This is a genomic window from Bradyrhizobium zhengyangense (assembly GCF_022012435.1).
In the GTDB taxonomy this organism is placed as follows: Bacteria; Pseudomonadota; Alphaproteobacteria; order Rhizobiales; family Xanthobacteraceae; genus Bradyrhizobium; species Bradyrhizobium zhengyangense.
In genome coordinates this window covers 57,450-113,522 of record NZ_JAKLUA010000015.1, presented here as the reverse complement: position 1 = coordinate 113,522, position 56,073 = coordinate 57,450, and the positions used below count along the sequence as shown (strand labels likewise).

Genomic DNA, 56,073 nt, shown 5'->3' with positions numbered 1-56,073 from the left:
CTTTCGGGCGTGCAGTTCCGCCTTGAAGGTTTTTGTCCTCGCTCGGTTTTGCGATTCCGCTTTAATAAACGGCCGGCTTATTTTTGCCCCTGCTTGGGAAACGTCGCGTTTCCCGCACGTTGATGACAATAACAACCTACGGAGGACCTTCCATCATGCGGCTATTAGCACTCGCAGCACTCGTGGCGATCTCCAGTGTGACAGGAGCCCTTGCTCAACAGGCGACGCCATCGCGGAGCCTCCAGGACGAGGCGGATAAGGGCATCAAGACACAAAACTCGGGCGCCTCGGGCTACGTCGGTGAACAGGACAAGCCCGGCTCGGCTTCGCATATGCCAGGCGATGCCAATCGATCGGATACAGCTGGCACGGTTTCAACAGCTCCAAGCGCCCAGAATTCTGGAGTCGGGATTAGCGGAGCGCCTGGCGGCAAGAACGGTCCCTCGCAACAGGGTACGGTTGGCTCCGCGTCGCAGAACCTCTCGGTGCAGGAACAAGATCCGGCGAACGTAAAAGGCCTGCCAGGAAACAAAAGCGGCCCGCCCGCAAAACGATAACGCACAGCGCCTAACGCTATTGCCCAACATCGGCAACGATGTGGGGTTTTCACTCTTAGGAACGAAACGGGGGAGTGGGGCTTGGTCGCCGAAGGGAGTAACCCTGTCAATCGGCGTCAGAGCCCTTATTCCCCGCCGAAGCACAGCCGGGCTTTCGGATACCGACGTTCGACGAGCTGCTGCGTTAGAGCCTGCCCACAGTCGAGCAGCCCAGGTACTCTGGGGCTGGTGAGGAGTAGAGGCACCGGGGCCGAGAGCGCACCAACTCGCATACACCAGCGCGCTACTCGAGACCTTCTACTGTGTGCAGCCTTTGCGCGCCCACAAATGTGAAGTTCCGAGATTAACATCGCGACACGTTTCAATTTCACAGGAACTGCGGAGAGTTGCCTGTTTCCCGGTCATGCACATGTCTAGTGTCGTCGTTCAATCCTTCGATATTGCCTGGGGCATTCTCGCGAAGTCCGGAGAGATCTCGCGGCCCGACGCGACTGCCACCTTCCTCCTTGAAAGCGTCCGAACGCAAATTAGGATGGGTGAGTTTCGCCCGCTCATCGAAGCATGGCGCGCTCACGGGTAGAGGCGCCGCTCATACTCCGACGATCTAGAAGCTACTCGAAGCCAGAACAATCCGGTCGATCTCCTGGCCGCCCTCCGTAACAATTGCAATCGAATTTCCATCTCGCACCAAATGGGGCTTTTCGGTCGCGAGAGCGCGCGCCAGTGCCTTGGCGTGGATCCGCGCCTCGCGGTTATCCGCGCAATCCTGGCCGAGGACATCATGAGCAGGCGTATCGCCCACGAGATGGAAATAGAAGCGGGCCATGGCCTTCATTCATAGAGGGTGCACATAGTTGTCAGCGCGTACCGATGCGTTGATGTCGTGGGCAGAAACCGGAAAAATGCTCCGCGTCCAACATCCCCATTGAGTCCGGTTGTCACCCGGCAGTGCATTGAGCAACGCGGCTCTGTACGCAAGGTTGCTAAACGCGCACCAGGCTCAAACTATCTTGCTTTAGAACATTGGTGCCCAGTAGGAGCCTCGGCGCAGTCCGCGAAGGTGGGTCACCAAGAGGCCTCCGCGATGCTACCAAGTCACGAAGAGCCATTAATCCTGCGGCGTGCTCCAGGAAGGGTGATGAGCTGAGGCTGCTGTCGCTTCGGAACGGAGGCGAATCCAACCGTCGCGGCGCAATCGTAGATCTCGCTCGGTCTGTCTCATGTCCAGTTTTGAACATTGGCGTGGTGATGTTCATGCGCGTGCTTTACGGCTCATGAACGTTCAGCAGGGCTGCACTTGTCGGCTCCGCGGCATAAAAAACCCCGGCGCTGGGGGATCAGCGTCCGGGGCAGTACACCCACAGTTCGGGCTCGGTACTGCCGAGCTATCAAAGGAACGATGCATCGCCGATAGAGTTCCGCAAGCGCCGCGACTTAAGCACCTCCCGGTTTGGGACGAGCGGACCGCTGAGACCGCGTTAACATTTATTAGGTTCTGGATTAACTTCGCGGGCGAGGTGGCAAGCTCCTCACTTGATGCGCTTTGTCGTGACCAACCGCAGCACAATGCCGTACTGCCAAGCCCGAACCCTTATCGCGGCCTCACTCCTGTTCAGTTCTGCGGAGATCTGGCTCGGTCGCCATCCCGCCTCTGCCATGGTGACCAGCCGCTCGTGCTGTTCCGTTGTCCACTTCTTCAACAGGGGGTAGGTGGATTTCATGTTAAGAGCGGGCTCATGTAGACGGCTCAAACCGCAAGATAAGGGTGGCGGGGCAGTCAAAGTCTCTTCACCGTAGGATCTCGCGAGCATCAGCGATATCCGATTCAGCTGATGCGTGATATGGGTACGATTGCTGCGTGCGCTCGGTGCAAAAGTGCACACAGCTTAATCCTAGACGACTCCCCTAACCCATTTCGCGAAGCTTTAGAGGCGTGTGTATCGGCAGAACCTAACGGTTAATCGCTCAATAAGACATCGTCGGAACGTCAACGCCGCGGCATCTTGGAGCGAGGAATTTCGGATGGGGCTCAAAAGAGGACTGCTTGGTGCGGTGGCATTTGCATTGGTTCTCACCGCAACAAGCGCAGCGTTGGCGACAGAGGAGGGAATTTGGCGGGTTCAAAAATCATCTGGCGAGGTTTGGATCGCTGCAATCGGGGCGCAGCCCGCGGCACTGAAACAGGAAGACGCACAGCAGCCTTCGACGCCGCAGGCAGCTCCGCCCCCCAACCCAGTCCGCGCACCTGAACCCGAGCTTAGAGAGGCGGAGGCGGGACACCAAACCGGAACATGAGTTCGCCCGTTTCCTGAAGGACATGGGAGCTTCCCATCCCGTCAATACTGCACGTCCATCAGTAGGCGGGCCGAGATCTGACTTCGGTCGCGAGCGTGCAGCTGCCACGCGCTCAATAGCCGGCCAAAGGTCTTAGGAGACCGCGCGCAAACGGGACTCCTTATCGTCCTTGGCGGCAAGAAGGCTTCGGGGGCGGCCGATCAGATAGCCCTGCATCTCGTCGCAACCTTCCTTCAGCAGAAGAGACATCTGGGCGTCGGTCTCGATTCCTTCAGCGAGTACCGGAAGCCCGAGACCATGGGCAAGGCCGATGACGGCCCGGACGATGGCGAGCGAGCGATCACTTTGGCCGAGCGCCATTACGAAGGACCGGTCGATCTTGATCCGGTCGAGGGGAAACGCCTCCAGGTACGACAGCGAGGAGTATCCCGTGCCGAAGTCGTCCAGAGCGATTTGAACCCCGAGCGCCTTGAGCGACTGCATCGTATTCTTGGCGCGCGCGATGTCCTCGATCAGCACTCCTTCGGTGATCTCAAGCTCGACCCGCGAGGGCGCCAGGCCGCTCTCGCGCAGCGCCTTGCGGACATGCGCATCGAGATTCTCCCGACGGAATTGCGCCGCCGAGACGTTGACGGCGATCCTGAGAGGTTCGGTCCAGGACGCCGCCTCCCTGCACGCCTCCATCAGGACCCAGTCGTCGATCTGCGCGATCGAGCCGCTCTGCTCGGCGACCGGAATGAACTCCCCGGGCGGAATGATGCCGCGAAGAGGATGACGCCAGCGGACCAGCGCCTCATAGGCCTTCAGCGTGCCGTCCCGGTGCTGCTGCGGCTGATATTCCAGAAAGAGCTCTCCTCGCTCGACGGCCGCCCGCAGATCGTGGTCCAGCGCCCGCCGCTCTCGCAATTGCTTGTCCATGGCGCTGGTGAACAGGCGGATGGCACCCCGCCCTTCATGCTTTGCGCGGTAGAGGGCGGCATCGGCGTTCGCCAGCAGCGAGACCGCGTCGTTGGCATCCCGTGGATAGAGGGCTATTCCGACGCAGAGATCGATCTTCAGCGCGTGACCGTCGATCTCGATCGGCCGCTCGAACTGGGTGCGCATGCGCGTGGCCAGCAGTTCTGCGGCTCCGGGTAAAGGAGGCCGATCGACGATGCCGATGAACTCGTCGCCGCCGACGCGCGCGACGTAGGCCCCTTCCGCCACCTCCTTCAGGCGTCTTGAGGTCTCCCGCAGCACGGCGTCGCCGACGGCGTGGCCGAAAAGATCGTTGATCTCCTTGAAATGATCGAGATCGATGCAGAGCACGGCGAAGGGGCTGTCGGTGATCCGCGCTCGTTCGATTGCGGATCCAAGGTGTTCATCCAGGGCCGTTCTGTTGGGCAACTCCGTCAGGGCATCGTGTCGCGCCAGATAGCTGATCTTCTCCTGGGCCCGGTTCCTGTCCGTCACGTCGAAGGCGACGGAAACGTGCGCTGCCCGTTCGCCATAGACGAGAGGCCGGGATTCGATGACGACCTGGATGGGCTCGCCGTCGGCCGTTCTGTGCAGTTCGAAGTCACTTTCCGCGCTGTCAGCTTCCCCGCACTGAAGTTGCCCCTCGATCATGGTAAGGAGAGCTTCGCGGGGGTAACCGTAGTGACGGCACATGGCGCCGTTCACCGCGATCAGTTGGCGGGTGTTCGCATCGGCGACCCACATCGGAAGCGGGTTCTCCTCGAAGAGAAGTCGGAAGGATGCTTCCCGCCGCTTCAGGTCGGTGATGTCGATCCGGATGCCGATGCTGCCGCCGTCCGCGGTGCGCCGTTCTTCGATCCGAACCCATCGATCGCCGGGCAAACGCTGCTCATGCGAGTGGCGAGGCAGCGCATGCCGGGCGAGGCGTTCGGTGAGCCACTCGGCCTCCCGGCCGATCGCCTCTGGATACTGCCCGGCCTCCAGACCCGTCCGGATGAGCGCCTCGAACGGCGTGCCGACGGTGAGGGCACTGCCGCTGATGCAATAGAGCTCCGCGTAGCGCCGATTCCAGAGGATCAGCTGATCGTCCTTGTCGAAGATGGCAAGCGCCTCGGGAACGACGTCCAGCGCGTTGGTCAGATGGGCGTGGGCGGCTCGAGCGCTCGCTTCCGCCTGCTCGGCTGCAGCCTTAGCTTGCGCAAGTGCCGTTTCGGTGCGGTGCTGCTCGGTGATGTCCTCATGGGTCGCGACCCAGCCGTTGCCGGGCATTGGGCGATGCCGGATGCGCACGATGCGGCCGTTTGTCAGTTCGACCGTGGTGTCCGAATCCTCGGTGATGACGGGAGAACTGTTACGCCAGACCAGATAGTCTTCCTTGGACATCCTGGGGGCGCTGCCCACGGCATAGCGCAGATCGACGATGTCGTTCAGCTTCATGCCCGGATGGACGGCGTCCGGATCGAGGTCGTAGATCTCCAGGTACTGCCTGTTGCAGACGATCAGGCACTGGTCCTCGTCGAAGAAGCAGAGACCCTGTGACATGTTGTTGAGCGCCCGGTCGAAGCGCTCGGCCACGGCCATCGCAGTCTTCTCCGCAACGCGTGCGCGGTCTCCTTCCTCGGCCAGTCGGCCGTGAGTTCCGACGAGTTGAACGAAGGATCGGAAATTGGTGCTGATCATCCGTCCGAGCAGGAGGAGCAGCAGCAGCAGATTGATTCCCAGCGAGATCATCATGCCATCGCCCGAGAGCAGCAGCACAGTCGCGATCGGGGTGCCGGCGATAATCATCGTCAGGAGCGATGCGGGCGGAAAGCTGCCGAGGCAGTAGGCCGTGCCTACGCAGCCCATGAACACGAGCAGCGCGACCGGCGCGCGGAGCTCCGGTTCGACGACACCGAACAGCGCCAGGATCCAGAGCACGAAGCCCGTGTTGAGGACGATCGCGACGACACGGGTTCTGACGAGCTCGCGATAGGCGTGCTCGGGGGTGAATTCGACGCCGCTCAGGCGAAGCCACTGGATCAGCCGGACCATGCAGATCGCGAGCAGTAGGGCCGGGACCGCAAACCGGAGCCACGGCGAAACGTTCGACGGGAGCACTAGTCCCACGCTGATGCTGTCGATCAGCAGGACCGCGTAGAGAACCGGCACCTGCTTGCGCAGCACGCGGAATTGCTCCACGAGCAGCGAACGACCGAGCGGATCGGTCGTGCTGCCCACGGAGAAGGCGGCGCGCATTCGAGAGAACAAGTCCATCGGGAAATCCCCAGCAGATCAACAGGCTAGGGACCAAGTGTCGAACGACACGTAAAGGTGGCGACCGCCCGCCGGACTAGATGATGTTTTGGTGACGTTGGTCTTAACGCGTCTGGCGCAATTGCGAAGGAACCGCTTCGCGAGGGTTGTTTCGGGCGGGCTCATCGCGCGGCCGATGCGGCTGCTGCGCCCGCTAGTTGCTGATCGGGGTCGAGAATGTTCTGAAGACAGGGTAGGCGGCCGCCGCTATCTACCAGGAGCGAGAGGCTGATGCGCGCGACCACGCCGGTCCAGGCGCGCTCTTCGCTGGCTGGATAGTTGATAGTGACCAGGCGAGCCGAATTGCAGCGGTCGTACCAAACCTTGTCGCCCTTGTAGCTGGAGAGCGCGAAGAAACGCGACGTCACCCGCTTGTACTGGATGCGCGCAGGCGGCCCCTTTTTCTAAAGGAAGGCTGCCGGTGAATCGTTGGAGACGTTCGGAGCAGCCTGTATCGTGATGTTGGCCCGGCCGTTGAAGGTGGAAAAAAGCTGCCCGTATCCGTCCGGCTTGCTCTCGGCTTCGGTGAAGATCCGTCCTTATGCCAATTCGGAAGCCGCGGCCCGCAAACTGGTGGAGTTGGCGACCGGTGTCGCGCCGGTCCAGGACGGTCGCATTCATATCGAAAATCAACGCACATTCCTGTTCGCGCTGAAGGCAACAGGCAGCAAGTTCGGCGCCTGCCTCGAGTTCGCCGGCGAGCGAGGCTGGGCTCGAACTGCACGAGAGCGGCACCTACGTGCGGATACTACCGCCAAGCATTAATCTGTTTCCGCGTCAGTAAAGCAGCAGCACCGGTAGCCACGCTGCCAGCGACGCACAGAGACCGATACCCAGATAAGGCAATGCAAGGCGCATCGGCATCCCTCCGAGACGCCAAAATACATCGCCGCGAGCTTCGCACATTCGGCGGCGACCGGCCACGAATCTCCAGTTTGCGTCGACAACGTGGAACCACCGGCATCGCAGGCCGATTGATAACCCGCCGAGCATCGCCGCCGATGCTGGCGGAGCGGCCCCGGTCTACTTGCCCCCAAGCCCCCCAACCGGGGCCGACTCTCCGACCCTAAAGAGCGGCATGTGAGGACTGCTATGCCAAAGTATTTTTTCCACGTTCATCATGGCCACACCGAGCTAGACGAAGAGGGCGAGGAGTTGCCCGACAAGCATGCGGCATGGCGGGAGGCGACGGTGACCGCGGGACAGATTCTGCAAGGCCTCGACGGCAGATTGCGCCCGCAGGAGGACTGGAGCATGGAGGTCGTCGACGAGTTTCAGAACCCGCTCTACACCCTGCGCATCAGCGCCGAGAAGCCGAAGTGACGAAGCTTGTGATAGTAGCGGCGATCGTTCTCACGGCGCTCATCGCGTTTTCGGTGTGGGTGATCGCGCTATGACCTTCGAGACATCGAGTTCTTCCAATCCGGTCGCCTGCTGGCATTCGCATGGCATGCCCGCCCCGCACTGACATCCCTTCTCATCCCAAGGCTGGAACGGGTGGTTTTCGCAGACCCAGCCCAAACCGAAGCAGATCTGACAATCTGGATCTATCAGGTGACCAACTCCAGCGAGCGGTCGGCACAAAATTTCTTGTAATCTCTGATGGCCGTGTTCGAAAGCATCAATACCCGACGCTCACCGCGACGAACCAGTTTTTCCACCGACTCCAGCAGAACCTTGCTCGCGACCGACGGATCGCCGAGGTCACCGGTGCGCTCAAGATAATCCCAGGCGATCTGAATCGAATTTTCCATGACGACGGGCAAAGGTTCACTCATCGAAAAGAAACAAGTCCGAGGCGGGCATGTTCCTCGGGGCTCCCGATTTGAACCCAAAGCCGGTCGTGCAGCTAGGTTGTACGCAGCTGGAAGTCGAACCTCACAGGCGTGCGAGGATGTCGGACAGCGTCAATGCGAACATCGCGGCCAGGAACACCAATCCTGCCATCGCGGCAAGCCGGATCAGGGGTCTGGCGGAGGCCAGCTCCATGAACAGCAGGACCACGAGCATCGATTTGGCGATCGCGATCACGATGCCGCTCGCTGTCGTTATCCGACCCATGGGAATGTATGCGGAGACGAGGCTGAGTAGCAGCAGCGCCATCAGCGCGGCCCAGATCACCAGATTTCGCGTCCACAGGCGGCGGACGGTAAGGCCCGATTTGTCTGGCTCGCTCACGACGAACGTCCCGGTAGATAGATCAGCGGATACAGGAAGATCCAGACGATGTCGACGAGATGCCAGTACAGCGCGGTGACCTCGATCTCAGGATTCTCCGTCACCGGAAGCTCGCGGCGGAGCAACACCCAGACCAGGCGGCCGACCAGCGCAATGCCGATCGACAGGTGGATGGCGTGGACCGACGTGACCAGCCAATAGAATCCAAAGAACAGCTGCGCTGCTCGCTCCGGTAGCGCAAATCCAGCGCCCGGGACCAGATGCTTGTCCATGTCTTCTTTGTATTCGAAGCCCTTGATGACGATGAAGGCGAGGCCGAGCAGCGCGGTCACCACCAGGCATGCGATCACCAGCCGCCGCAGCCGCGCGTAGCTCTCCGCCCCTTGCGCTGCGACCGCAATGGTGAGGCTGCTGGTCAGCAGCACTGCCGTGTTGATCGTGCCGTACCAGATGTTCGTCTCGCGGCCGGCCGCCGCGAACGCCGCCGGATGCTCGATCCGGCAGACCGAGTAGGTCAGCATCAGGGCGCCGAAGAACAGCGTCTCGCTGGCGAGGAATACCCAGATGCCGAACTTGCCGGCTTCGCGCTGGCGGCTGAAATCGACCCAGGGCTCTCGCAGCATTGCGGTTTCGTCACTCATTGCGTCTCTTTCGCGTTCTGCATTTCCGGCGGATCGGTTCCCGCCGACATGCCCTCGGCGTGATAGTCGTAAGGCGCCCGGTCGATCCGGGGCTGCCAGTCGAAATTCTTCGGCGGCGGCGGCGAACTCGTGGTCCATTCGAGGCCGGTCGCACCGAACGGATTCCGGCCGGCCTTGCCGCCGTAGAACAGCGACCAGGTGAGGTAGAAGAGCGGCAGCAGATAGGCGATGGCGAGCACCGCCGCGCCGGCGGAGGACATGACGTTGTAGATCTGAAATTCCGCCGGATAGGTGTGATAGCGCCTGGGCATGCCGAGATAGCCTGCGAAGAATTGCGGCAGGAATGTCATGTTGAAGCCGGCATACATCAGGATCGCGGCGAATTTCGCCCAGCTCTCCGGATAGCGCCGGCCCGTCACCTTCGGCCACCAGAAATGCATGCCGGCGAAGAAGGCCGAGACCGAGCCGCCGACCATGATGTAGTGGAAATGGGCGACCACGAAATAGGTGTCGGTGACGTGGACGTCAACCGGGATCGACGCGAGGAACAGCCCGGAGAGACCGCCGGTGGTGAACAATCCAACGAAGCCGAGCGCGTACAGCATCGGGGATTCGAAGCTGATCTGCCCGCGATAGAGCGAGGCCGTCCAGTTGAACACCTTGATCGCCGACGGCACGGCGATGATGAAGGAGAGGAACGAGAACACAAGGCTGGCGAGCGGCGACTGGCCGGAGACGAACATGTGGTGTCCCCAGACGAAGAAGCCGATGCCGGCGATCGCGAGCATGGCATAGACCATGAAGTCATAGCCGAAGATCCGCCGCCGCGCGAAACAGGGGATGATCTCGGACACCACGCCCATGGCCGGCAGCACCATAATGTAGACCGCCGGGTGCGAGTAGAACCAGAACAGGTGCTGGAACAGGATCGGATCGCCGCCGCGCGCGGGATCGAAGATCGGCAGGCCGAACACCCGCTCGGCGATCACCAGCAGCAGCGAGATCGCGAGCACGGGCGTCGCGAGCACCATGATCAGCGACGTCGCGTAGATCGCCCAGACGAACAGCGGCAGCCGGAACCAGGTCATGCCCGGGGCGCGCAGCATGTGGGTGGTCGCGATGAAGTTGACGCCGGTGGCGATGCTGGCGAAGCCGACCACGAACACGCCGGCGGCGGCGGCGAACACGTGGGTGTTGGAGAACATCGAGGAATAGGGCGTGTAGAACGTCCAGCCAGTGTCGACGCCGCCGGCGACGAGGGCATAGACGGTGAACGCGCCGGCCGCGATGGTCAGGTACCAGCTGAACAGATTGAGGCGCGGGAAGGCGACGTCCGGCGCCCCGATCATCAGCGGCAGCAGGAAGTTGCCGAGGGTGTTGGGGATCGACGGCACCAGGAAGAACCAGACCATGATGATGCCGTGGAACGAAAACAGCTTATTGTAACTGTCCGAGGTCATCAGCCAGCCGTTCGGCTGGAACAGCTCGAGCCGCACAGCGGTGATCGCCGCGCCACCGAGGAAGAAGAAGATGGTGATAGTCACCGCGTAGAGGATCGCGATGCGCTTGTGATCGGTGGTGGAAAGCCAGGACCACACCGTCGATCCGTGGCGCAGGTAATCCGGGCGCGGCGGCAGCGGCAGCTCTCCGGCGAGCAGGGAATCAGTCATTGGGCGGCTCCTCCCCGAGCGAGCGGATATAGGCGGTCAGGCTCTGAATCTCGCCGTCGTCGAGCAGCCCCTTGAAGCTCGGCATGATCGGCTCGAAGCCGGCGACGACGTCGCGCTTCGGCTGCAGGATGGAGTCGCGGAGATAGGCGTCGTCGGCGGTGACAGTGCGCCCGTCGGCGAGCTGGACCGCGCGGCCATAGAGGCCGGCAAGGCGCGGCGCGTGGACATTGGAGGATGTGGCGTGACAGCCAGAGCAGCCCTGCGAGACGAACAGCTTGGCACCTTCATGAGCGAGGTCGTCGCCTTCGGGTTGGCGGGTCAGCCATTTGGCGTAATCCTCGGGCTGCATGACGACGATCTCGCCACGCATCGCCGAATGGTTGGTGCCGCAATATTCGGCGCAGAGCAGCGGGAAGGTGCCGGTCTTGCTCGCCTCGAACCAGATGTCGGTATCGCGTCCGGGCACCACGTCCTGCTTGACGCGGAACGCCGGCGCGTAGAAGGAGTGGATCACGTCCTGCGAACTCATCAGCAGATGCACCGGCTCGTGCAAGGGAACATGCAGCGCGTTGATCTCGCGGGCCCCGTTCGCGTGCTGCGTCTTCCACATCCACTGCTTCGAGACCACATGGATCTCCAGCGCATGCGGCGGCGCCGCGAGGCTACTGAGGTCGGCGGAGGAGGCCCACCAGAACAGGAAGGCGAAGGTGAGGAGCGTCGCGAGCGTCCAGCCGATCTCGAACTCGCGGCCGAGAAACTCCGGCATCGGACCGCGCTTGGCCTTCGATCCGCGCCGGTAGCGCACGGCGAACAGCAGGATCAGCCCGAATACCAGCACGACGGTCGCCCCGGACAACGCGAGCAGCAGGTAGAAGATGTGATCCACCGTGACGGCGTGCGTGCTGGCCTCGGGCAGGCTGAACAGCGAGTTCATGCCGAAGCTCCGCGTCGTCTGCCGCGCACCAGCAACAGCCCGATCAGACCCGCCATCGCGGCGACCGTGGCGCCGCCGAGAAGCTGCAGGATCACCGCGATCCTGCTGGTGTAGATGCCGTGCACAGCATCGAATCCGTAGCATAGCAGTGCGATTCGGCCGGGGAGGCCGCCGATGCGGCCGTTGCCGGCCTCGAGCAGCGCGAGACGCAGATCGGCGGGCTGCAGCGCAAGGCTGGAGAGCGAGCGGACGACCCGTCCATCCGGTGCGAGCGTGACGAAGGCTGCCGGATGCGCGATGGCGTCACGGCTGCGGTCGAATGCGGTGTGATAACCAATGCTGTCGAGCAGTGTGCGGACGCTGCCGGGCGATCCGGTCAACACCGATGTCCCGGCCTGGCCGATCTGTCCCTCCGTGAAGCGCCGTGCGTCGTCGCGGCTGTCGCGCGGATCGATCCCGACGATGACGAGGCTGTAGTCGCGTCCCGCTGCGAGCCCGCTCTGCTGCAAGGCAGAACTCGCGATCGTCAGCGCCGGCCCGCAGATCTGCCGGCAGGTGAAGTCGGCCGGGATCAGCAGCGTCGGACGCCCGGCGACCGCATCGCCGATCGACACGGGACGGCCGTCGAGACCGGTGAATTGCAAGGCGAGTGGGACATGCGCATCGGCTCGCGGATCGAAGGCGACGCGCCCGATCTCCTGCTCGGTCAATCCGGCCCGCGCAAGCGCTGGCCACAGCACCAGCGAAAGAACGAGGAGAGCCCGCCTCATGGCTTGCCTCCGTCGGCAGGGGGCGGTTGAGCGTCGTGATCCCCGATCGCATCATAGGCATGCGGGCCACGGCCGGCGATGAGCTGCATCGCCTGATCGATCGGGATGCGCGCCTTATTGTGGTCGCGATCCACCCAGGCATAGCCGGAGAACCGGGCCTGCTGCTCGGCCTCGAAGCGCGCGAGGTCGGCCTGCGGCGATGTCTGCAACGCCGGCGCCGGAAACCGCCGCTCCGTGCGCGGGAGGAAGGCGCTTGGCACTTGGGCGTTCAGAAACAGCAAAAGTCCAGCGATAGCAGCCGCCACGAACAGCAGGAAGCCGCCGACGACGGCCAGGACGACGCGGTTGTCAACATCGGCCGGTTGCGGCAGCGCGCGATGTCCCATCTCCTCAACCGGCATGGCGCTTGCCTCCGAATGCGAGGCCTCGACCGAACAGCATGGAAGACGCGGTCAGGATGACGAGCGAACCCAGGCCGGCCAGGGCGACGGCGGGTTGCCGGGCAAACGCGGGCAGGATCAGCCAGGCGAAGTGCAGGCCGGTCCCGAGCAGCAGGAGAACACCGACGGCACGCAGGCCGGCACGGCTGGCGCGTACGCCCGCGAGCAGAAGCATCGTGAACGGCAGAACTGCCCCAATGACGAAAGTTGCGATCAGCACCGCAGCCCATGTGTCGGTGCCGCGCTTGAGGAACCACGCCGCCTTGTGCGGCAGATCGCCATACCAGGCGACCACGAACGTCATGTAGGTGAGATAGACAACGCCCAGCAGCGTGAGCATCAGCAGCTTGCCGATGTCGCTCCTCGCCCGGCCTGCGACATTGGCGATCCCGACGACGGCCAGCACGGCGAGCGCCGCCAGCAACTGCTGGATGGCGATCATCGATGCGAAGGCGGTGGACACGTAGTGCGGCTCGACCGACAGGAACCAGTCGATCGCGACCACGCTGATGGTGAGCCCGAAGAAGGCGAGGCCGAGCCCGGACAATAGCCTTCCGCCGAGGCCGGACGCAAAGATCACTGCCAGAACCGACCATCCCGCCAGGGTGATCACCGCCCGCAGGATGAAGGATGCCTGACTCAGATACCAGGCCGCGACATCCGGCTTGATCTCGCCGGGATCCGCAGCCCAAGGATAGACTGCCGGCAGTGTGGCGAGCACCGGAACGAAGGCGATGGCAACGAGCGGCATCATGGCGGCGAGCGGACGCAGGACCGGTGCAGCAGCGATGCCCCAGACCCCGCCGGTCAGGCGGTGGATCAGCAGCAAATTCATGCTGCCGACCGGGGCGCAGCTCCAGATGGCGAACGCCAGCAGCCAGCCCTGCAGCAGGGGTGGATAAATAGCCAGGCGCCCGAGAACGAGCAACAGCGCGGCCGTGAGCGTCAGCAGCGCAAGCCCGGCCGCCGCATGCCGGTTGCCGAATGCCGACAGAGTCTGCCTATGCGATGCCGCGATCATGGCAGCTTGCTCCTCAGCTGCGGGACCTCGGTCATATCGGTCCGCTGCGACTGCTGAAGCGCGCGGATATAGGCGATGATGGCCCAGCGGTCGCGCGGCTCGACGCGCGCGGCATAGGAATACATCGCGCCGTAACCGTTGGTGATCACGTCGAAGAAGTGCCGGGCGTCGGCGGCGCGCAGCCGGCTCGAATGAAACGACGGCGGGGCGGGAAAGCCGCGCTGCACGATCATGCCGTCGCCATGGCCGGAGAGTCCGTGGCAGGGCGAACAGTAGATGCCGAAACGCTCGCGGCCGCGCGCCAGCAGCGCCATGTCGACGGGCGGCGGCGTCGCGACCTGCCGCGCGCGATCGAGCTCGCCCTGCGCGATGGCGCCCTTCGGCGGGACCTGGGCCTCGGTGCCGTCCCTGAACAGCGCCGCCTTCGTAAACGTGCCGTAGCGGTTCTGCTGCGTCATCGAGTGGTCGCCGCAGCCACCGAGCGCGGCGGGCAGCATCATCAAGCAGAGCAGCCGGCGGATCGTCATGGCGCGCGCAGCTCCGTCACCACGACCGCGCCGGCCTCGGTGAGTACCGTCCGCAAATCTCTGGGATCGGCTTCGGAGGCGGCGACCAGGATGTAGCGATCCTGGGTCGCGCGCTCGAAACCCGGGATTTCGAACAGGGCATCGTGCAGCCGCGGCAGGCGGCACGACCGCAGAAAGGCGATCACGCCGGTGAGGGCGGCGGCAAACACGCCAACCTCGAAGGGGACCAGCAGGAACACCTGCCAGGAATTGAGCGGCCGGCCCCCGCTGTCGATCGGATAGTCGATCACGGCGCTGTACCATTGCAGGCCGAACGCGAAAGCGGCGGTCGCGAGCCCGCCGATCAGCATCGCCACCCTTATCCGCGAGCGATCGAGGCCGAGCTGTTCCGCCAGCCCTTCGATCGGGTAGGGCGTGAAGGCGTCCAGTGCGGCATGGCCCGTGCTCTTCACGCGCCGCAAGGCCGCTTGCAGTGTTTCGGCGTCGAGGAACTGCGCTACCAGCGTCGCGGTCATGCGGCGGCCTCCTCGTGGGCGAGTTCGCGCATGTCGAACATCGACACGCTCGGGATCAGCCGCATGAAGAGCAGGAACAGGAAGGCAAAGAAGCCGAGTGGCGCGATCAGGAAGCTCCAGTCCCAGAAGGTAAAATGGAAACTGCGCCATAGCGAAGGCATGTAGTCGTGCGACAGCGTATTCCAGACGATGAGGATACGCTCGAGCCACATTCCGATGTTGATCGCGATGGCGACAAGAATGAGCACCGGCAACGAACGTCGCGCGAACGGCCACCACAGGAGCTGAGGCACGAGGCAGTTGCAGGTCAGGAGCGCCCAGTACAGCGGCGCGTAGGTGCCGGTGAACTCGAAGCGCACAACGGCGCGGTCGGCATGCTCGCCGCCATACCAGCCCATGAACCACTCGGTCGCATAGGAATAGAACATCACGATGGAGGCCATCAACAGGATGCGGGCCATCGCGTCGAAATGCCGGGGCGTAATGATGGCCTGGAGGCCGAGCCCCCATCGGATCCCCGCTGCGAGCACGACGACCATCGCGAAGCCGGAATACATTGCGCCGACCACGAAATAGGGCGGGAAGATGCTCTCCTGCCAGCCGGGCATGAGGCTGGCGGCGAAATCGAGGCCGACGATCGAATGGACCGAACAGACCAGCGGCACGCCGAGCGCCGCCATCGTGCTGTGCAGCGTCTGGAGCCGCGACCATTCCCGCGCCGAGCCGCGCCAGCCCAGCGCGAATGCGCCGTAGACGAGCTGGGCCCCTCGCCGCGGCGCGCGGTCGCGCAGGGTGGCGAGGTCGGGGATCAGGCTGACGTACCAGAACAGGATCGAGAACAGCAGATAGCTGACGATGGCCCAGAAGTCCCAGACCAGCGCGCTGCGCCATTGCGGCCACAGCGCCATCGTGTTCGGATAGGGCGCGAGCCAGTAGGCATAGATCGGCCGGCCGAGATGAATGATCGGCATCAGCCCGGCGATCGCGACCGCGAATAGCGTCATGGCTTCCGCAAAGCGGTTGATCGAGGCTCGCCATCGCTGCCTGGTCAGCAGCAGCATCGCCGAAATCAACGTGCCGGCGTTGCCGATGCCGATCCACCAGACGTAATTGGCGATGGCAACGCCCCACACGATGGTGGAGTTGATGCCCCAGATGCCGATGCCGCGGTAGAACAGCCAGACGATCGCGACCAGCAGCCAGAGCACGAAGGGCAGGGTGGCGAGCAGCGCGAGCCACCACCGCTTGCCGAACCCGGTGAACAGCGGGTCGGCGATGGCCTGGGTGATCGCGACGTCGTCGGCGCGCTCCGCCGAAATCCAGCGATGCGCGGGCGGCTGTTGCGGCACGAGGACTTGGCTCATGTCTACTCCTCCGCGGGATTGCGCAGGTCGGCCAGATAAGTGGTCCGCGGCCGCGTGCCGAGATGCCCGAGCAGGGCATAGTGGCGCGGATCGGCCTTATCGCGATTGATCTCGGCATCGGTGTGGTTGAGGTCGCCAAAGCTGATGGCGCGCGTTGGGCAGGCGTTCTGGCAGGCGGTGCGCACCTCGTCCGGACCGAGCGTGCGATTCTCGCGCTCCGCGCTGCGCCGCGCGCCGCTGATCCGCTGGACGCAATACGTGCACTTTTCCATCACGCCACGGGCGCGAACGGTCACCTCCGGATTTTTTTGCCCGCGATAGGAGTCCGCGCCGAGATTAGCGTATTCCTCGCCGTCGGCGTAGCCGAAGAAATTGAAGCGACGGACCTTGTACGGGCAGTTCGCTTCGCAGAAGCGGGTGCCGATGCAGCGATTGTAGATTTGCCCGTTCAGGCCTTCATGGTCGTGCACGGACGCCGCGACCGGACAGACCGGTTCGCACGGCGCATGCTCGCAATGCATGCAGGGTACCGGCTGGAAGCCGAGCGGCCTCCCGTTCGCCATGCCATGATCGTAGGCATCGACGCGCATCCAGTGCATGTCGCGCCCCATCGCGATCTGCTCCGGTCCGACGACGGGAACGTTGTTCTCAGCCTGGCACGACACCACGCAGGCGTTGCAGCCGATGCAGACCGACGTATCGATCACCATCGCCCAGGCATGACCATCGCTCGACTGGATGGTCCGCGGCATCAGGCTCGGCGTGTCGTCCAAGGCTGCCGCGGCCGGCGTATGGCCGAGCTGGTACAGCGGATAGAGTTCGCGGACATCGTTCGGCGTCCGCACCACGTTTTGCGTGGTTAGGATCGGCTCCCGGCGTCCGCTTCGCGTGACCGAGACGCTTGGAATGCGCCAGCGATGCTCTCCGGTTCGCAGCGCATAGGCATTTGCGCCGACGCCGTCACCGATTGCGCCCGCCTTGTGCCGGCCCGCGCCGATCGTGAGCGTGCCGACCCCGGCTGCGGTCCCGGGCTCGGTCAGAACCGGCACGTCGAGCGTTCGATCGCCGGCACCGATCGTGACGATATCGCCGGAGGCGACGCCGAGTCTCGTCGCGTCGTCGGGATGCAGCGCGAGCGCATTGCCCCAGACCTGCTTGGTCAGCGGCTTGGGGCACTCCTGCAGCCACGCATTGTTGGCGAAGGAGCCGTCCCACAGGCAGGGATCGGGGCGCAGGATGAGAGTGATGCCGTCGGCATGCGTGTCCTGTGCTTCGCCGCCCGGCATCGGCGGTAGTTGCGGCGCAGCCACGGCGACGGCGGCGGCGCCGGGCCCGGCGATGACGCCGTCGTGCAGCGCCTGCTTCCACCACGCCTCGAAATCGCCGGTGGCCGCGCTTTGCCAGGTCTGCCGCACCAGGTCGTAGGCGCTCGCATCCTGCTCCCCGGCGAGCCAGGCCAGCAGCTCGTGGACGCCGTAGCTGCAGTAGAGCGGCCGGATCAGCGGCTGGACGATGCTCGCAGTGCCGTCGCTGGCGCGCAGATCCGACCAGGCTTCGAGCGCATGATGCTGCGGAACATGCCAGGTTGCGAGTGCCGCCGTCTCGTCGACATACTCGCCCATATGCAAACGGAACGGCGCCTGCTGCAGCCGCGCCCCGAATTGCAGATCGGCCGGCGCGTCATAAACAGGGTTCGCGCCGACGATGACAAGCTGGCGCACGCGCCCCGCCGCGAGATCGCCGGCGAGCTGTTCGAGGGTGGCGGCCTGCTGGCCCGACGGCGTGCGATCGATCGGCTCGATGAGACGGACTGGTGCATCGATCTGCGCGTTGATCCAGTGAACCAGCGCATGGATCTCCTTCGACAGCGTCGGTCCCGCCATGACGAGCGCTGCGCCCTTGTGGGCGCTGAGGTCCGTCGACATCTTGCGCAGCAGCGCGCGCTCGCGCTCGGGGAGCTCCGTTGCCCCTCGAGCTTCACCGAGCTCCCCCGCCAGACTCATCGCGAAGCGTTCGATGGCCTCGGGTCGCAGTGCCAGCCGCTGGTCGGCCTTGGCGCCTGTCAGCGTGAAGCCGCTTTCGAGGCAATAGAGACGCGAGAAGCTGTTGGCATCGCTTCGGCCTTCGGCGAAGCCGCGGCCGTGCCGGATCTGGTCGGGCCCGTGCCCGATCGGATCGGCATCCAGCGCAACGATCACGCGCGCCTTGGCGAGGTCGGCTACGCCGCGAAGCGGCCGGCCATGCGCGAGCTGGCTTCCCTGGCGCGCGTTGTCGTCGTCGGTCGGGTCGTAGGCGTGCCACGCCGCGGCGGGGAACGCCTGGAGCAGGGCATCGATCTGGCGGAGCGCGGTCGGCGATGTGGTGCGGCCGGTCAATAGCCGCAGGCCGTCGCCCTGACGATTGCGGGCGTCGGCGAGCTGGCTTGCCAGCGCACCTTGCAGCGCTTCGCGCGACGCAATGGCGCCGTCATGAAGGATGGTGCGCGAGCGGTCCGGATCGTAGAGCGACAGCACCGCGGCCTCGGCGAACACGTCGGTGGCGCCGAGACTGCCGGGATGGCGCGGATTGCCTTCCACCTTGATCGGCCGTCCGTCGATCGCGGTGACGATGACGCCGCGCCCTAGTCCGGCAAGTCCGAGCGTCGTCGCGAATTTCAGCGGCTCGCCGGGAACGATCCGCTCCGGCATCCGGATATAGGGGAGGATCTGCTGGTCCGGCTTGCTGCAGGCCGCGAGGCTGCTGGCCATGCTGGTCGCGAGCAGGCTGAGGGCCTGGCGCCGGTTGAGCTTGCTGCGCCGCGCCGGTTCGGGCCGCGTCGGCAGTTCGGTCAGCGGTGGCATATCGTGCAGTCCGTCAGATGGTCTGTGTGGATGTGATAGGTGGCGGCGAGCCTCGCGCCGGCCTCGGCCTGGTCCTTCGGGGCGTGCCAGTTGGGGTCGAACACCGCCTCGGTGGGACGCAAATGCGGCGCGGGGTTGCGATGGCAGTCGAGGCACCATTGCATCGTCAGCGGCGCCGCTTGCCGCATCAGCCGCATCTGTCCGACCTCGCCATGGCAGGTCGTGCAGCCGACGCCCTTGGCGACGTGAACCGAATGATCGAAATAGACGTAGTCCGGCAGCCGATGGACGCGCGTCCATGCGATCGGCTGGCCTTTGGCGAGGCTCTCGCGCACCGGCGCCAGCATCCGCGCGTTGGTCCAGATCTGCGAATGGCAGGTCATGCAGGTCTCGGTCGGCGGCATGCCGGCAAAGCGCGCCTTCTCGACCGAGGTGTGACAGTAGCGGCAGTCGAGCCCGAGCCCTGAGACATGATGCTCGTGGCTGAACGGCACGGGCTGGTTCCGCGTGACGTTCTGGTCGGTCGCATAGGGCGAGCGCATCAATTGATAGGACAGGCCGACGGCCAGCACCGGAGTCGCTCCAATCGCCGCGATCACCAGCATGGCGATCGTGTTCGCGCCGGGACGAAAAAGCTGCATCCGTCGGCCCCCTGCCGTAGCCGTGCCGTCACGCGCGAATGCGAACCGGGACCGATTTTGCCGCCGGCGTCTTGGAGTGCTTGTCGTGGTGCGACAGCGGGATCAGCGGATTCATTTCCGGGTAGTAGGCGCCGACGCAGCCGTCCGGCAGCTTGAACGGGGTCACCTTGAGCGGTCCCACTTCGCGCGCGACGCCGTCCTCGGCGTCGCTGACCAGCGAGACCATCTGGCCGTCCTGCAGGCCGGCGCGCGCGATCTCGTCCGGATTCATCAGCAGCACGTCCCGCGTACCCTCGATGCCGCGCAGGCGGTCGCTGTAGCCGTAGATGGTCGTGTTGAACTGGTCGTTGCTGCGCATGGTCAGCAGCCGGTAGCGGCCGGGCGCATCGGAAAAGCCGGTCGAGGTCAGCGTGTCCGGCACGGTGAACTCGGCCTTGCCGCTTTCGGTCTTCCAGATCCGTTCGCGGGCCGAGTTGCCGCGGTAGAAGCCGCCCGGCGTGAACATCCGCGCGTTGAAATCGTGGAATTCGTCCGGATAGGTTTCGGCGATCTCGTTGCGGATCAGGTCATAATTGCCGACCCACGCATCCCAGGTCAGCTTCGGGTAGGGCCGCAGCGTCGCCTTGGCAAGACCCGCCACGATCGCGACCTCGGATCTGAGATGCTCGCTCGCCGGTTTGCGCAGCCCGATCGAGCCCTGGATGCAGCTGAACGTGTCCTCCATGGTGACGGCCTGCTGCCCGCTCGCCTGGACGTCTTCCTCGGTGCGGCCGAGGCAAGGCAGCAGATAGGCGGCCTTGCCATGGATCAGGTGGCTGCGGTTGAGCTTGGTCGCGATCTGCACCGTCAGCTCGAGGTCGCGCCAGGCCTGCTCCATCTTGGCGCGTTCGGGAATCGCACGCACGAAGTTGCCGCCCAATCCGACGAAGGCCTTGACCTTGCCGGCGAGCACACCCTCGCAGGTCTCCACCGTGTTCATGCCCTTGTCGCGCGGCGGCTCGAACCCGAACTGCTTGGCGTATTTGTCGAGCGGAACCAGTTCGGGCTTTTCCGAGATGCCGACCGTGCGCTGGCCCTGCACGTTCGAATGCCCGCGCACCGGCGAGATCCCGGTGCCGTCGCGGCCGATATTGCCTTTCAGCAGCAGCATGTTGACCAGCATGGCGACGTTCTGGAAGCCGTGCACGTGCTGGGTCAGCCCCATGCCGTAGATCCCGATGACGCGGTCGGCCTCGACATAGACCTGGGCGGCACCTTCGATGACCTCCCGGCTGAGACCGGAGGCAGTTTCGATCTCGCTCCACGGAGTTGCCCGGACCTTGGCCTCGAACGCCTCGAAGCCCTGGGTGTGCTGTTCGACGAAGGGCGCATCGATGACGCGTTTTCCCTGCTGTTTGGCCGCATCGTCGGCGGCGAAGACGTGCTTGCAGATGCCGACGATGACCGCGATATCGCCGCCGACTTTCACCTGGTGATACTGGCTGCTGATCTGGGTGCTGTGACCCGTCAGCATTTCGGTCGGGCTTTGCGGATTGACGAAGAACTCCAGGCCCTTCTCGCGAACCGGATTGAAGGTGATGATCTGCACCCCGCGCTTGGCCGCGTCCTGCAGCGGATGCAGGAAGCGCGGGCTGTTCGATCCGGTGTTCTGTCCGAAGAAGAACATCGCATTGCAATTGCTAAGGTCGTCGAACACGACGGTCCCGACCCCGGCGCCGATCAGCTTCTTGAGCGCGACCGACGTCGTCTCGTGGCACATGTTCGAACTGTCCGGCAGGTTGTTGTTGCCGTAGACGCGCGCGAACAGGGCGTAGAGATAGGATGTCTCCAGGCTGGCGCGGCCCGACGAGTAGAACACCACCGACTTGGGATCGAGCGCCTTCAATTGCGTCCCGATCGCCTGAGAGGCTTCCTCCCAGGAGCAGGCGACGTATTTGTCGGTCGCGCTGTCGTAGCGCAGCGGATGCGTCAGCCGGCCCTGCTGCTCGAGGTCGTAATCGCTCCAGGCGAGCAGGTCGCTCACCGTGTGTTCGGCAAAGAAGTCCGGCGTGCAGCGGCGTGAGGTCAATTCCCAGAGCGTCGCCTTGGCGCCATTCTCGCAGAATTCGAATGCGTGATAGTCCGCCGGCTTGGCCCAGGAGCAGGACACGCACATGAAGCCCTTCGGCTTGTTCTGCCGGCGAAGCGTATCCAGTGCGGTCGGCGAATCCCATTCCTTGCCGAAGATCCGCGCGATTCCCTTGAGAGACCCCCAGCCGCCAGCCGGGCCGTCATATTCGACCGTTTCCGTTGCGTCGTTACCAGCTTCGTTGGATTGCACCATGGTCATGCTTCTCGTCGGGAAGTCGTCAGCCGCTTCGCCAACGTATGTTGATGGCTGCGGTTCCTCGGCATGAACTTTCTCTGGCGAGGCCGCGCGAGGACAAAATCCTCAATGCGGTCATAGAGATCGTTCGGATCAAGGGAAATTCGTCGGCGTGCCGGAACGAAAGTTTGCGCGCTGCCGTACGTTGATACGCGCCTGCAGCCGGCGGGCTGCGCCGATCATTCGTTCAGATGGCGCGAGCAGGGGAACCGCACGGAACCTGTGCCGCGCGGCAACGTTCTTCATGCGTGTCAGCGCGTCGCTGTCAAGCGACGTGAGCGGCTGCTCGATACAGATGAGCTTTGCCTGACACGGAAATGGGCCGGCGCACCGAGACGCCAGTGTTGGAGCGCGCCATGGACGATCGCTGTAGCCTCGACAAGCCCGAGCTGGTGTGGCGCGGGCGCGAGCCTGTGGCGTCGTCGCGCAGCGTCGCCGAGGAGCGGCCGGTCGCCCTCACGTTCAACGGATCGACTTACGCGGTGATGATGGCCTCGCCCGCCGATCTCCTGGATTTCGGCATCGGCTTCTGCCTGAACGAAGGCCTGGTGGAGACGGCGCGCGACATCCTCAGCATCGAAACCGTCGACCTCGCGCTCGGTTGCGAGGTGCGGATCTGGCTCGCGGAGGCCCATGCCGAACGTCTCGCCAAAAGGCGGCGCGCGATGGCGGGGCCGGTCGGTTGCGGCCTGTGCGGGATCGAAAGTCTCGAGCAGGCCTGCCCGCCGCCGGCGCGCGTTGCAGCCCCCGCCAAATTCCGTCCCGGTGATATTCTGAGGGCAATGGGCGCGTTGCGGCCGCTGCAGCGGCATCACCAGGCGACGGGTGCGATGCATGCCGCGGCGTTTTGGGACGGCAACGCAATCCGTATGGTGAGAGAAGATGTCGGGCGTCACAACGCGCTGGACAAGCTCGCCGGCGCGATCGCACGAGCCGGGCTGACGACCTCGCGCGGTGCCGTCCTGATGACCAGCCGGGTCTCCGTCGAACTGGTGCAGAAGGCCGCGCGCATTGGTGTGCCTCTTCTCGTTGCGGTATCGGCACCGACGTCGCTGGCGATCGAGACCGCCGAGCGCGCCGGCCTCACCTTGATCGGGATCGCGCGCGACGATGGCTACGAGATATTCAGCCACGCCGGCCGCTTGAAGTTCGAAGCAACGGAGCCTAGGGCCGAGCTCGAACGGCTTGCCCGCTGAACACCATTCGTTCGGTCTCGTACCGACTTCGCGGCTCGACCGATCTCGCAAGCGGAACGACCGAGGCGCATCGGCGCTATTGCTGGCATCCCATCCACAACAAGGAGACAGCGATGAAAACGACGCTTCTGGCGACCTTCCTGCTCACCGCAGCCGTATCCAGCCCGGTGCTTGCTCAAACGTCCACCAACTCGACGAATGTTTCGCAATCCACCGCGAGTTCGAACCAGAACCAGGCGATCGAGAAGATCCAGGACGACTTGAAGAAGGCCGGCTTCACCGACATCAAAGTCGTCGCCGAGTCCTTTGTCGTGCAAGCCAAGACCAAGGACGGTAATCCCATGGTCATGACCATCGGCCCTCACGGCATGTCTGTGTTCGAAGCGATGAACACGACCACGACGGGGTCGGGCTCCGCGAATACCCACAGCACGACCGGCTCCAGCACCTCGAACAACGGCAATACCTCGAGCAGCGGTACGGCTTCGAAATAGAGCCGGCGCGCCGGGCGCATGTCGCGGCGTTGTGAGGGCCGCCTTGGCAGCCCGAGGGAACCCGCCCCAGGTGGCTGCGTACTCTCCTTAGTCCCTCGTGGCGAACCGTCGCGGGGACCGGGGAGCAGCGACGATGCAGGACGGTCAGGCGGCAAGTTTGCTTTCAGGGTCGACCGAGGCCCTGGAAGTCAGGCCGCGTGCCGCCCAGAACCGGCTGCTGAGGTGCATCCCGGATGGCGAATTGACATTGCTTCGTTCGATCGCGACCGAGGTTGAGCTGAAGCCGCGTCAGGTCCTGCATCACTGGCGATTGCCGATGGACCACGTCTACTTCGTGGAGCGAGGCTTGATATCCGTGTCCGCGAAGGTCGAAGCCAATCGGTTCGTCGAAGCCTGGCTGGTCGGCTCCGAAGGCATGATCGGCGCGCCCTGCGTTTTGGCGCCGGAGGATCCGACGCCGCCGCACCGGCGCATCGTGCAGGTCGCCGGAACGGCGCTGCGCATTCCGGCGCAGACATTCGTTGCGGCGCTCGACGACCTCACCGTGCTCCGCAGCGTGATCCTGCGCTACGTCAACCTCGTCCTGTTCCAGACCTCGCAGATCGGCGCCTGCAACGCGCTGCATTCGGTGAAGCAGCGGCTCTGCCGCTGGCTCCTCGTCGCGGCGGCGGCGATGGACTCGGACGATCTGCCGATCACGCATGCGGTGCTGGCGCAGCTCCTTGGGATACGCCGGGCCAGCGTCAGCGAGTGTCTCGAGAGCTTCGAGCAGGCCGGGATCATCCGCAACGCCCGCGCCGCGATCCGCCTGACCAACCGCAGCGGCCTTCAGCATGTCGCGTGTTCGTGCTCCGGACTGATCCAGCGCGAATACGACCGGCAAATCGGCCGATTGATCGTACCCTCCGGCGTCCGACACCCGGATGGAAGCTGAACCGGCGGACGCTGAAAGGACCGCGGCCAGCGCTCCCTCCGAACAAGAAGGACGACCATGATCCCCGACTGGCTTCACGTCGTGACGCAGGTCTGCCTGCTCGCCGGGATCGCCTGCGCGATCGTCATCGCGGTCGACCTCGCGCGCCATCCCCAGCGCATGTGGATCATGAACGTGGTCTGGCCGGTGAACGCTCTGTTCGGTACCGTACTGACGTTGTGGTTGTACTATCGCTTCGGACGGCTCGCATCGCGCGTCGTAGACGATAGGATGCGCGGCGACAAAGGACGAAAGACGCCGTTTCCCGTCATGGTCGCCAAGGGCGCCATGCATTGCGGGGCCGGCTGCACATTGGGAGATCTCATTGCGGAAGGCCTTGCGCTGGTATTTCCGGTGATTGCGATCTGGGCGGGATGGAAGAGCCTGTTCACGGAGAAGATCTACGCGATCTGGGTGGTGGATTTCGTGTTCGCTTTCGTGATCGGCGTCGCCTTCCAGTACTTCACGATCAAGCCGTTGCGAGACCTCTCGCCGGGTGAAGGAATCGTTCAGGCGGTGAAGGCCGACGCGCTGTCCCTCACGGCCTGGCAAGTCGGTATGTACGGCTTCATGGCCGTCGCGCAGTTCGCGATCTTCCGGCACGCTTTCGGCGCGAAGCTCGATCCCGTCATGCCCGAGTTCTGGTTCATGATGCAGATTGCGATGCTCGCAGGATTTGCCACGAGCTATCCCGTGAACTGGTGGCTCATCGCGACCGGCGTCAAGGAGCGCATGTAGCGGCGCGCTGCAGCTTAAAACGCGTTCACGTTGCAACGTTCATCGTCACGCGACGTTTAAAGCGCGTAGGTCGGCTGATCTGGAGCACATGTCATGAATGTCAGCGAGTTCGTATGGCATCGCCTGTCCGAGTGGGGCTTGAACCGCGTCTATGGTTATCCCGGTGACGGCGTGGGCGGGCTCGATGTCGCGCTCGAGCGGGCCGGCGACAAGATGGAATATGTCCAGGTCAGGCACGAGGAAATGGCAGCGTTCATGGCCTCGGCGCATGCCAAGTTCACCGGCCAGGTCGGCCTCTGCTACGCGACTTCAGGGCCTGGCGCGATCCACCTCCTGAACGGGCTCTATGATGCGAAGATGGATCATGTCCCCGTGGTGGCGCTGGTCGGCCAGCAGGCCCGCAGCGGCCTTGGGGCCAGCTATCAGCAGGAAGTCGACCTGCAGTCGCTGTTCACCGACGTGACCGAATATGTCGCGCTGGCGAGCGTGCCGGAGCAGGTGCGCCATCTGATCGATCGCGCAGTCCGCATCGCGCACGTCAAGCGCGCTGTCACCTGCGTGATCCTGCCCAACGATCTGCAGGAACTCGACTACAAGGACCCGCCGATGGCGCATGGCGCGACGCACACCGGCATCGGCTACGCCGGGCCGGCGAAGCTGCCCGACGAAAGCCTGCTTCGCGCCGCCGCCGACGTGCTCAACGGCGGCGAGAAGGTCGCCATGCTGGTCGGAGCGGGCGCATTGGATGCCACCGACGAGGTCTTGGCGGTCGCCGAGCGCCTGCAGGCCGGCGTCGCCAAGGCGCTGCTCGGCAAGGCGGCGCTGCCCGACGACCTGCCCTTCGTCACCGGCTCGATCGGCCTGCTCGGCACCAAGCCAAGCTGGGACTTGATGAAGAACTGCGACACGTTCCTGATGGTCGGATCATCGTTTCCCTACAGCGAATTCCTGCCGAAGCCCGGGGATGCGCGCGGCGTGCAGATCGACATCGACGGCAGCCGGCTGAGCCTTCGCTATCCGATGGAGGTCAACATGGTCGGCGACAGCGCGACCACGTTGCGCGCCTTGCTGCCGCTGCTCAGCCAGAAGAAGGAGTCCGCGTGGCGGCGTGGCATCGAAAGCGGCCTGAAGGACTGGTGGCAGACGCTGGAGGCGCGCGCGATGACCTCGGCCGAGCCGCTCAATCCGCAGCGCGTGTTCTGGGAGCTGTCGCCGCGGCTGCCGGACAACGCGATCATCACGGCGGATTCGGGATCCGTCGCGAATTGGTACGCACGCGATCTGAAGATGCGGCTCGGCATGAAGGCCTCGTTGTCGGGCGGGCTGGCCTCGCTCGGCGCGGGCACGCCCTATGCGGTTGCCGGCAAGATGGCCTACCCGGACCGCACCGTGATCGCCTGCATGGGCGACGGCGCCATGCAGATGAACGGCCTCAACGTGATGATCACGATCTCCAAATATTGGCGGAAGTGGTCGAACCCGCGCCTGATCGTGCTCGTGCTCAACAATCGCGATCTCAACCAGGTCACCTGGGAGGAGCGGGTCCAGCTCGGCGTCGGCAAGACCGAATCCACCCAGAGCATTCCCGACTTTCCCTACCACCGCTATGCCGAGTTGATCGGGCTGAAGGGTATCTTCGTCGATCATCCGGATCGCGTCGGCGCGGCGTGGGACGAGGCGCTGGCGGCGGACCGGCCTGTGATCCTGGAGGCCTACACCGATCCCAACGTGCCGCCCTTGCCGCCGCACATCACGCTCAAGGACGCCAAGAACTTCGTCAGCATGATTCCCTCCGAGCCTGAACTCGGCAGTGTCCTCAAGAACAGTGCCAAGGAGCTGCTGGCGAACGTCCTGCCCGGAAAGGAATGATCGTGTTGTCCGGCGCTCGCATCGACGGCGTCCGTGCCATGGCCTTCAGGATTCCGACCGACAGGCCTGAAGCGGATGGGACCATCAGCTGGGATTCGACGACGCTCGTCCTCGTCGAGGTGTCCGGCGGCGGTCGGATCGGCTTGGGCTACACCTACGCGAGCGCATCGCTGGTCGGTCTGATCAAGGGCAAGCTCGCCTCCGTCGTGACCGGCCTCGACGCCCTGCATCCGCCGGCCGTCTACGCGGCGATGATGAGTTCGGTCCGCAATCTCGGCCAGAAGGGGCTCGCGGCGACGGCAATCTCGGCGCTCGACAGCGCGATCCACGATCTGAAGGCCCGCCTGCTTCATCTGCCGTTGTTCGTGCTGCTGGGCGGCCTGCGCGATTCGGTGCCCATCTATGGAAGCGGCGGCTTCACCTCCTGTTCCAACGAGGAGCTTTGCCAGCAACTGGCCGGATGGGTCGCGCGCGATGGCTGCGCCTTCGTCAAGATGAAGGTCGGATCGAATCCTGCGGAAGATCCGGAACGCGTCCGCCTCGCCCGCGCCGCGATCGGCCAACGCGCGGCCTTGTTCGTCGACGCCAACGGCGCCTATGGCGTACGGCAGGCGCTGCAGCAAGCATCTCTGTTCGCCGAGCAGGAGGTTGCCTGGTTCGAAGAACCGGTCTCTTCCGACGACCTCGCCGGGCTTCATGACGTTCGCCGACGCGCGCCGGTTGGAATGGACATTGCGGCCGGCGAGTATTCCTACACGATCGACGATGTGCGGGGCATGTTGCAGGCCAGGGCCGTCGATGTGCAGCAGGCCGACGTGACCCGCTGCGGCGGCATCACCGCGTTCCTGCGGATCGCGGCGCTGTGCGAGGCGTTTCACGTCGACCTGTCTGGACACTGTGCGCCGGCGCTGCATCTTCACGTCGCCTGCGCCGCGGCGCGCCTGCGCCATCTCGAATGGTTTCACGATCACGTCCGCATCGAACACATGCTGTTCGATGGTGCACCGGTGCCGGCCGCCGGCCGCATCCGCCCCGATCCGTCGCGGCCTGGAAACGGCCTGACCTTTAAACACAAGGATGCGGCGCGCTATGCGGTGTCGGAGGCGGCATGACCGAGTTCGATACCGATCGCGGATCCCTCAACGCGGGCCTGGCTATCGCGGGTCTGTTAGCCGGCTCGGTGTTGCTGCTCGCGGCCGGCCGCGCGCCTGCAAACGGACATCGGAACGGACGCGCCGCAGCGCTGCCTCCGCGGCGCAGCTCGCGGAAACGCCCGACCGTCGTTGCCGCGCGGCGCCTGAACCGTGCGGCCGGCGTTCTCGCCGCTTCGGTGCTCGCCGACAGCAGTGTCGAGCACTACCGGGGCTCGTTCAAGAACAAGGCGATGTACACGCCGCTGATCGTCTCGGCATCGACTCTCGCCACCAGCCTGCACGGCACCGCCGACGCGCGACCGGCCGCCCATTGGTTCAGGGATGCGACCTACTTGACGGCCGCGGTGAGCGGCCTGATCGGGACCGGCTTCCACATCTACAACGTCGGCAAGAAGGTGGGCGGGTTCAGCTGGCAGAATTTCTTCTACGGCGCGCCGATTGGCGCGCCCATGGCGATTCTGCTGTCCGGCCTGCTCGGCTTCTGCTCGGAGCGCGTGCGCGAGAGCAGGAAAGGGACGCGGCCCGAGATTTTCCAATTGCCGGCCGGACGAACCATGGCAGCGGTGATTGGCGCGGGCCTGCTCGGCACCAGCGGCGAGGCGGGCCTGCTGCATTTCCGCGGCGCCTTCCACAACCCGTTCATGCTGCTGCCGGTGACGCTGCCGCCGCTGGGTGCGGCGCTGCTCGGCCGGGCTGCGCTAGCCGGTCCAGGGCAGCAGCATCGCGCGACGCGCTGGTGGATGCGCGTGCTGGCGGCGATGGGATTTGCCGGCGTTGGATTGCATGCCTACGGCGTGTCTCGCAACATGGGCGGCTGGCGCAACTGGAGCCAGAACATCCTCAACGGGCCGCCGCTTCCGGCGCCACCGAGCTTCGCCGGCCTCGCGCTCGCCGGCCTTGCTGCGCTCGAACTCATGGAGGACCATCCCGATGCATGATCGCGGCCGCCCCGAACCTCGTTATCCCGGCTACGATGTGCTGACCAAGCGTCAGGGACCGTCCTGGAATGAGCAGACCCGCCGCGTCGTGTCGCAGCGCCTTGCCGTGCCTGCAGAACCGAGATTCTTCACGCCGGACGAATTTCGCACCGTCGCTTCTGTGGCCGCGCGGATCGTTCCGCAGCCCGACGGGCGTCCGCCCGTTCCGGTCGCGGCGCTGATCGACGAGAAGCTGTTTCGTGGCGCCTCGGACGGTTATCGGCCGGAGGGCATGCCGCGCGAGCGCGAGGCGTGGCGGCAGGGATTGCAGGCGCTCGATGCGGAGGCGAAGGCGGCCTATGGCGCGGCGTTCCACGCCATCGGCGCAGCACGGCAGGATGGTCTCCTGGCCCGCATGCAGAGCGGCGACATGACTTCCCCGGCCTGGGGCCGCATGTCGCCTCAAGACTTCTTCAAGCGGCGCATGGCGCGCGACGTCGTGCTGGCCTATTACGCGCATCCGACCGCCTGGAGCGAGATCGGCTGGGGCGGGCCGGCAAGCCCGCGCGGCTATGTGCGCCTCGATTTCGATGAGCGCGATCCCTGGGAGGCGGCGGAAGCCGGAAGCGGCGATGCCGTGGAGGTGCGCCGGATCAATCGCCATGTCGGATAATCCGCAGCACACCCCGCGGGCGCGGCGCGGACGGGCGCCGGACGTGTTCCGGCCCGGCGGCTGGGTGCCGATGCGCGAGTATGGGGAAGACGAGACGGTCGATTTTGCCATCGTCGGGACCGGGGCAGGCGGCGGCACGCTCGCCTGCAAGCTGGCGGAATACGGCTTCTCCGTCGTCGCGTTCGACGCTGGCCCGTATTTCCGCCCGCTGGAGGATTTCGCGTCCGACGAGTCCGAGCAGACCAAACTGTACTGGACCGACGACCGCATCGTCGACGGCGCCAATCCGCTCCAGCTCGGCAGCAACAACAGCGGCAAGGCGGTCGGCGGCTCGACCGTCCATTTCGCGATGGTGTCGCTGCGCTTTCGCCCCGAATGGTTCAAGTCGCGCAGCCTGCTCGGCTATGGTGCGGACTGGCCGCTCGACTGGCGCGAGATGTGGAACTATTACCGCGAGGTCGAGCAGGCGCTGAAGATCGCCGGGCCCGTCAACTATCCCTGGGGCCCGCCGCGGCCGCGCTATCCCTATCGTGCGCATCCGCTGAACGCCGCGGCGCGCGTGCTCGCCAAGGGCTGCGAGGCGCTGGGCATCGGCTGGACGGAAACGCCGCTGGCTACGCTGTCGGCGCCGCGCGGGCTGGCTCATCCTTGCGTTTATCGCGGCTTCTGCGTCGCCGGCTGCTCGACCAACGCCAAGCAGAGCGCGCTGGTGACATGGATCCCGCGCGCACTGGCGGCCGGCGCCGAGATCCGCGATCTCGCGATGGTCGGCCGGGTCGAGGTCGATGCGGCCGGGCGCGCGACCGGCGTGCACTTCCATCGTGATGGCACCTGGCATTTCCAGCGGGCGCGGCATGTCGTCGTCGCGGGCTACGCGATCGAGACGCCGCGGCTGCTGCTGAATTCGACCAACGGACAATTCCCGGACGGTCTCGCCAACAGCTCCGGCCTGGTCGGCGAGAATTTGATGGCGCAGTCGAACCAGGCCGTCTGGGGCCTGATGGACCAGGAGATCCGATCTTACAAGGGGCCGCCCTCGCTCGCGATCACCGAGCACTGGAACTACGAGGACAAGGGCAAGGACTTCTTCGGCGGCTACAGCTACATGAGCCAGGGTCCGCTGCCCCAGCTCTGGGCCAACACGCAGATGGCCGCGCGCGGCCTCTGGGGTGCGCGTTTGATGTCCGACATGCAGAACTACAACCATGTCGCGGGGCTGAAGATCGTCGGCGAAATGCTGCCGCAGGAGAACAACCGGGTCACGCTCGCCGATGAGGTCGATCAATTCGGGCTGAGGATTCCGAGGGTCACCTATTCCTGGTGCGACAATGACAAGCGCCTGATCGCTCATGCTTTGAAGTTCATGACGCAGGCTCTGGAGGAGGCCGATGCACGCGACATCTGGACCCAGGAAGACGACACCTGCCATCTCAACGGAACGGCGCGGATGGGCAGCGATCCCGCGCGCAGCGTCGTGAACGCGGATTGCCGGAGCTGGGATATCCCCAACCTCTGGATCTGCGACGGTTCGGTGTTCCCAACCGTCGGCGGCGCCAACCCGTCACTGACGATCCAGGCCATCGCCTGCCGGACCGCAGATCGCATCCGGGATCTGGCCGGACGGGGAGAGTTGGATCAACCTGCAAGGAGACGCTATGCAGCACAAACTGCTCAATGACGGGCATAGTCAACGCACATTCGCGGTGGTGCTGGACACCGGCGATGATGTGCTGAAATCCCTGCAGGGCTTCATCGAAGATCAGCGCATCGCATCCGCGCAGTTCACGGCGATCGGCGCCCTCAGCGATGTGGTGATTAAATATTTCGATTGGGACACGAAGGCCTATCGCGACATCGAGGTTCGCGAGCAGATCGAGGTCGCGTCGCTGGTCGGCGACGTGGCCACCGCACCGTCGGGCAAGCCCGCCCTGCACGCCCACATCGTCGTCGGAAAGCGCGACGGCACGGCCATGGCCGGGCATCTCGGCACGGCCCATGTGCGGCCGACCCTCGAGATCATCCTGACCGAGAGCCCCGCGCATTTGCAGAAGCAGATGGACCCAACCACCGGGCTCGCCCTTATCCGCATGGAGCAGTGACATGAACCGGCTGCGGGTGATGGCGATCACCGGAGCGTCCGCCGGCGTCGGCCGTGCCATCGCGCACCGGTTTGCGCGGGAGGGCTGGCGTATCGGATTGGTTGCCCGCGACGTCGGCGCCCTGGAGGCGGTCGCGCGCGAGGTTCGCGAACTCGGCGGTTCGGCCGTCGTCGCGGCCGCGGATGTCGCTGATCCCACGGCTTTGTTCGCTGCGGCCGAAGCGATCGCCAAACCTTTCGGCGGCATCGACGTCTGGGTCAACGATGCCATGGTGACGATGTTTGCGCCGGTCTGGCAGATGACGCCGGAAGAGTTTCGCCGGATCACCGAGGTCACCTATCTCGGCCAGGTTCACGGCACCATGGCCGCGCTGCGCCACATGCGGCCGCATGACCGCGGCCACATCATCCAGATCGGGTCGGCGCTGGCCTATCGCGGCATTCCGCTGCAATCGGCTTACTGCGGCGCGAAGCATGCGATCCGGGGCTTCACCGATGCGGTGCGGACCGAATTGCTGCACGAGGGCAGCGCGATCCGGCTGACGATCATGGAATTGCCCGCGGTCAACACGCCTCAATTCGACTGGGCGCGAACGCGGATGCCGCGGCAGCCGCGCCCAGTCGCGCCGGTCTTCCAGCCCGAGGTGATCGCGCGGGCCGTGTTCGAGGCGGTGCGCCAGCCGCGCCGCGAAGTCTGGATCGGCACCAGTACGCTAAAGGTAATCCTCGGCAACATGCTGCTGCCGGCCTTCCTGGACCGCTATCTGGCCAAGGTGGCCTTCAAGGGGCAGGAAACGGCGCAGCCGGTCGGATCCGATCGCGCCGACAATCTGATGACGCCGGTCGCCTCACTGCATCGGACCCGCGGACGGTTCGGCAAGGAAGCGGGTGATCACGCGGTGGTGACGAGCGGCGGGGTCGCGCGGATCGCGCCGGTGCTGATCGGAGGGTGTGTTGCGCTCGTTGCCGGGATGCTCGCCGCGAGTACGGCGCAAGGGCGCGGTTCGAAGCAAGCCTTCGTGCGGCGAACGGTGCGTGACCGCTAACAAAGGTTAGCTCTGCACGCCGATATAGGAACGCGCCGCGCGGGACCGGTTTGTTGATACGAACAGCCCGCGCGCCCTGTCGGCTTTCGCGACCTCGCGCCCGGACGCTATCCCCGAAGCAACAATCAGGAAGGCGCACCATGCAAACCAAAGTCCGAAATCAGATCTCGAAGGGCGTCGTCGCCGTCGCCGGTGTCTGTCTCATGACGATTGCAGGCGCATCCGCCGCGCCGCAAGGCAAGGCCAGCAAGCACGATCAGCATTTCCTGGTCGAAGCCATCCAGGGCGACCTCTCCGAAGTGAAGGTCGGCCAGCTCGCCCAGCAGAAGGCGCAGAGCGACCAGGCCAAGCAGTTCGGAAAGATGCTCGAGCAAGACCACTCGGACAATCTGAACCAGGCGCAGCAGCTCGCCGACGCGCAGGGCGTTCAGGCGCCGAGCGAGCCGAACAGCGAGCAGAAGGCGATCTACGACAAGCTGAACGGGCTGCCGGCGCGCAATTCGATGCCGCCTTCGCGCGTAGCATGGTGAAGGACCACGAGGAAGACGTGCGCAAGTTTCAGAGGGAAGCAAAATCGCAGTCACCCGTCGCCGATTTCGCCAAGCGGACGGTTCCGGTGCTGCAAAAGCATTTGGAGACGGCCAAGTCCCTTCAGAAGAGCGCGTCCCGGTAGAGCTGGAAGACGTCGCTGCGATGACGTGAATCGCGATAAAGTTCGGAGATTTTCGTGAGCAGAATTCTCGTTATCGCATGCGCCTGGCTTGCGCTTGCACGGTCGGTGCCAAGGCGCAGCCGGCCGGGGGCGCCCCCAGCGGACGCGGAAGGCCAACGGACTGATCCGACGCTCTTTCGGCGACGACGTCACGGCCGTCGCCAACCTGATGGGCGATCTCGTCGGCTCATCCTTCGTCCGCCCGGAGTGGCGACCTCCAATCTCAATGGGCCGCCGCTCGCGACGCCACTGGCATCGAAATCGCCGGGGATGGCTCAAGTCGTGGTCTCGCAAGTTTCATCGGAGGAACTTACCGCCAAGCTGCGCATTTCTTGGGCATCAATGTCTCAAGGAAGGAAGCTCCATGGCAGAAGGATTCGCACAGACGGCGGCAAAGGAGATCGTCGAACCGTCGGTTGCCGGCGTGTCATGGGCAGCCGTATTGGCGGGTGCCGCGGCTTCGCTCGCCATAACCCTCGTCCTGCTGTCCTTCGGCTTGGGCATGGGCTTCGCGGTCGTGTCGCCGTGGGGCAATTCGGGCGTATCGGCGACGACGTTCAAGATCGGCACAGGCCTCTATTTCATCGTGATGGCGATATTGTCGTCCTCGATCGGCGGCTATCTCGCCGGGCGTCTCCGGACGAAGTGGGTCGGCGTCCACACGACCGAGGTCCTGTTCAGGGACACGGCCCACGGCTTCCTGGCCTGGGCGGTCGCATCCGTCCTCGGAGCGATGCTGTTGGCCTCACCCGCCACTACGCTTCTCGGCAACGCTCTCGACGGCGCCGCTCAGGGCGCGGCGAGCGCCGCGAACTCCGGACCGATGGCCGGTTACGTCGACACGCTGCTCCGTCCCAACGATCCGTCCGCACAGCCACAGGGACAATCTGATCCGCGGCCAGAGATGGTGCGCCTGCTGACTACCGACTTCCGTACCGGAAGCGATGTGAACGCGAACGACAGGGCCTACATCGCCAAAGTAGTGGCCGCGCGCACCGGCCTCAGCCAGGCCGATGCCGAGAAGCGCGTGAACGACGTCGTGACCCAAGCCAAGGCCGACCTCGATGCCGCTCGCAAGGCCGCGATGCAAACGGCCATCTGGCTGACGCTGTCGCTGTTCATCGGTGCATTTTCCGCGACTCTTGCTGCCACGGAAGGCGGCGGACTTCGCGACGGGACATGGGGGAAGAAACGCTCCGCGACCGCTCAATCATCACTGGCAATAAACTGAGGAGATAGAACTATGCCCATTTTGCTTTGGCTCGTCGGCATTCCGATCCCACTCATCATCCTGATTATGCTGCTTCGGTGACGTCACGGCCGTCGCGCGCTTTAGGCGTGCGGCGGCCGCCCTGTCCCCCTCGGGGCCTGCAACACGACGGCCGACGTTCAACACACTCCACGCCAGCGCCTGCGCCGGTCGTGAGCATAGAAGCTCATTGAACTCGGTGGAGATACTTTTGGACTTAATCATCGGACTTAGCCGCTTACGCCCTGAGCCGTTCCTGAAGAGCTCCGGAACGGGTGCGAAACACAGGCGTTGCGCGGCTACTGGCATGGGCGCACGGTTGTGCACATCACAGCCCAGTTCTGGCTACTGGCTGTGATGAGAACGCCGATAGCGCTCTGCCCTCTCGAGCAAGGGAGCAGCGCCATGCTGAAGCGGCGTCGTTTCAAGCAGACGAAATCGTTGGAAGAGCGGCTTGCCGGAGAGGCAAAACGCCTGCGCGAACAAGCCAGATTGCTTCCAGACGGGCCCGCACGCGAGCAAGTCATCCGGAAGGCCCGGCAATGTGAGACTGGCTCGCATATGAGCGGGTGGCTGAAGTCGCCTGGATTAAAGCCGCCCGGTTGAGGCCACTGAACCCAGCAACTGTTGCTCCAAGGGGGCGTTGACCCTCATGCAGAATCGTTCGGTCAGGAGTTCACTCTCATAGAAGCGACCTCTGATGCGGGGTCCACAACCGAGATTTGGCTTGCCCTGGCTAAGCCAAATCAGGCTGTGACGCTGGTCCTCGCGGCAGTTCCGGAGGGCTGGACAGCGCAAATACTCCCAGCCGTGCTTTCCGAAAAGCAGCAAAGGATGTTCGAAGAAGTCGAGCTCAAGCCGGGCGAAATCTTTAGGCTCTCGCACGAGTAAGCACACTTCGCCACCGATCACAGCTACTCGACCCAGGATCGAACTTCAGTCCCGGTTGCTTGGCGCGGCGCGGGGCCGCCCCGGCACACGGCTGGCGGCACGGCTATCATCGATAAGAACCGGAAATAAAATATGTCCGACAAGAGAAGACCCCCAGAGAGCGAGCAACAACCGTCGATCACCATGTCCGACGACGACAAGAGATCGGTGGGCGAGATGAGTTCCGGGTCCGCGAAGGTCGTCCACGAGGTAGTACGGCTGCAGGGAGACGAAGAACTCAGCCGACCTCTTCAATCGCTGATACTTTCCGGCTTTGCGGCTGGCGTGGCGATCTCCGCGTCGCTTCTGGTCGAGGCGTCGCTTCACATGCATCTGCCGAAAGCCGAGTGGGCCGACCTGGTTGTCTTCCTCGGCTATCCGGTTGGCTTCATCATCGTCATTCTGGGCAAACTTCAGTTGTTCACGGAAAGCACGGTGACGGCGGTCCTGCCGCTCGCAACCCATCCTACTTTTCGCAATCTGCGACGCCTGCTCCGGCTGTGGATTGCGGTATTCGTGGCGAACATGGCTGGCACCATGTTCGTCGCCTTCTTGATCGCGCGATGCATCGTCGTCAGGCCCGATCAGCTTGTCGCAGCCATCGAAGTTTCAACACCGATCATGGCCCACGATTGGCTAACGACGCTACTACTCGCCACACCGGCGGGCTTTCTCATCGCGTCGATCGCCTGGACACTGCCGAACGCACGCGGCAGCGAGTTCTGGGTCATCCTGATCGTTACTTACGCGATAGCGCTGGGAGGGTTTAGTCACGTCGTAGCGGGTTCGGCAGAAGCCTGGTTGCTGATGCTAACCGGGCAGGCCACGATCGCCGCAACCTGCGGCTTTATACTTCCGGCTCTCCTCGGCAATCTCATCGGCGGGACCGGCTTGTTCGCTGTCGTGGCGCACGGGCAGGTCCGCAACGAAATCGAAACGGGAACCTGATCCAGATCGCGCCTCGCGCTTCACAGGGCTAAATCTACACATTTTTTGGCGAGCGTGAGGGTAAAAGGAACGAAACATCTGGAGGCAGAATTAGTCGCTGGACGCCGACTTGCGGCGGCGGCAGGCGGCCCCCGGAAACCGTTCAGTATGGAACGCTCCATAGTTGCGGTACTGAAATGAAATAGCCTTCGCAGCCGCAGCCATCTTCTCGGGCTAAACTAGAAGCACTCTTGCGATGATCTGGATCAATGCACTTCGGTCAGAGCGTTCGGTGATTGCGCTCTCGGGCCAATCGGCCAACGGGGTGGTGTTGATGAGGGAACCTCGCCACTAAGCGGTTCTTCTCCCTAACCTGAATGTCTTTTCCGTCAATGTACTGACGCGCTTTTTCGATGGCCTCTTGACCGTCAGCACACTTCAGCGGTTGCGGCGGTTGATAGATGTGGCCGTCGGCATCAACAAAGTAGATGAGGTAGGCTGGCATAGCCAAACTCCCGAAGAAGGCGGGAGCGCTACACTCTCAGTCACCGATAGCGGCCTAGGATGGGCGGTGATACGAAAACTGTAACACAATTAGCGAAGTTTGGACGAAATTTGTGCACTCACCTCTTCGGAAACTTTGGCCGCATTCCGCCGCGCTTACCGTAGTTTGACGGATGCGGCCGATGGTCTGGCCGTCTTCGAGGACCGTGAAAATCGTCGGGATCGCCGATTGCGCGGAGGGTGAGCATGGTGATTTACGTCAATGCTGCGCGGAGTTTGACTGCTGTTCGGATACCATCATAGCCTCTCATCGTCGCCCATGGCTGCTGCTTTCGGGGCAGGGCAATTGAAAGTGGTCGGCAGGGTCGCTGGTCATTTTGGGCGGACGCTGGCGGCCCCCCCTTGCGCCTATGCCGGGCGGACGGCGGATGAACCCGACGCCCGGCTCTGGCCCGTCCTTGATAGAACAGCGCCATGGCTTAGGTGAAGGGCTGGGGCCGCCCGCTCGATAACCCCATCAAGCTGCGCGGCCATTGCTGGCTGGCGACGATGAGCAAGCGTGCCGACGGCGACGTGACACTGCGACATCTTGCCGTCACCAATTTGGGTAGCAGGCAGTGCGGCGTTTGACCTGTATCAAATGCGGAGGCCTGCGCGCGCCACTAACGTGCTCGGCAGTTGCGCAGGAGTGAAGATCAAGGTCCTCCCTTAAGTAGGACTACCCCGCCCTTCATTCCTTTTCGCCGCTCGCAACGAGACCGGCTCATTTCAGCCGAAAGGTCGCCGACGCCGCTCGTCCGCTAGTTGAAATTGCGATCTCGAACTGAAAACACGGCGCTGCTCAGGGCGCGTAGACCAGCGAGCAGGGTTTGGGCATCCTCTCGGGCTGGAAGCACTCTTGCGATGATTTGGATCAATGCACTTCGGTCAGAGCGTTCGGTGATCGCTCGGCGAGTTTGCGCGTCAGCCAACGGTCAATGTAGTCCTTGAGATCGCCGACGCAGCGGAGGGTCCGTTTGGCCGACGATACTGCCGTCGAACTCAGAGCGGTCGTCCAACAACTTTTACGCGCAGACGATGACAAAAATCTTCGAGCACCGTCTGTAAATTTTCGTGCGCCACGAGCAGATCTTCCGCTTGTTGGCGCTCCGTCGTGCCAAAGCGGTGGCTATTGCGCATGCTTCTGACGCCGCTCACCTTCTCTCGGCCCTCTGCGACTTTCTTCTCGGCAAAGTCAAGATGCTCTAGATCATGCGCGAGCTTATGCAGCTCCGCGACCAATAGCGCGGTGATGTCCCGTCTCTTGTTAGGCGTCAGATCACTGCTGCTCAGAAGGCCAATGAAGTGATCGACGTTGGCTTTGGCAACAAATCGGTGCAATCGGACCCCCTAGTCCAAGCTCCAACTTTAGGCCCCATTTTGCAGCGGCCCCGGACGGCAGGAAATATATTTCTCGCGTATTCTCGTGCGCGTGAAAACAAACGGGCCGTGCGGGTGGGTCAGGGATGCTGCCTACCAAAGAGGCTGTCTTCGCCCCTGCGCAGTCGGCCGCGGCCCCCGCTATGTCCGGCAGTACTACGGCGGGGACGACGGGTACGTGGTCCGCCGAAGCTACGGCTACTATGGCGGCCCGGGCTACTACGATCGTGGCTACGGCTACTATGGCGGTGGCCCGAGCATCGGCTTCAGCTTCGGCACCCGAAGCTGGTGATCTCGAGAAGGGGCCGCTCTCGGAGCGGCCCCTTCGACGTCATCCTCGCTTTCGCGGAGAAGAGAGATTGTCTGCTGTTGCGAAGCTCCTGAACCAGAAGGAGCAGTTGCTCACGCGACTCGACAACAATCCGGGCCTGAACGAGCGCGCCGAAATCCAGGCGTTTCTCGCGAAGATCGAGACGGGGCTGAAGTTGGTGGGCAAACCAGGATTCCGCTGCTGCCGCGGCCGACGAATAGTGCTCGGCGAGCGATTTCCCTGAAGCTTTTCCGAAGGGCATCCTGCCGGGGATGAAGTCGGCCCCAGCTCTGGGGCTTGGGGGGCTATGAGCTGGGGCCAGTACGGGGTTCGCCCTGGGGCAGGGGCACTGGAAAAACTTGGCGCTGGCGCCTTCGTTCCTCGGTTCGGAGCGAACATTCGGTTGCCCGAGCAGCTTTCCGTGGCTCAAAGCGTCACCGAATGAAACTTCAAGACGCCTTACTTGCCGATCTTGCCCGCGACCTCTCGCGCTAACCGCTCAGCTCTGAGACGTCTGTGGTTTTCTTGAAACTCTGGATCGGCCTGGCTGTCCGCGATCGTTTGCCGAGCGCCATTCGGGTTTTGGGCCTTTCGGTCCGCCTCGTCGGCGACCTGCTGCTGGGCGGAGCGTTTCCGTTCGGTCATTACTATATCCCTACCCCCTTGGTCGGGGTCGTATCGCCTTGCAAGACGGACGCGACAATTAAAGAAAGGAGTCTCGTGTCACTTGGCGTAACCCTGTGATCGGAGCCACGCGATCCGACGCTCGCCATTTATCCATTCGTCAATTTCGGCTTTGCTCGTGAAGCCGGTGATTTCTCGGGGTTCTGCCCCCGGATACTCGGCAATAATTGTCCAGTCGCCCTCTGAGTTACGGAGTGGTTTGAAGCTCACTTTTACTTTTGCCATGCCGAACTATGCAGGAAAAGGCGCGAAAAGGGAACCTCATGTAAGCATTCAAGCAACTTGCGGCCACGGCCGGCAGTTATTGTTCTGTCGTGCAAATGAGGAGGCGTTTGCATCTCCGAGCATCTCGGGTCGCTCCCGTGATCAGTCATCGGGTTTGACCGGCTCTTAGCTAAGGAACAAATACACCAACCATGATGAGAAGAACCGGCAGCTTCTTCTTGAAGTCTCTCAACTGCTGATGTATGATCTCAACATCGATACTGGCCGAACAACTGTTCCGCTTTCGCCTCAGTTCCTGACGGCGCGCACGTTTCAGACATTCTCCAAACATCGACTAACCGGAAAGCTGGCCGCAAGTCCGCGCGCCAGCTCCTGCGCGTATGCGAAAGGAAGACCTGATGAATACAGGTACAGTGAAGTGGTTTAACACCCAAAAAGGCTTCGGCTTTATCCAGCCGGAAAACGGCAGCAACGATGTTTTTGTTCATATCAGCGCGGTCGAACGCGCGGGTATGGGCACTCTGAACGAAGGTCAGACGCTGTCTTACGACGTCGTCGCAGACCGTCGCACCGGCAAGTCTGCTGCCGAAAATCTTCGTGCTGCTTAGTTAAGCGCACGACAGACCTGTCGCTCTAGCCACGGATGTACTGGCTGAGCTTGTGGTCCTGCCCCGCGCCTGAGTCATCAGGGGCGGGGTTTTTGCTTCGCCTTCAAGCGTCTGTAAGCGGGCTTGTCGTGGCTTCTTTTCGATCGTCGGCCCCTGTGATCGCCTGGCTAGTAGACGAACAGATTGAAAAGGTGGGACCACGAGGCGTCTCTGTCTCGGACCTCAATGGGCTAGATCGAATTTCGAAGTGGCTTAATTTGTCTTTCGGGCGCATAACCGTGCATGCTCGAATCTCATCACCGATCCTGTCGGTGCGGCGCCGTCTATAGCCGAACTGAGGCAATAGCCCCCGGTAGGCAGATCGCCAGCTTCGAATGCGCGGTTTGCGGAGCGACCCTGGAATCGTGGAACACTGCTTGTGTGCCCACCTACAGGTTGATTGTCGGCCCCGTTCGGCATTCTCCGTCCGAAGGATGATTCAACGGGCAAATGAACCAACAGCCGGCGATCGCATTGGCCGTTCATGGCAGAGTCATTTGGCAACTCCTTTACAATCGTTGAAGTGAGGTCGGACGATATATCGACGGAGCCGATAAAGCAGCTTTGGATTGCGTTCGCCAAGCCAAGCCAGGCCCTGACTTTGGTACTCGCAGCCGTCCCTGAAGGCTGGACAGCTGAACTTCTGGCCCACCCCCTCACGCAACAACAGCAAAGGTTGTTCGAAGATCTAAAACTTGGGCCGGGGGATATTTACAGACTGCCAGAGTAGTGCACCGGCCGCTGGCGCTCTCGACATGTGACGCTGCAGCCTGCTGAGCCATCCTGGTCCCGCCGGCACGCGCGTCATTCCTTTGGTGATATCGCTCACCCCTTTCACCGGTTTGTTCCAGCTCTACAGGAAGCCATTCGCGAGTGCATTGGGCGGCGGTGCATCCGAAGAACGTGTCAGCGCAACGCAGGAGATTCAATGAGCATTGTAAAGCGGCATCTCGCCGAGCAAGAAGAGCGCCTGGTTCTAATCGAGGAAATTTGCATCGATAAAGGAGCGCTTGTCTTGGATACCGTCACGGACGAGGTCTACTTCTCTGCAGACGAAGAGGCTTACAAGAACGCGTACGTGACCGTGTTTCAGGCCTGGGCCAAGGGCACGATCAACGGCACAGCGGAACAGATATTCGAGGCTACAAAATCCATTCTTGAGGACTAGAGTATCCTTATTCGATATAAGAGCCAGAGGCGGAGCGACATATGCGTTACGTCCCACGCTCTACGCTAGAGCAGCCGCAACCTTGAGGTAACACATGCCATACGCTTATAGGCTAAATGAAGAGGTTCGCCACCAACCCCAAGGTCCGCAAGGACGTGCCACCATTGAACCGCCAGTGATTTACACCATCATCCAACATATGCCGATCGAGTCCGATGGACGAGTTAGATACCGCATCAAGTGTAAGTCGGAGAAAATCGAGCGGGTCGTTACGGAAGATCAGCTTTCGTATTTTCAATGATCTTCTGACCCGAAACCAACAATCCGACGAAAATGCGGACGATGGTTCGAACCGGATAAGCTGCCTCGCACTTGCTATTGTCGACCGGCGTCCGGGTTACCCGCTGGCAGCGGATGAACGTTGGATTCGCTTGGCAGGGGTCAGGAGGAAACATCTTACGACGGCGCGGATGAAGCAGACCGAAAGGCGCAAAACCCCGTTTGGTGAGCGGCAAACGATAGCGGACAGCACGACGATCCCGAGTTCCAGCAAACGATAAACGTCTCAGGGCTGAGCGCCTGGCGCGAGAGGCCGGGCTCAAAAGCAAGAATTGACCCAACCCATTCGAGCGAAGGATCCGATCGAAAAAGATGACAAAATTAGTTGGTGAATACGAACCGCCGAAACCAATCAGTAAAGCGGAGCGTGAAGCACGCAAGGCCTTCCGCCAAGTCGACGCGGAGAAGGCCATGTCCGAGCACGCGCTCGCCCAGAGGGCCTTTGCTCAGAATCGAGAGCGACTGAAGGCCGAGCGGCTGGCACGGGAAGCCGTAGCGAGCCCGGTGCCAAAGAAGCAACCCAAGGCGAAGAAGAAATGAACCCGCACGGACGGCTACAGGAGTCGACCTTGCTGGACTCTCGCTGAAGCTTTCGGCGACTTGGCGCCCATGGCAACGAAAAGTACCTCCAAGGAATAGTGAACCCGCCAATGTCAGCGTGGCTTTCGACGTAACCGAACGAAATCGAGCACAGCAGCGGGTGAGCTATCTCGCGAGTCATGATGCCCTCACTGAGCTCCCCAACAGGGCCGCTCTGGACGAGCAGCTCGGCACCGCTGTCGAGCGCGCGCAGATCACCGACGGCGCCTTCGCTGTGCTTTGCATCGACCTCGATCATTTCAAGGAGATCAACGACCGTTTCGGCCATGCCGTCGGCGACGCCGTCCTTCGCGAAGCCTCAAGGCGGCTGCAGGAGGCCGCGCAAGGGGCGTACGTGGCACGCGTCGGCGGTGACGAATTCATCGGGATCGCCGATCAGTTGCCACTACCAGCGACCGCCGAATTGCTCGCCAGGCGCATGCGGAAACAGTTCGAGCAACCGATCGAGGTCGAGGGTCATGCGCTGAAGATCGACCTTTGTGTCGGCGTCGCCCTGTATCCGAGAGATGCGGACAATGCTGTAGCGCTGTTGTCAAACGCGGATGCAGCGCTTTATCGGGCCAAGCACGAGGGCAGGGGTGCCATTCGCCTGTTCACCAGCGCCATGGACCAACAGCTGCGCAACCGCCGTGCGCTGGAGCACGATCTGCGAGGCGCTGTTGAGCGGGGGGAGCTATACCTGGAGTATCAGCCGCAGCAGGACCGCAACGGCTCTCTGATGGGCTACTGGTTCGCTGGCGGCATCCGGTGCGCGGCGTCATTCCACCTGGAGACTTCATTCCGATCGCCGAACAGAGCGGCACGATCGCGCAAATTGACGACTGGGTCCTTACGGAGGCTTGCCTGGAGGCGGCTTCCTGGGATCAGCCGCTACGGGTCGCGGTAAACGTCTCGGCCGCTCAGTTCCGGCGCGAAAACCTCGATCGGCAGGTCCGCCAGGGGCATGGGCTCGGAGTTCCGGTTCTCGCGGAAGGAATCGAGACGAACGCTCAGATGGCTCTCCTGGTTCAGGGGGGCTGCGACGAGATGCAGGGATATCTCATTGGTCGGCCGCGGAGCCTTCTACCGACGAGACAAATGAGGAATGCTTCAAGTCAAGCGCATCGTCGTGCAGCCGCTGCTGAGTGAAGGTCGTTTGCTGCTTGGCTCGTAAGAGTCGGCCGTGAATCAAGGGGCCAACGCAGCTTCGCAAGACCAGGACAGGATCCTTTCCAATCGTGCCTTACACTAGGCCCGCTTTTTCTCTCCCCCTGCGGCCGAAATGACGGCGACGATGACGAGGCCGGTTACCAAGAGCCGGATGCCGGCGCTGACTCCAAAAGTGTTCAACATGGTCAGAAGCAGGACGAGGAAGAGCGCCGCGCCCCATAGCCCCGTGACATTGGCTTTGCCGCCGGCAACCGAGGTGCCTCCGATCACGACTACGGCGACAGAGGCGAGCAGATATTCATTGCCGATGTCGACGTTCGCGCCCCGGAAATAACCGGCCAGCAATGCCCCGTCGAGACCGCCAAGCGTGCCCGACAGCGCGTAGGTGGCAAAGCGCACCCATCCGACCTGGATTCCCGCGAGCCTTGCTGCCCGAATGTTCTGGCCGATCGCCAGCACCGATCGGCCATAAACGGAGCGCTGCAAAGCAATGCCGGCGGCCACAGTGAACACCACCGTGAGAATGGCGAGCAAGGGAATGCCGAGGATTTGGATGTTCGTGAAATCGGCAAAGCCCGGCGGTGGCTTGATCTGCAGACCGCGCCCGTAGCTGATGTCGATCGATTGGATGATGAAGCTCGCCGAAAGCGTCGCGATGATTGGTGGGATGCTTAGCGCGCGGATCAGGAGGTAGTTGACGACCCCGATGGCGAGCCCGCAGCCGAGTGCGGCGGCAAGGCCGAGGGCGATCAGACGGTCATCGCCGGCCATCACGGTCATCGCCACCGCGCTGGAAAGCCCGATATTGGCCGGCAACGACAGATCAACGTTGCCGGGACCGAGCGTGATGACGAACATCTGCCCGATGCCGACCACCACCGTGAACACCGCAAGCGACAGCGCCGCGATAAGCATGCCACCAGCGCCATAGCCGCGAGTGAAGGTAATCGCCGCGATCCACACGACGGCCGCGCCGAGATAGGACCACATCCAGGGATTCGTGGACAGCCAACGGCGCACCGCCATCATTGCTCGACCTCCCTGCGGCTGATCAAAGCGCGCGCGGCGAGCACCACGATCAGAATGGCGCCGTTGGCGGCGACCTGCCAGTCCGGCGGAAGATGCATGAAGGTGAGAAGCGGGGAAGCCGCCAGCGCCAGCGTCAGCGCGCCGATCACGGCGCCGATTGGGGATACCCGTCCGCCGACGAATTCGCCGCCGCCCAGGATGACGCCCGCGATCGACAGCAGGGTGTAGCCGTTGCCGATGTTGGCGTCGCCGGACGTCGTGATGCCGATCAATGAGAGCCCCGACAGCACGCCGAACAGGCCGGCGCACGCGTAAAGTACGATCTTAGCCTTCAGCAGCGACCAGCCGGCGCGACCGATCGCGGCGGCGTTGCCACCAGATCCGCGCAGGATAGCTCCATAGGATGTACGCATCAGGCCGAAATACGTGACCGCAGCGATGATCAGCGCGGCCAGCACCGGAAACGGAACCAAGGGCGGCTTGGCGCTCATCGACGCCAACAGCCAGTCCGGCGCCCGACCGCCGGGCTTGGGCAGCAGAAGTACGGCGAGACCTTGCCAGACGAAGTTCATGCCGAGAGTCACCACGATCGACGGCAGGTTGCGCCAATAAATCAGCGCACCGAGCGCCGCATATACGCCGACGCAGCCCAACAGCGTGAGGGTCCCCAAGATCGGGGTGTCGCGCAGCCAGGTCGCCGTGACGCAGCCGACGAAACCCACGAAAGCGCCGATCGACAGGTCGAGGTCGTTGCCGGTAATGATGAACATCTGCGCGACCGTCGCCAGCGCGATCGGGATCGCCAGATTTAGCATTAGGGTGAAGCCGAAATAGCTGATCGCGCGCTGGTTCAGCCAGGCGATGGCCAGCAGCACCAGCACCAGCGACAGGGCTGGCAGCAACGCGCGCAGCAGCCGCGGTGAATCGGTCTTGCCGAAAGGCATGAATGCTGGGCGGGCCGCGACAATCGACTTGGCCGTCATCTCGGGTCGGCCCCGACGAAGGAGGACTGGATCACCTTTTCCTCGGTCAGCTCATCGCGGGCGAGGTCGGCGACGATAGCGCCATTGCGGAACACGTAGACATGGTCGCACTTCTTCAATTCGTCGGTCTCCGTCGTGTACCAGATGAAGGTCCGCCCGCCGCGCGCCTCCTCGCGAATGAGATCATAAACTTCGAGCTTGGTGCCGATATCGACGCCGCGCATCGGGTCGTCCATCAACACAATGCGCGCCTCCGACCCAAGCGCGCGTGCAAACAGCGCCTTCTGCTGGTTGCCACCTGACAGTGATAGAATGTTATTGTGGATATCGGGAGTGCGGATCTTGATCCTGTCGCGCCAGAAATTGGCCAGCTTGTCCTCCAGCCGGCGCGAAATCAAAGCTCCCTGGCGCAGCTTGCGCAATGAGCATATGCCGATATTTTCCGCGATCGACCATAAAGGGAAAATGCCGTCGGCTTGGCGGTCGCCGGCCACCAAAGCAACCGTTGCGTTGACCGCGACGCCTGGGCACTGGCGCGTCGCAGCCGCGAAAATTGTTAGCAGCAACTCGGTCTGCCCGTGGCCGGCAAGCCCGGCAAGGCCGATGATCTCTCCCTCGTGGGCTACCAAGTCTGTGGACCCGCCCTGCTGCCGCGGGCGCGCGCGAACATGCAGGCGAGTTTTCCCTCGCGCCAAACGGTCGCTGGCGTTCGCCTCGGTCGGGCGCGGTTCTGAGCCGCCCATAGTGGCTACCAGCCGGTTGCGGTCGAAGGCCTCGGCGCGATCAGCCGCGATGGTCCGCCCGTCACGCATTACCACGATCCGGTCACTGTTTTGCAGGACCTCGCCGAGCAGGTGCGAGATGAAAATGCAGCTGATGCCGTCGGCGACGGCCCGCCGCATGAAGGCGAGCAGTTGCCCGGCAGTGTGACTATCGAGCGAGGAGGTCGGCTCGTCCAGAATCACGAGACGCACCGGCTCATCGGTCGCAGTGAAGGCCCGCGCCACCTCGACCATCTGTCGGCGTGCAATCGGAAGATCCTGGATCAGGTCGGAGGGGCCGACGCCGTGACCCGGGAAGATCTCGTCGAGCTTGCTTGTGATCAGCGCGCCAGCCTTGCGACGCCAGTTGAGGCCGGTCAGTGCCGGATGAAACACCCGCGCGTTCTCGGCCACCGTCAGGTTGGGGCAGAGCGACAGCTCCTGGAAGACGCACCGGATGCCGAGTTGCTTGGCCCGCGCCGGCGAGTAGACGCTCTGCTCGTCGCCGCCAATGACCACGCGTCCACGATCCGCCGCGACAGTCCCTGCCAGTATATGCATCAGCGTGGATTTCCCGGCGCCATTGTGTCCGACCAGGCTGAGGCACTCACCACTCCGGACTGTCAGATCGACGCCATCCAGCGCACGGACGGCGCCGAAATGCTTTTCGACGCCGCCCAGTCTGACGATATCAGATTCTTCGAGGGTCATTCACTGCCTGCGAGCAGCCGTCAGCCATGGCCTCATCACTTCATATTGGCTTTAATTGCGTCGATGGCGTCCTGTTGGGAGTATTCGTGACTCGCGACACTGCCCTTCGGGATCTTCGGCAGTTCGGCTTCGAAGTCGGCCTGAGTGAAGGCGAGATAAGGCACCAGAAGATCGTGTGGAACCTTCTTGCCATCCAGCACCTGCTGAGCGACCCAAAATGCCAATGTCGATACGCCCGGTGCGATCGAGCCGGACCATGTCGTGTAACCGTCCTTGGCCTTCTGCTCCTTCCACCATTCCAGCTCGTCCTGCCGGTTGCCCATGATGATGGTTGGCCGCGGCTTGCCAGCCGCCGCGAAAGCTTGGGCCGCTCCGTAGCCGTCGCCGCCCTGGTCGACCACGCCGACGACCTCAGGCAGCGAAGGCAGCACGGTAGCAACCGCCTTTTGCGCCGTGGTCTGGTCCCAATCGCCAGTCACCGATCCGACGATCTTGAACTCTGGATGATCCTTGACCCCCTCCAGGATGCCGTTGTGGATGGCTTCGTCAATGGAGGTGCCAGCGAGGCCGCGGATTTCCAGGAGGTTTCCGCCCTTGGGCTGGAACTTCGCCATCTGCGCCACTTCCTGCTTGCCCATGTCCTTGAAATCCACAACGACACGGTAGGCGCAGGGTTCGCTGACGATACCGTCGAAAGACACGACGACGATGCCGGCGTCGCAGGCCTGCTTGATGGCGCCGTTGAGGGCGTCCGGCGAAGACGCGTTGATGACGATCGCGTCATAGCCCTGCAGGATCAGGTTCTGGATCTGCGCGGCCTGGGTCGGCACTTCCTTGTCGGCGGTGGTGAACACGTCCGCCGCGGCGACGGCCTTGTCCGCGACTGCTTTCTTCGTGACGATGTCATAGCTCTTGAGCATCGCTTGGCGCCAGGAATTGCCAGCGTAGTTGTTGGAGAACGCGATCTTTTTGCCGCTGGTATCGGCCAGGGCCGATCCGGCGAGGATCGCGCTGCCGATAGCTGACATGGCCGCGAGTCGGATAGCAGGTTTCATGGTTTCTCTCCCAAGTCATTGTTTGATATCGAAGACGAGAGACTGCACACGAAAGGCTGGCGGAAAAGCAAGTCCCCGCCCGAGTTCGCGCTTCCCTGTTAGTCTCATTTTCAGTGATCCTCCGTCAAATGGTAAGTCCCCCGCAGTGCGGCAATAATTTTGAGGCTGCGCTACCACCCGACACGGTTTTATGCGCTCGCCTACGCTCCTCTACGACGCCGGTGAATTAAGCCCGCGGCTGTCTATCGGGAGTTGCTTACGTCAAGGCGCTTCCATGCGCGATAACGCGAGCGCCATGGCCAAGTGAATCTCGACAACAGGGCGTTGCTCAATCGGGCGTTTCAAGCTGCCCGTGACGCTCTTTTTCATTTGGAAACACCAACCAACCTATTGAAATGACTGGATCGGGAATCGACCATTTCTTCCAAATGCGCTTTGAAATCGTTGAATAATCAAGCAGGTTTTGATTCCGCCATTCTGAGTTCGCTCGAGCCAATGGTTGGAACTGAAATCGAGAACTTGCGGCCAGCGGTTGGAAGACTGGCATTTGGAAAGGCGCCACTCGACCGAGGAGCCGGCCTCTGGTCTCAGAACGAACCCCCAGCGGGTGGTCCTCGGTGCCTATGTCGAAGCGGTCATGCCGACAAAGGGAAAACCTTCTCGTAAATTTTACATCGACGCACGGGCATGCGTGGACCGCGTAAGAACGGCGGCTTCTGGCGGGCTATCAAGGCATGAGGTCGGGAGTTATGCTGCCCTCCGGTAAGAGAACAGCGCCTCCACAGTAGTGGGTTTAGCCATGTAGCGGTCCAGGGACTCGAACCCCCGACAATTGCACCGGGTAGTGTCCGTGGCCCCAGTAGAGTGACAACGCTACCCCGCGTTGGCCTTCAGCCCCGCCGCCTGGATGCCCGCAACCGCACAGGCCTCGTCATTGTCCGAGGTGTCGCCGGACACGCCGACGGCGCCGAGCAAGCTGGTGCCGTCCATGATCAGCACGCCGCCGGGGACGGGCACCAGGGCGCCCTTCGCAATCGTGTTCACCGCATCGATGAAATACGGCTGCTCCTGCGCGCGTTGGAATAGGGCGCGCGAGCCGAGGCCCATGGCGAGCGCGCCATAGGCTTTGCCGTGGGCGATCTCGGCGCGCATCAGGCTGGTGCCGTCCTGTGCGGCTGCGATCTTGAGCACGCCGCGGGCATCGAGGACGGTGACGACGAGCGGCTTGAGCTTTAGCTCGCTCGCCTTGGCGAGCGCGGCGTCGAGAATTTTTCGGGCGGTGTCGAGCGTGAGGTCAGCCATGGCTAGTTTCCTTTGCAGCTGGAGAAATGGAATTGGTGTCGGCGCGATCGAGGCTCATCGCCAGCACGCGGGCGACGTGAAGCGCCTCGCGGTTAGCGCCGTCGTAGATCTGGTGGCGGCAGGAGGTGCCGTCGGCGACGATGAGCGTGGTCTGATCAGCCTTCCGCACCGCCGGCAGCAGCGATAGCTCGGCCATCTCGATCGAGGCGTCATAGGTGTCGGCGCCATAACCAAAAGCACCGGCCATGCCGCAGCAGCTCGACTCGATGGTCTTGACTTCGAGGCCAGGCACGAGGCGCAGCACCTGCTCGACCGGCTTGAAGGCGCCGAAGGATTTTTGATGGCAATGGCCGTGCACGACGGCCTTCTCAGCGACGCTGCCGAGCGGCAATTGCAGCCGGCCGGCCTCGGACTCGCGCACCAGGAATTCCTCGAAGGTGAGCGCGTGGGCGCTGACGGCCTTGGCGTCGTTGTCCTTGCGCAGCGAAGCCAGCTCGTCGCGCAGCGTCAGCAGACAGCTCGGCTCAAGGCCGACGATCGGCACGCCGCGCGCGGCAAAGGGCGCGAAGGCGGCGACGAGACGGTCGAGCTCGGACCTGGCTTCATCGACAAGTCCGGCGGACAGGAAGGTGCGACCGCAGCAGAGCGGGCGCCTGCCGCTGGCGGGTTTCGGTAGATGCACGCGATAGCCGCCGGCCGCCAGCACACGCAGCGCGGCGTCGAGGTTCTCTCGCTCGTAGATGCGGTTGAAAGTGTCGGCGAAGAGAACGACTTCGCGGCCTGCCGCTGATCCGACGCTGTCGGCGGGCGGCGCGAACACGTCGCTTCGGAAGGCGGGCAGGGCGCGACGGGCGCTGATCCCGGCGAAGCGCTCGAACAGCTTTCGCAGCAGCGGGCTTTGGTTGCGCAAGTTCGCAAGCGGCGCGAAGCGCGCGGCGAATCCGGCATAGCGCGGGAGGTAGCCGACCAGCCGATCGCGCAAGCTCAGGCCGTGGGAGGCGGTACGTGCCGCCAACACCTCGATCTTCATCTTGGCCATGTCGACGCCAACAGGGCATTCATGGCGGCAGGCCTTGCAGGAGACGCAAAGCTTCAGCGTCTCCATCATTTCGTCGGAGGACAGTGCATCAGGGCCGAGCTGGCCTGAGATCGCCAGCCGCAAGGTGTTCGCACGCCCTCGCGTGACATCCTTCTCGTTGCGCGTGGCGCGGTAGGACGGGCACATCACGCCGCCCTCGAGCTTGCGGCAGGCGCCGTTGTTGTTGCACATCTCGACCGCGCCCTGGAAACCGCCGCCGGCGCCGGGATAAGCGGACCAGTCGAGCTTCGTCTTCAGCTCGCCGACGCGATAGTGGGGCTTGAAGCGGAACAGCGAGCGGTCGTCCATTTTGGGCGCATCGACGATCTTGCCGGAATTGAGCACGCCGTCAGGGTCGAAGCGGTGCTTAACCTCGCGGAAGTCGGCGACGAGGCGCTCGCCAAACATCGTTTCGTGGAACTCCGAGCGCACCAGGCCATCGCCATGCTCGCCGGAATGCGAGCCCTTGTACTCGCGCACTAGCGCGAAGGCCTCCTCGGCGATGGCGCGCATCGCCTTGACGTCCTTTTCGAGCTTGAGATTCAGCACCGGGCGCACATGCAGGCAGCCCTCGGAGGCGTGGGCGTACATCGTGCCGCTGGTGCCGTGTTTGGCGAAGACCTCATTCAGCCGCGCCGTGTAGTCGGCGAGATGGGGCAGCGGCACGGCACAGTCCTCGACGAAGGAGACCGGCTTGCCCTCCTGCTTCATCGACATCATGACGTTGAGGCCGGCGGCGCGGAAATCGGCGATGCCGCTCTGCAGCGCCGGCTCTGATATCTCGACCACGCCGCCCCATTTGCGCGGTTCGTTATTCCAGCCGAAGCCGAGATCGCCCATCAGCTCGGTGAGCTGTTTGAGCCGCAGAAGATTGTCGGCCTGGTCCTCTTCCGCGAACTCGACCACCAGCACCGCATCCGGATCGCCCTTGATCGCGGCATTGATGATCGGCTTGAACATCGCGATGTCGCGGCCGAGCGCGATCATGGTGCGGTCGACCAATTCGACCGCGATCGGCTTCAGCTTGACCAGATGCTGGGCCGCATCCATCGCCTCGTAAAAGCTGCCGAAATGGCAGACACCGAGCGCCTTGTTCCGGATCACGGGCCACAATTTCAGCTCGACCTTGGTGGTGAAGGCGAGCGTGCCTTCCGAGCCGACCAAGAGATGCGCCATGTTGTTGCGCGCGTTGCGCGGGGTCAGCGCATCGAGATTGTAGCCGCCAACGCGGCGCTGCACTTTTGGAAAGCGCGCGGCGATCTCGTCGGCCTCGCGGGCGCCCAGATCGAGCATTTCGCGGAACAGGGCGCGCATGGTCTCGCCGGCGTCGCTGTCGGAGAGATCGCGCGAGACCTCGCCAAAACGACTCAGCGTGCCGTCGGCGAGCGAAGCCTCCAGCGACAGCGTGTTGTCGCGCATGGTGCCGTAGCGAAGCGAGCGGCCGCCGCAGGAATTGTTGCCGGCCATGCCGCCGATGGTGGCGCGCGAGGCGGTGGAGACGTCGACCGGGAACCACAGGCCGTGCTTTTTGAGCTGGCGGTTGAGGTCATCGAGCACGATGCCGGGCTCGACCATGCAGGTGCGTCCTTCGACGTCGAGCGACAGGATCTTGTTAAGGTGCTTGGAGAGATCGACCACGAGGCCGTCATTGACGGTCTGGCCGCATTGCGAGGTGCCGCCGCCGCGTGGGGTGACCTTGATCCCCTCATCACGCGCGATCGCCAGGGCCCGCAGGGCCGCGTCCATGGTTCTGGGCACGACCACGCCTGACGGCATGATCTGGTAGAACGAGGCGTCGGTGGCGTAGCGGCCGCGGCTGAAGCCGTCGAACAAGACGTCGCCGGTCATGTCCGCGCGCAGGCGCCGTTCGAGCGAGGAGGCGTTTGTCATCCCTGGTCCCGGATTTGTCCCATGCGGCCCCTGGGCCTCGCTGGAATATTCATTCTTGTTCCTGACCGATTATATTATGAATTCAAAATGAGCAAGCCGACGGCCCGTTAGGGCGCTGCCGACACGTCCCCTTGCGGCTCGCCGAGGTGTTCGATCGCCGCCATTCGCTTGTTGCGCAGGTGCTGGAACAGGATGTCGCTGAGCTCGCTGGCGGCGCGGCGCCGGAGCGCATCCAGGATCGCCTCATGCTCGCGCATTGCCTCCGCCCAGCGCTGCCGCTTGCGGGCGAAATTGGCGGAGTAACGGACGCGGCGAATGCGCCCGGCGAAGTTGGCATAGGCGGTCTTCAGTGTCTCGTTGCGCGCGGCTGCGACGATGCTCTCGTGGATGCGCTGGTTGGCCTGGAAATAGCCGTGCATGTCGCGATGCAGGTAGTGGCCATACATTTCGTAGTGCAACTGCTCGATCGCGGCGATCTCTTCATCCGTAATGGCCTCGCAAGCCAGGCGCCCGGCGAGGCTTTCAAGGCCTGCCATGACGTCGAACAGCTCCTCCAGGTCGCGCTGGCTGAGCTGGCGCACGCGCGCGCCGCGGTTCGGCAGCAGCTCGATCAGCCCCTCGGCGGCGAGCACCTTGAGCGCCTCGCGGAGCGGCGTGCGGGAGATGCCGAACATCTCGCAGAGCTGGCGCTCGGGTACGCGGGCGCCATCGGGAATGTTGCCTTCCACGACGTAGTCGCGCAGCCGCAGCAGGATCTCGCCATGGAGCGAGGCCTCCTGGCGGTCGCTGCCATTTGCGGCAGAGGGGGTGATTGGAACCCCGGTGTCGGGAATCGTGGATTTCATTTGCAGCACAGTAGTTTGCCCGCGTTATCGCGTCGACGCCCACAATCGAATACCAAATTTTGATTGAAAGGACAAAAAATGAATGCAAAATAGCCGCCGAGCCGGCCAGAATCCGTTGCCAGGGAGGTTTTCATACATCAGGGGCGCCATTTCCTTCAGATTCCGGGCCCGAGCCCGGTCCCCGAGCGCGTCCTGCGCGCCATGGACATGCCTGTCATCGACCACCGCAGCGCCAAGTTCGGCGCCCTCGGCCGGACCGTGCTGGAAGGCAGCCAGAGGATTTTCCAGACCAAGGGTCCGGTCATCATCTTCCCCTCCTCGGGGACGGGCGCCTGGGAGGCTGCGATCGTCAACACGCTGTCGCCAGGCGACAAGGTGCTGATGGTCGAGACCGGCCATTTCGCCACGCTGTGGCGGCAGATGGCGGGCCGCTTCGGCATCGAGGTCGATTTCGTGCCGGGCGACTGGCGTCGCGGCGCTGATCCCGCCGTCATCGAAGCCAAGCTCATCGACGACAAGGCACGCGCGATCAACGCCGTGATGGTCGTGCACAACGAGACATCGACCGGCGCGACCAGCCGCATCGCCGAGATCCGTGCGGCGATCGATCGCAGCGGCCATCCAGCGCTTCTGATGGTCGACACCATCTCCTCGCTCGGCTCGGTCGACTACCGCCACGACGAGTGGAAGGTCGACGTCAGCGTCAGCTGCTCGCAGAAGGGTTTCATGCTGCCGCCCGGCCTCGGGTTCAACGCGATTTCGGAGAAGGCGCTGGCCGCATCGAAGACCAACAAGATGCCGCGCTCCTATTTCGACTGGGCGGAGATGCTTAAGCCCAACGCCAACGGCTTCTTCCCCTACACGCCGGCGACCAATCTGCTTTACGGGCTGCGCGAGGCGATCGCGATGCTGCTCGAAGAGGGTCTCGACAACGTATTTGCGCGGCATCAGCGCTTGGCTGCTGCAACGCGCGCTGCGGTCAATCATTGGGGGCTCGAAGTGCTGTGCCAGGAGCCTTCAGAATTCTCGCCTGTGCTCACTGCGGTGCTGATGCCGCCGGGCCATGACGCCGATCAATTCCGCAAGATCGTGCTCGAGAACTACAACATGTCGCTCGGCTCGGGCCTGTCGAAGGTTGCCGGAAAGGTTTTCCGTATCGGCCATCTCGGCGAATGCAACGCCTTGACGCTGCTCGGTGCGCTCACCGGCGTCGAGATGGGCCTGTCGGTCGCCGGCGTGCCGCACCGCTCCGGCGGCGTCGATGTCGCCATGAAGCTGCTGGAGCAGCGGCCGCAGGGCAATGCATCGCCGCATCTGAAAGTGGTCGGCACTTAAACCGCGCAAGGACACGCGGGCCGACAATCATAAGAAGCGATCAGAGAGGGTGGAAATGAAGATCAGGTTCAAGGCCACGCCTGTCGTGCTGGCGATGCTCTGCGCGATGTATTTCATCACCTATGTCGACCGGGTGAACATCGGTACGGCCGCGAGCGAGATCCAGAAGGAGCTGGGTCTGTCCAACACCCAGCTCGGCCTCGTCTTCTCCGCCTTCGCCTATCCCTATCTCTTGTTCCAGGTGATCGGCGGCTGGGTCGGCGATCATTTCGGCCCGCGCAAGACGCTGTTCTGGTGCGGCATGATCTGGGCGGTGGCGACCATCTCGACCGGCTTTGTGCATGGGCTGGTCGCATTGTTCGTCGCGCGCTTCGCGCTCGGCTTTGGTGAGGGCGCGACGTTCCCGACTGCAACGCGCGCGATGCAATACTGGACGCCGGCGAACCGCCGCGGTTTTGCGCAAGGCCTGACCCATTCCTTTGCCCGGCTCGGCAATGCGGTGACGCCGCCGGTGGTGGCGCTGCTGATCCTCTGGCTGACCTGGCGCGGCGCCTTCGTCGTGCTCGGTCTTGTCAGCCTAGTCTGGGGCGTGATCTGGGTCTGGTACTTCCGCAACGAGCCGAAGGACCATGCTTCGATCACGCAGGCCGAGCTTGCCGCGCTGCCGCCGCGGCCATCAGGCGAGCGGTCGCGCGTGCCGTGGGGGCCGCTGTTCGGGCGGATGTGGCCGGTGACGCCGACCTATTTCTGCTACGGCTGGAGCCTGTGGCTGTACCTGAACTGGCTGCCGCTGTTCTTCAAGAACAACTACAAACTCGACATCAAGAACTCGGCGCTGTTCGCCTCGGGCGTCTTCTTTGCGGGCGTGATCGGCGACAGCGTCGGCGGCGTGATCTCGGACAAGATCCTCGACCGCACCGGCAATGTCCGCTTCGCACGACTGAGCGTCACCGTAACAGGCTTTGCGGGGGCGCTGCTCTCGCTGTTCCCGATCCTGTTCGTCCACGACATCACCATCGTGGCGCTGTGCCTGTCGGCCGGCTTCTTCTGCGC

Annotated in this window: 55 protein-coding genes and 1 pseudogene (1 of these 56 cut by a window edge); 26 read left to right on the top strand and 30 right to left on the bottom strand. The window is 63.4% G+C overall.

Going from position 1 to position 56,073, the window contains the following annotated elements:
- The first annotated feature begins 332 nt into the window (after positions 1-332).
- The gene (locus L6637_RS32510) at positions 333-557 is read left to right on the top strand and encodes a hypothetical protein (RefSeq protein ID WP_377803197.1); all 225 of its coding nucleotides are present in this window, start codon (positions 333-335) and stop codon (positions 555-557) included.
- Positions 558-1,161: 604 nt separating this feature from the next.
- Here L6637_RS32510 and L6637_RS32505 read toward each other — a convergent pair.
- The 3 genes from L6637_RS32505 to L6637_RS32495 form a co-directional block, all read right to left on the bottom strand.
- The gene (locus L6637_RS32505) at positions 1,162-1,383 is read right to left on the bottom strand and encodes a DUF6894 family protein (protein ID WP_128962281.1); all 222 of its coding nucleotides are present in this window, start codon (positions 1,381-1,383) and stop codon (positions 1,162-1,164) included.
- Positions 1,384-2,086: 703 nt separating this feature from the next.
- On the bottom strand, positions 2,087-2,278 hold the full coding sequence (locus L6637_RS32500; RefSeq protein WP_128962280.1) for a hypothetical protein: 192 nt from the start codon (positions 2,276-2,278) through the stop codon (positions 2,087-2,089).
- Between the two features lie 706 nt (positions 2,279-2,984).
- Positions 2,985-5,390 (bottom strand): EAL domain-containing protein, encoded by a 2,406-nt coding sequence (locus L6637_RS32495; protein ID WP_237873108.1) that lies wholly within the window; start codon positions 5,388-5,390, stop codon positions 2,985-2,987.
- A 51-nt stretch (positions 5,391-5,441) separates the two neighbouring features.
- Between L6637_RS32495 and L6637_RS32490 the strand changes: the two genes are divergently transcribed.
- The gene (locus L6637_RS32490; RefSeq protein ID WP_237873107.1) at positions 5,442-5,861 is read left to right on the top strand and encodes a hypothetical protein; all 420 of its coding nucleotides are present in this window, start codon (positions 5,442-5,444) and stop codon (positions 5,859-5,861) included.
- Between the two features lie 365 nt (positions 5,862-6,226).
- On the opposite strand, the gene L6637_RS42650 is transcribed toward L6637_RS32490, so the two are convergent.
- Positions 6,227-6,472, bottom strand: a complete 246-nt coding sequence (locus L6637_RS42650) for a hypothetical protein (RefSeq protein ID WP_333909304.1) — start codon at positions 6,470-6,472, stop codon at positions 6,227-6,229.
- Between the two features lie 61 nt (positions 6,473-6,533).
- Here L6637_RS42650 and L6637_RS32480 point away from each other — a divergent pair, with 61 nt between their 5' ends.
- On the top strand, positions 6,534-6,869 hold the full coding sequence (locus L6637_RS32480; protein WP_333909305.1) for a hypothetical protein: 336 nt from the start codon (positions 6,534-6,536) through the stop codon (positions 6,867-6,869).
- Positions 6,870-7,196: 327 nt separating this feature from the next.
- Positions 7,197-7,427 (top strand): DUF6894 family protein, encoded by a 231-nt coding sequence (locus tag L6637_RS32475; RefSeq protein WP_237864875.1) that lies wholly within the window; start codon positions 7,197-7,199, stop codon positions 7,425-7,427.
- Positions 7,428-7,654: 227 nt separating this feature from the next.
- Here L6637_RS32475 and L6637_RS32470 read toward each other — a convergent pair whose 3' ends face one another.
- The 14 genes from L6637_RS32470 to L6637_RS32405 all read right to left on the bottom strand — a co-directional run bounded on the left by L6637_RS32470 (position 7,655) and on the right by L6637_RS32405 (position 21,968).
- A complete protein-coding gene (locus tag L6637_RS32470) occupies positions 7,655-7,882 on the bottom strand; it encodes a hypothetical protein (protein WP_237864874.1) in 228 nt (75 codons plus the stop codon).
- Positions 7,883-7,982: 100 nt separating this feature from the next.
- On the bottom strand, positions 7,983-8,282 hold the full coding sequence (locus L6637_RS32465; protein WP_128962275.1) for a cytochrome C oxidase subunit IV family protein: 300 nt from the start codon (positions 8,280-8,282) through the stop codon (positions 7,983-7,985).
- Positions 8,279-8,923 carry a cytochrome c oxidase subunit 3 gene (locus L6637_RS32460; protein ID WP_128962274.1) on the bottom strand — a complete coding sequence of 215 codons (645 nt, stop codon included), beginning with the start codon at positions 8,921-8,923 and terminating at the stop codon, positions 8,279-8,281. Before L6637_RS32460 ends, L6637_RS32465 begins: the two co-directional genes overlap by 4 nt.
- Positions 8,920-10,593 carry a cytochrome c oxidase subunit I gene (locus tag L6637_RS32455; protein WP_237864872.1) on the bottom strand — a complete coding sequence of 558 codons (1,674 nt, stop codon included), beginning with the start codon at positions 10,591-10,593 and terminating at the stop codon, positions 8,920-8,922. The genes L6637_RS32460 and L6637_RS32455 overlap by 4 nt, the downstream gene beginning before the upstream one ends.
- Positions 10,586-11,527, bottom strand: coding sequence for a cytochrome c oxidase subunit II (gene coxB / locus L6637_RS32450; protein WP_128962272.1), 942 nt, complete (start codon positions 11,525-11,527; stop codon positions 10,586-10,588). The genes L6637_RS32455 and coxB overlap by 8 nt, the downstream gene beginning before the upstream one ends.
- The gene (locus L6637_RS32445; RefSeq protein WP_237864871.1) at positions 11,524-12,297 is read right to left on the bottom strand and encodes an SCO family protein; all 774 of its coding nucleotides are present in this window, start codon (positions 12,295-12,297) and stop codon (positions 11,524-11,526) included. The genes coxB and L6637_RS32445 overlap by 4 nt, the downstream gene beginning before the upstream one ends.
- Positions 12,294-12,698, bottom strand: coding sequence for a hypothetical protein (locus L6637_RS32440; protein WP_237873106.1), 405 nt, complete (start codon positions 12,696-12,698; stop codon positions 12,294-12,296). Before L6637_RS32440 ends, L6637_RS32445 begins: the two co-directional genes overlap by 4 nt.
- Entirely contained in the window at positions 12,688-13,758 is a 1,071-nt protein-coding gene (locus L6637_RS32435; protein WP_237873105.1) for a hypothetical protein, read from the bottom strand. The genes L6637_RS32440 and L6637_RS32435 overlap by 11 nt, the downstream gene beginning before the upstream one ends.
- The gene (locus L6637_RS32430) at positions 13,755-14,279 is read right to left on the bottom strand and encodes a c-type cytochrome (RefSeq protein WP_237873169.1); all 525 of its coding nucleotides are present in this window, start codon (positions 14,277-14,279) and stop codon (positions 13,755-13,757) included. The genes L6637_RS32435 and L6637_RS32430 overlap by 4 nt, the downstream gene beginning before the upstream one ends.
- Positions 14,280-14,281: 2 nt before the next feature.
- On the bottom strand, positions 14,282-14,800 hold the full coding sequence (locus tag L6637_RS32425; RefSeq protein WP_237864868.1) for a DUF3341 domain-containing protein: 519 nt from the start codon (positions 14,798-14,800) through the stop codon (positions 14,282-14,284).
- Entirely contained in the window at positions 14,797-16,164 is a 1,368-nt protein-coding gene (gene nrfD, locus L6637_RS32420; RefSeq protein ID WP_237873104.1) for an NrfD/PsrC family molybdoenzyme membrane anchor subunit, read from the bottom strand. The genes L6637_RS32425 and nrfD overlap by 4 nt, the downstream gene beginning before the upstream one ends.
- 2 nt (positions 16,165-16,166) lie before the next feature.
- Complete coding sequence (locus tag L6637_RS32415) at positions 16,167-19,004, bottom strand: 4Fe-4S dicluster domain-containing protein (protein WP_237873103.1); 2,838 nt, start codon at positions 19,002-19,004, stop codon at positions 16,167-16,169.
- Entirely contained in the window at positions 18,992-19,645 is a 654-nt protein-coding gene (locus L6637_RS32410; RefSeq protein ID WP_128962265.1) for a cytochrome c3 family protein, read from the bottom strand. Before L6637_RS32410 ends, L6637_RS32415 begins: the two co-directional genes overlap by 13 nt.
- A gap of 28 nt (positions 19,646-19,673) precedes the next feature.
- On the bottom strand, positions 19,674-21,968 hold the full coding sequence (locus tag L6637_RS32405; protein WP_237873168.1) for an FdhF/YdeP family oxidoreductase: 2,295 nt from the start codon (positions 21,966-21,968) through the stop codon (positions 19,674-19,676).
- Positions 21,969-22,366: 398 nt separating this feature from the next.
- Between L6637_RS32405 and fdhD the strand changes: the two genes are divergently transcribed.
- The 14 genes and pseudogenes from fdhD (at position 22,367) to L6637_RS32325 (ending at position 37,007) form a co-directional block, all read left to right on the top strand.
- A complete protein-coding gene (gene fdhD, locus L6637_RS32400; RefSeq protein ID WP_237873102.1) occupies positions 22,367-23,206 on the top strand; it encodes a formate dehydrogenase accessory sulfurtransferase FdhD in 840 nt (279 codons plus the stop codon).
- A gap of 113 nt (positions 23,207-23,319) precedes the next feature.
- On the top strand, positions 23,320-23,700 hold the full coding sequence (locus L6637_RS32395; RefSeq protein WP_128962263.1) for a hypothetical protein: 381 nt from the start codon (positions 23,320-23,322) through the stop codon (positions 23,698-23,700).
- A gap of 133 nt (positions 23,701-23,833) precedes the next feature.
- Positions 23,834-24,634 (top strand): Crp/Fnr family transcriptional regulator, encoded by an 801-nt coding sequence (locus L6637_RS32390; protein ID WP_237873101.1) that lies wholly within the window; start codon positions 23,834-23,836, stop codon positions 24,632-24,634.
- A 57-nt stretch (positions 24,635-24,691) separates the two neighbouring features.
- Positions 24,692-25,411 carry a DUF4396 domain-containing protein gene (locus L6637_RS32385; RefSeq protein WP_237873100.1) on the top strand — a complete coding sequence of 240 codons (720 nt, stop codon included), beginning with the start codon at positions 24,692-24,694 and terminating at the stop codon, positions 25,409-25,411.
- Positions 25,412-25,504: 93 nt separating this feature from the next.
- Positions 25,505-27,280: a thiamine pyrophosphate-requiring protein gene (locus L6637_RS32380; protein WP_237873099.1), complete on the top strand. Its 1,776-nt coding sequence runs from the start codon at positions 25,505-25,507 to the stop codon at positions 27,278-27,280.
- Positions 27,277-28,392 (top strand): enolase C-terminal domain-like protein, encoded by a 1,116-nt coding sequence (locus tag L6637_RS32375; RefSeq protein ID WP_237873098.1) that lies wholly within the window; start codon positions 27,277-27,279, stop codon positions 28,390-28,392. Before L6637_RS32380 ends, L6637_RS32375 begins: the two co-directional genes overlap by 4 nt.
- Positions 28,389-29,372, top strand: a complete 984-nt coding sequence (locus tag L6637_RS32370) for a hypothetical protein (RefSeq protein WP_237873097.1) — start codon at positions 28,389-28,391, stop codon at positions 29,370-29,372. The genes L6637_RS32375 and L6637_RS32370 overlap by 4 nt, the downstream gene beginning before the upstream one ends.
- The gene (locus L6637_RS32365; RefSeq protein ID WP_128962258.1) at positions 29,365-30,024 is read left to right on the top strand and encodes a gluconate 2-dehydrogenase subunit 3 family protein; all 660 of its coding nucleotides are present in this window, start codon (positions 29,365-29,367) and stop codon (positions 30,022-30,024) included. Before L6637_RS32370 ends, L6637_RS32365 begins: the two co-directional genes overlap by 8 nt.
- Positions 30,014-31,702 carry a GMC family oxidoreductase gene (locus tag L6637_RS32360; protein ID WP_237873096.1) on the top strand — a complete coding sequence of 563 codons (1,689 nt, stop codon included), beginning with the start codon at positions 30,014-30,016 and terminating at the stop codon, positions 31,700-31,702. Before L6637_RS32365 ends, L6637_RS32360 begins: the two co-directional genes overlap by 11 nt.
- Entirely contained in the window at positions 31,680-32,123 is a 444-nt protein-coding gene (locus L6637_RS32355; RefSeq protein ID WP_128962256.1) for a PPC domain-containing DNA-binding protein, read from the top strand. The genes L6637_RS32360 and L6637_RS32355 overlap by 23 nt, the downstream gene beginning before the upstream one ends.
- Position 32,124: 1 nt before the next feature.
- On the top strand, positions 32,125-33,168 hold the full coding sequence (locus L6637_RS32350) for an SDR family oxidoreductase (protein ID WP_237873094.1): 1,044 nt from the start codon (positions 32,125-32,127) through the stop codon (positions 33,166-33,168).
- Positions 33,169-33,308: 140 nt separating this feature from the next.
- Positions 33,309-33,841: pseudogene (locus tag L6637_RS32345) on the top strand (DUF4142 domain-containing protein).
- A 403-nt stretch (positions 33,842-34,244) separates the two neighbouring features.
- Positions 34,245-35,111, top strand: a complete 867-nt coding sequence (locus L6637_RS32335; RefSeq protein WP_237864859.1) for a hypothetical protein — start codon at positions 34,245-34,247, stop codon at positions 35,109-35,111.
- Positions 35,112-36,152: 1,041 nt separating this feature from the next.
- Positions 36,153-37,007, top strand: a complete 855-nt coding sequence (locus tag L6637_RS32325; protein ID WP_237873093.1) for a formate/nitrite transporter family protein — start codon at positions 36,153-36,155, stop codon at positions 37,005-37,007.
- A 259-nt stretch (positions 37,008-37,266) separates the two neighbouring features.
- Here the strand turns inward: L6637_RS32325 and L6637_RS32320 are convergent, their stop codons facing one another.
- Together L6637_RS32320 and L6637_RS32315 are read right to left on the bottom strand one after the other, a co-directional pair.
- The gene (locus tag L6637_RS32320) at positions 37,267-37,491 is read right to left on the bottom strand and encodes a hypothetical protein (protein WP_237873092.1); all 225 of its coding nucleotides are present in this window, start codon (positions 37,489-37,491) and stop codon (positions 37,267-37,269) included.
- A 1,040-nt stretch (positions 37,492-38,531) separates the two neighbouring features.
- Positions 38,532-38,870 carry a hypothetical protein gene (locus L6637_RS32315; protein WP_237864856.1) on the bottom strand — a complete coding sequence of 113 codons (339 nt, stop codon included), beginning with the start codon at positions 38,868-38,870 and terminating at the stop codon, positions 38,532-38,534.
- A 398-nt stretch (positions 38,871-39,268) separates the two neighbouring features.
- Between L6637_RS32315 and L6637_RS32310 the strand changes: the two genes are divergently transcribed.
- Complete coding sequence (locus L6637_RS32310) at positions 39,269-39,463, top strand: hypothetical protein (protein WP_237873091.1); 195 nt, start codon at positions 39,269-39,271, stop codon at positions 39,461-39,463.
- Between the two features lie 215 nt (positions 39,464-39,678).
- Here L6637_RS32310 and L6637_RS32305 read toward each other — a convergent pair whose 3' ends face one another.
- Together L6637_RS32305 and L6637_RS32300 are read right to left on the bottom strand one after the other, a co-directional pair.
- On the bottom strand, positions 39,679-39,864 hold the full coding sequence (locus L6637_RS32305; protein ID WP_128962250.1) for a hypothetical protein: 186 nt from the start codon (positions 39,862-39,864) through the stop codon (positions 39,679-39,681).
- Between the two features lie 78 nt (positions 39,865-39,942).
- Positions 39,943-40,128 (bottom strand): hypothetical protein, encoded by a 186-nt coding sequence (locus L6637_RS32300; protein WP_237873090.1) that lies wholly within the window; start codon positions 40,126-40,128, stop codon positions 39,943-39,945.
- A gap of 398 nt (positions 40,129-40,526) precedes the next feature.
- Here L6637_RS32300 and L6637_RS32295 point away from each other — a divergent pair, with 398 nt between their 5' ends.
- The 5 genes from L6637_RS32295 to L6637_RS32275 all read left to right on the top strand — a co-directional run bounded on the left by L6637_RS32295 (position 40,527) and on the right by L6637_RS32275 (position 44,010).
- The gene (locus tag L6637_RS32295) at positions 40,527-40,736 is read left to right on the top strand and encodes a cold-shock protein (protein ID WP_128962248.1); all 210 of its coding nucleotides are present in this window, start codon (positions 40,527-40,529) and stop codon (positions 40,734-40,736) included.
- 967 nt (positions 40,737-41,703) lie between these two features.
- Entirely contained in the window at positions 41,704-41,943 is a 240-nt protein-coding gene (locus L6637_RS32290) for a hypothetical protein (RefSeq protein WP_237873089.1), read from the top strand.
- Positions 41,944-42,594: 651 nt separating this feature from the next.
- The gene (locus L6637_RS32285) at positions 42,595-42,822 is read left to right on the top strand and encodes a hypothetical protein (protein WP_237864854.1); all 228 of its coding nucleotides are present in this window, start codon (positions 42,595-42,597) and stop codon (positions 42,820-42,822) included.
- A gap of 118 nt (positions 42,823-42,940) precedes the next feature.
- Positions 42,941-43,768: a diguanylate cyclase domain-containing protein gene (locus tag L6637_RS42645; protein ID WP_237873088.1), complete on the top strand. Its 828-nt coding sequence runs from the start codon at positions 42,941-42,943 to the stop codon at positions 43,766-43,768.
- Complete coding sequence (locus L6637_RS32275; protein ID WP_237873164.1) at positions 43,660-44,010, top strand: EAL domain-containing protein; 351 nt, start codon at positions 43,660-43,662, stop codon at positions 44,008-44,010. The genes L6637_RS42645 and L6637_RS32275 overlap by 109 nt, the downstream gene beginning before the upstream one ends.
- Positions 44,011-44,109: 99 nt before the next feature.
- On the opposite strand, the gene L6637_RS32270 is transcribed toward L6637_RS32275, so the two are convergent.
- From L6637_RS32270 to L6637_RS32235, 8 genes are all read right to left on the bottom strand, one after another.
- Entirely contained in the window at positions 44,110-45,057 is a 948-nt protein-coding gene (locus L6637_RS32270; RefSeq protein WP_237873162.1) for an ABC transporter permease, read from the bottom strand.
- Positions 45,057-46,004, bottom strand: a complete 948-nt coding sequence (locus tag L6637_RS32265; protein WP_237873161.1) for an ABC transporter permease — start codon at positions 46,002-46,004, stop codon at positions 45,057-45,059. Before L6637_RS32265 ends, L6637_RS32270 begins: the two co-directional genes overlap by 1 nt.
- A gap of 35 nt (positions 46,005-46,039) precedes the next feature.
- Positions 46,040-47,515 (bottom strand): sugar ABC transporter ATP-binding protein, encoded by a 1,476-nt coding sequence (locus L6637_RS32260; protein ID WP_237864852.1) that lies wholly within the window; start codon positions 47,513-47,515, stop codon positions 46,040-46,042.
- Positions 47,516-47,550: 35 nt separating this feature from the next.
- The gene (locus L6637_RS32255) at positions 47,551-48,570 is read right to left on the bottom strand and encodes a substrate-binding domain-containing protein (protein WP_237873087.1); all 1,020 of its coding nucleotides are present in this window, start codon (positions 48,568-48,570) and stop codon (positions 47,551-47,553) included.
- 328 nt (positions 48,571-48,898) lie between these two features.
- Entirely contained in the window at positions 48,899-49,117 is a 219-nt protein-coding gene (locus L6637_RS32250; protein WP_237873086.1) for a hypothetical protein, read from the bottom strand.
- A gap of 326 nt (positions 49,118-49,443) precedes the next feature.
- Positions 49,444-49,872, bottom strand: a complete 429-nt coding sequence (locus L6637_RS32245; protein ID WP_237873085.1) for a GlcG/HbpS family heme-binding protein — start codon at positions 49,870-49,872, stop codon at positions 49,444-49,446.
- Positions 49,865-52,840, bottom strand: a complete 2,976-nt coding sequence (locus L6637_RS32240) for an FAD-binding and (Fe-S)-binding domain-containing protein (RefSeq protein ID WP_237873084.1) — start codon at positions 52,838-52,840, stop codon at positions 49,865-49,867. Before L6637_RS32240 ends, L6637_RS32245 begins: the two co-directional genes overlap by 8 nt.
- A 107-nt stretch (positions 52,841-52,947) precedes the next feature.
- Entirely contained in the window at positions 52,948-53,685 is a 738-nt protein-coding gene (locus L6637_RS32235) for a GntR family transcriptional regulator (RefSeq protein WP_237873083.1), read from the bottom strand.
- 132 nt (positions 53,686-53,817) lie between these two features.
- Between L6637_RS32235 and L6637_RS32230 the strand changes: the two genes are divergently transcribed.
- Both L6637_RS32230 and L6637_RS32225 read left to right on the top strand, forming a co-directional pair.
- Positions 53,818-55,020, top strand: coding sequence for a pyridoxal-phosphate-dependent aminotransferase family protein (locus tag L6637_RS32230; protein WP_237873160.1), 1,203 nt, complete (start codon positions 53,818-53,820; stop codon positions 55,018-55,020).
- Positions 55,021-55,075: 55 nt separating this feature from the next.
- On the top strand, positions 55,076-56,073 hold the 5' portion of the coding sequence (locus L6637_RS32225) for an MFS transporter (RefSeq protein WP_237873082.1). 286 nt of this gene lie beyond the right edge of the window; 998 of the gene's 1,284 nt are visible here — the first part of the coding sequence; the start codon lies at positions 55,076-55,078; the stop codon falls past the right edge of the window.

What these genes read in the sequence shown, in the direction of transcription:
- L6637_RS32495 (WP_237873108.1), bottom strand. Translation starts at nt 5,390, where the DNA reads ATGGCCGTGGCCGAGCGCTTCGACCGGGCGCTCAACAACATGTCACAG.
- nrfD (WP_237873104.1), bottom strand. Translation starts at nt 16,164, where the DNA reads ATGAGCCAAGTCCTCGTGCCGCAACAGCCGCCCGCGCATCGCTGGATT.
- L6637_RS32270 (WP_237873162.1), bottom strand. Translation starts at nt 45,057, where the DNA reads ATGGCGGTGCGCCGTTGGCTGTCCACGAATCCCTGGATGTGGTCCTAT.
- fdhD (WP_237873102.1), top strand. Translation starts at nt 22,367, where the DNA reads ATGGACGATCGCTGTAGCCTCGACAAGCCCGAGCTGGTGTGGCGCGGG.
- L6637_RS32370 (WP_237873097.1), top strand. Translation starts at nt 28,389, where the DNA reads ATGACCGAGTTCGATACCGATCGCGGATCCCTCAACGCGGGCCTGGCT.
- L6637_RS32440 (WP_237873106.1), bottom strand. Translation starts at nt 12,698, where the DNA reads ATGCCGGTTGAGGAGATGGGACATCGCGCGCTGCCGCAACCGGCCGAT.
- L6637_RS32510 (WP_377803197.1), top strand. Translation starts at nt 333, where the DNA reads ATGCCAGGCGATGCCAATCGATCGGATACAGCTGGCACGGTTTCAACA.
- L6637_RS32245 (WP_237873085.1), bottom strand. Translation starts at nt 49,872, where the DNA reads ATGGCTGACCTCACGCTCGACACCGCCCGAAAAATTCTCGACGCCGCG.
- L6637_RS32235 (WP_237873083.1), bottom strand. Translation starts at nt 53,685, where the DNA reads ATGAAATCCACGATTCCCGACACCGGGGTTCCAATCACCCCCTCTGCC.
- L6637_RS32375 (WP_237873098.1), top strand. Translation starts at nt 27,277, where the DNA reads ATGATCGTGTTGTCCGGCGCTCGCATCGACGGCGTCCGTGCCATGGCC.
- L6637_RS32455 (WP_237864872.1), bottom strand. Translation starts at nt 10,593, where the DNA reads ATGACTGATTCCCTGCTCGCCGGAGAGCTGCCGCTGCCGCCGCGCCCG.
- L6637_RS32255 (WP_237873087.1), bottom strand. Translation starts at nt 48,570, where the DNA reads ATGAAACCTGCTATCCGACTCGCGGCCATGTCAGCTATCGGCAGCGCG.
- L6637_RS32395 (WP_128962263.1), top strand. Translation starts at nt 23,320, where the DNA reads ATGAAAACGACGCTTCTGGCGACCTTCCTGCTCACCGCAGCCGTATCC.
- L6637_RS32435 (WP_237873105.1), bottom strand. Translation starts at nt 13,758, where the DNA reads ATGATCGCGGCATCGCATAGGCAGACTCTGTCGGCATTCGGCAACCGG.
- L6637_RS32445 (WP_237864871.1), bottom strand. Translation starts at nt 12,297, where the DNA reads ATGAGGCGGGCTCTCCTCGTTCTTTCGCTGGTGCTGTGGCCAGCGCTT.
- L6637_RS32350 (WP_237873094.1), top strand. Translation starts at nt 32,125, where the DNA reads ATGAACCGGCTGCGGGTGATGGCGATCACCGGAGCGTCCGCCGGCGTC.
- L6637_RS32410 (WP_128962265.1), bottom strand. Translation starts at nt 19,645, where the DNA reads ATGCAGCTTTTTCGTCCCGGCGCGAACACGATCGCCATGCTGGTGATC.
- L6637_RS32320 (WP_237873092.1), bottom strand. Translation starts at nt 37,491, where the DNA reads ATGCCAGCCTACCTCATCTACTTTGTTGATGCCGACGGCCACATCTAT.
- L6637_RS32325 (WP_237873093.1), top strand. Translation starts at nt 36,153, where the DNA reads ATGTCCGACAAGAGAAGACCCCCAGAGAGCGAGCAACAACCGTCGATC.
- coxB (WP_128962272.1), bottom strand. Translation starts at nt 11,527, where the DNA reads ATGAACTCGCTGTTCAGCCTGCCCGAGGCCAGCACGCACGCCGTCACG.
- L6637_RS32335 (WP_237864859.1), top strand. Translation starts at nt 34,245, where the DNA reads ATGGCAGAAGGATTCGCACAGACGGCGGCAAAGGAGATCGTCGAACCG.
- L6637_RS32500 (WP_128962280.1), bottom strand. Translation starts at nt 2,278, where the DNA reads ATGAAATCCACCTACCCCCTGTTGAAGAAGTGGACAACGGAACAGCAC.
- L6637_RS32265 (WP_237873161.1), bottom strand. Translation starts at nt 46,004, where the DNA reads ATGCCTTTCGGCAAGACCGATTCACCGCGGCTGCTGCGCGCGTTGCTG.
- L6637_RS32425 (WP_237864868.1), bottom strand. Translation starts at nt 14,800, where the DNA reads ATGACCGCGACGCTGGTAGCGCAGTTCCTCGACGCCGAAACACTGCAA.
- L6637_RS32260 (WP_237864852.1), bottom strand. Translation starts at nt 47,515, where the DNA reads ATGACCCTCGAAGAATCTGATATCGTCAGACTGGGCGGCGTCGAAAAG.
- L6637_RS32295 (WP_128962248.1), top strand. Translation starts at nt 40,527, where the DNA reads ATGAATACAGGTACAGTGAAGTGGTTTAACACCCAAAAAGGCTTCGGC.
- L6637_RS32380 (WP_237873099.1), top strand. Translation starts at nt 25,505, where the DNA reads ATGAATGTCAGCGAGTTCGTATGGCATCGCCTGTCCGAGTGGGGCTTG.
- L6637_RS32250 (WP_237873086.1), bottom strand. Translation starts at nt 49,117, where the DNA reads ATGCCAGTCTTCCAACCGCTGGCCGCAAGTTCTCGATTTCAGTTCCAA.
- L6637_RS32285 (WP_237864854.1), top strand. Translation starts at nt 42,595, where the DNA reads ATGACAAAATTAGTTGGTGAATACGAACCGCCGAAACCAATCAGTAAA.
- L6637_RS32405 (WP_237873168.1), bottom strand. Translation starts at nt 21,968, where the DNA reads ATGGTGCAATCCAACGAAGCTGGTAACGACGCAACGGAAACGGTCGAA.
- L6637_RS32290 (WP_237873089.1), top strand. Translation starts at nt 41,704, where the DNA reads ATGAGCATTGTAAAGCGGCATCTCGCCGAGCAAGAAGAGCGCCTGGTT.
- L6637_RS32240 (WP_237873084.1), bottom strand. Translation starts at nt 52,840, where the DNA reads ATGACAAACGCCTCCTCGCTCGAACGGCGCCTGCGCGCGGACATGACC.
- L6637_RS32300 (WP_237873090.1), bottom strand. Translation starts at nt 40,128, where the DNA reads ATGGCAAAAGTAAAAGTGAGCTTCAAACCACTCCGTAACTCAGAGGGC.
- L6637_RS32355 (WP_128962256.1), top strand. Translation starts at nt 31,680, where the DNA reads ATGCAGCACAAACTGCTCAATGACGGGCATAGTCAACGCACATTCGCG.
- L6637_RS32365 (WP_128962258.1), top strand. Translation starts at nt 29,365, where the DNA reads ATGCATGATCGCGGCCGCCCCGAACCTCGTTATCCCGGCTACGATGTG.
- L6637_RS32360 (WP_237873096.1), top strand. Translation starts at nt 30,014, where the DNA reads ATGTCGGATAATCCGCAGCACACCCCGCGGGCGCGGCGCGGACGGGCG.
- L6637_RS32305 (WP_128962250.1), bottom strand. Translation starts at nt 39,864, where the DNA reads ATGACCGAACGGAAACGCTCCGCCCAGCAGCAGGTCGCCGACGAGGCG.
- L6637_RS32505 (WP_128962281.1), bottom strand. Translation starts at nt 1,383, where the DNA reads ATGGCCCGCTTCTATTTCCATCTCGTGGGCGATACGCCTGCTCATGAT.
- L6637_RS32470 (WP_237864874.1), bottom strand. Translation starts at nt 7,882, where the DNA reads ATGAGTGAACCTTTGCCCGTCGTCATGGAAAATTCGATTCAGATCGCC.
- L6637_RS32475 (WP_237864875.1), top strand. Translation starts at nt 7,197, where the DNA reads ATGCCAAAGTATTTTTTCCACGTTCATCATGGCCACACCGAGCTAGAC.
- L6637_RS32390 (WP_237873101.1), top strand. Translation starts at nt 23,834, where the DNA reads ATGCAGGACGGTCAGGCGGCAAGTTTGCTTTCAGGGTCGACCGAGGCC.
- L6637_RS32415 (WP_237873103.1), bottom strand. Translation starts at nt 19,004, where the DNA reads ATGCCACCGCTGACCGAACTGCCGACGCGGCCCGAACCGGCGCGGCGC.
- L6637_RS32460 (WP_128962274.1), bottom strand. Translation starts at nt 8,923, where the DNA reads ATGAGTGACGAAACCGCAATGCTGCGAGAGCCCTGGGTCGATTTCAGC.
- L6637_RS32385 (WP_237873100.1), top strand. Translation starts at nt 24,692, where the DNA reads ATGATCCCCGACTGGCTTCACGTCGTGACGCAGGTCTGCCTGCTCGCC.